This is a genomic window from Buchnera aphidicola (Acyrthosiphon lactucae) (assembly GCF_005083565.1).
GTDB classification, from domain to species: Bacteria; Pseudomonadota; Gammaproteobacteria; order Enterobacterales; family Enterobacteriaceae; genus Buchnera; species Buchnera aphidicola_AH.
This window is the reverse complement of record NZ_CP034891.1, coordinates 403,701-461,371: the sequence shown is the minus strand read 5'-3', so window position 1 is coordinate 461,371 and position 57,671 is coordinate 403,701. Positions and strand designations below refer to the sequence as shown.

The 57,671-nt window shown below is 25.2% G+C and carries 53 protein-coding genes and 6 tRNA genes (2 of these 59 cut by a window edge); 32 read left to right on the top strand and 27 right to left on the bottom strand.

Features of this window, described 5'->3' with window-relative positions; all coding sequences use genetic code 11:
- The 7 genes from cysD to D9V61_RS02125 all read left to right on the top strand — a co-directional run.
- Positions 1–799: the 3' portion of a sulfate adenylyltransferase subunit CysD gene (gene cysD / locus D9V61_RS02155; RefSeq protein WP_158339597.1), read on the top strand. It extends 110 nt beyond the left edge of the window; 799 of the gene's 909 nt are visible here — the last part of the coding sequence; its start codon lies beyond the left edge, outside the window; it ends in the stop codon at positions 797–799.
- 17 nt (positions 800–816) lie between these two features.
- Complete coding sequence (gene cysN / locus D9V61_RS02150; RefSeq protein ID WP_158339596.1) at positions 817–2,235, top strand: sulfate adenylyltransferase subunit CysN; 1,419 nt, start codon at positions 817–819, stop codon at positions 2,233–2,235.
- A gap of 5 nt (positions 2,236–2,240) precedes the next feature.
- Positions 2,241–2,861 (top strand): adenylyl-sulfate kinase, encoded by a 621-nt coding sequence (gene cysC / locus D9V61_RS02145; protein ID WP_158339595.1) that lies wholly within the window; start codon positions 2,241–2,243, stop codon positions 2,859–2,861.
- 57 nt (positions 2,862–2,918) lie between these two features.
- Positions 2,919–3,134, top strand: coding sequence for a septum formation initiator family protein (locus D9V61_RS02140; protein ID WP_158339594.1), 216 nt, complete (start codon positions 2,919–2,921; stop codon positions 3,132–3,134).
- Between the two features lie 82 nt (positions 3,135–3,216).
- Positions 3,217–3,927, top strand: a complete 711-nt coding sequence (gene ispD, locus D9V61_RS02135) for a 2-C-methyl-D-erythritol 4-phosphate cytidylyltransferase (RefSeq protein WP_158339593.1) — start codon at positions 3,217–3,219, stop codon at positions 3,925–3,927.
- Between the two features lie 17 nt (positions 3,928–3,944).
- Positions 3,945–4,418 carry a 2-C-methyl-D-erythritol 2,4-cyclodiphosphate synthase gene (ispF, locus tag D9V61_RS02130; RefSeq protein ID WP_158339592.1) on the top strand — a complete coding sequence of 158 codons (474 nt, stop codon included), beginning with the start codon at positions 3,945–3,947 and terminating at the stop codon, positions 4,416–4,418.
- Between the two features lie 97 nt (positions 4,419–4,515).
- Positions 4,516–5,514, top strand: coding sequence for a peptidoglycan DD-metalloendopeptidase family protein (locus D9V61_RS02125; protein WP_158339591.1), 999 nt, complete (start codon positions 4,516–4,518; stop codon positions 5,512–5,514).
- Between the two features lie 155 nt (positions 5,515–5,669).
- Here D9V61_RS02125 and eno read toward each other — a convergent pair whose 3' ends face one another.
- From eno to glnS, 3 genes are all read right to left on the bottom strand, one after another.
- The gene (gene eno / locus D9V61_RS02120; RefSeq protein WP_158339590.1) at positions 5,670–6,974 is read right to left on the bottom strand and encodes a phosphopyruvate hydratase; all 1,305 of its coding nucleotides are present in this window, start codon (positions 6,972–6,974) and stop codon (positions 5,670–5,672) included.
- 28 nt (positions 6,975–7,002) lie between these two features.
- Positions 7,003–8,640 (bottom strand): CTP synthase, encoded by a 1,638-nt coding sequence (locus D9V61_RS02115; RefSeq protein WP_158339589.1) that lies wholly within the window; start codon positions 8,638–8,640, stop codon positions 7,003–7,005.
- Positions 8,641–8,842: 202 nt separating this feature from the next.
- A complete protein-coding gene (gene glnS, locus D9V61_RS02110) occupies positions 8,843–10,528 on the bottom strand; it encodes a glutamine--tRNA ligase (RefSeq protein WP_222837031.1) in 1,686 nt (561 codons plus the stop codon).
- Between the two features lie 96 nt (positions 10,529–10,624).
- On the opposite strand from glnS, the gene D9V61_RS02105 reads away from it, so the two are divergent.
- The 4 genes from D9V61_RS02105 (at position 10,625) to rpiA (ending at position 11,725) form a co-directional block, all read left to right on the top strand.
- Positions 10,625–10,701, top strand: a tRNA-Met gene (locus D9V61_RS02105).
- Between the two features lie 10 nt (positions 10,702–10,711).
- Positions 10,712–10,793, top strand: a tRNA-Leu gene (locus tag D9V61_RS02100).
- Between the two features lie 42 nt (positions 10,794–10,835).
- A tRNA-Gln gene (locus D9V61_RS02095) sits at positions 10,836–10,910 on the top strand.
- Between the two features lie 155 nt (positions 10,911–11,065).
- On the top strand, positions 11,066–11,725 hold the full coding sequence (gene rpiA / locus D9V61_RS02090; protein ID WP_158339587.1) for a ribose-5-phosphate isomerase RpiA: 660 nt from the start codon (positions 11,066–11,068) through the stop codon (positions 11,723–11,725).
- Positions 11,726–11,884: 159 nt separating this feature from the next.
- Here rpiA and D9V61_RS02085 read toward each other — a convergent pair whose 3' ends face one another.
- Positions 11,885–12,622 (bottom strand): 16S rRNA (uracil(1498)-N(3))-methyltransferase, encoded by a 738-nt coding sequence (locus tag D9V61_RS02085; protein ID WP_158339586.1) that lies wholly within the window; start codon positions 12,620–12,622, stop codon positions 11,885–11,887.
- A gap of 5 nt (positions 12,623–12,627) precedes the next feature.
- Positions 12,628–13,326 (bottom strand): endonuclease, encoded by a 699-nt coding sequence (locus tag D9V61_RS02080; RefSeq protein ID WP_410049993.1) that lies wholly within the window; start codon positions 13,324–13,326, stop codon positions 12,628–12,630.
- A gap of 305 nt (positions 13,327–13,631) precedes the next feature.
- Here D9V61_RS02080 and metK point away from each other — a divergent pair, with 305 nt between their 5' ends.
- Positions 13,632–14,771 (top strand): methionine adenosyltransferase, encoded by a 1,140-nt coding sequence (gene metK, locus D9V61_RS02075; RefSeq protein WP_158339584.1) that lies wholly within the window; start codon positions 13,632–13,634, stop codon positions 14,769–14,771.
- Between the two features lie 132 nt (positions 14,772–14,903).
- Here metK and gshA read toward each other — a convergent pair whose 3' ends face one another.
- The 6 genes from gshA to D9V61_RS02045 all read right to left on the bottom strand — a co-directional run bounded on the left by gshA (position 14,904) and on the right by D9V61_RS02045 (position 20,700).
- Positions 14,904–16,460: a glutamate--cysteine ligase gene (gene gshA, locus D9V61_RS02070; protein WP_158339583.1), complete on the bottom strand. Its 1,557-nt coding sequence runs from the start codon at positions 16,458–16,460 to the stop codon at positions 14,904–14,906.
- Positions 16,461–16,562: 102 nt separating this feature from the next.
- Positions 16,563–16,636, bottom strand: a tRNA-Arg gene (locus D9V61_RS02065).
- Between the two features lie 21 nt (positions 16,637–16,657).
- Positions 16,658–16,746: transfer RNA gene (locus D9V61_RS02060), tRNA-Ser, on the bottom strand.
- Positions 16,747–16,904: 158 nt separating this feature from the next.
- The gene (gene csrA, locus D9V61_RS02055; protein ID WP_158339582.1) at positions 16,905–17,090 is read right to left on the bottom strand and encodes a carbon storage regulator CsrA; all 186 of its coding nucleotides are present in this window, start codon (positions 17,088–17,090) and stop codon (positions 16,905–16,907) included.
- A 186-nt stretch (positions 17,091–17,276) separates the two neighbouring features.
- Positions 17,277–19,913, bottom strand: a complete 2,637-nt coding sequence (gene alaS / locus D9V61_RS02050; protein WP_158339581.1) for an alanine--tRNA ligase — start codon at positions 19,911–19,913, stop codon at positions 17,277–17,279.
- A gap of 52 nt (positions 19,914–19,965) precedes the next feature.
- Positions 19,966–20,700 carry an outer membrane protein assembly factor BamD gene (locus D9V61_RS02045; protein ID WP_158339580.1) on the bottom strand — a complete coding sequence of 245 codons (735 nt, stop codon included), beginning with the start codon at positions 20,698–20,700 and terminating at the stop codon, positions 19,966–19,968.
- A gap of 163 nt (positions 20,701–20,863) precedes the next feature.
- On the opposite strand from D9V61_RS02045, the gene rluD reads away from it, so the two are divergent.
- Positions 20,864–21,811 carry a 23S rRNA pseudouridine(1911/1915/1917) synthase RluD gene (rluD, locus tag D9V61_RS02040; RefSeq protein WP_158339579.1) on the top strand — a complete coding sequence of 316 codons (948 nt, stop codon included), beginning with the start codon at positions 20,864–20,866 and terminating at the stop codon, positions 21,809–21,811.
- A 159-nt stretch (positions 21,812–21,970) separates the two neighbouring features.
- On the top strand, positions 21,971–22,267 hold the full coding sequence (gene fis, locus D9V61_RS02035; protein WP_158339578.1) for a DNA-binding transcriptional regulator Fis: 297 nt from the start codon (positions 21,971–21,973) through the stop codon (positions 22,265–22,267).
- Positions 22,268–22,382: 115 nt separating this feature from the next.
- On the opposite strand, the gene aroQ is transcribed toward fis, so the two are convergent.
- Positions 22,383–22,838, bottom strand: a complete 456-nt coding sequence (gene aroQ / locus D9V61_RS02030; protein WP_158339577.1) for a type II 3-dehydroquinate dehydratase — start codon at positions 22,836–22,838, stop codon at positions 22,383–22,385.
- A gap of 125 nt (positions 22,839–22,963) precedes the next feature.
- On the opposite strand from aroQ, the gene tldD reads away from it, so the two are divergent.
- Positions 22,964–24,415 (top strand): metalloprotease TldD, encoded by a 1,452-nt coding sequence (gene tldD, locus D9V61_RS02025; protein ID WP_158339576.1) that lies wholly within the window; start codon positions 22,964–22,966, stop codon positions 24,413–24,415.
- A gap of 80 nt (positions 24,416–24,495) precedes the next feature.
- Here the strand turns inward: tldD and rplS are convergent, their stop codons facing one another.
- The 6 genes from rplS to D9V61_RS01995 all read right to left on the bottom strand — a co-directional run bounded on the left by rplS (position 24,496) and on the right by D9V61_RS01995 (position 29,255).
- Positions 24,496–24,843, bottom strand: a complete 348-nt coding sequence (rplS, locus tag D9V61_RS02020; RefSeq protein ID WP_158339575.1) for a 50S ribosomal protein L19 — start codon at positions 24,841–24,843, stop codon at positions 24,496–24,498.
- 97 nt (positions 24,844–24,940) lie between these two features.
- Positions 24,941–25,651 (bottom strand): tRNA (guanosine(37)-N1)-methyltransferase TrmD, encoded by a 711-nt coding sequence (gene trmD / locus D9V61_RS02015; protein WP_158339574.1) that lies wholly within the window; start codon positions 25,649–25,651, stop codon positions 24,941–24,943.
- A gap of 14 nt (positions 25,652–25,665) precedes the next feature.
- The gene (rimM, locus tag D9V61_RS02010; protein ID WP_158339573.1) at positions 25,666–26,196 is read right to left on the bottom strand and encodes a ribosome maturation factor RimM; all 531 of its coding nucleotides are present in this window, start codon (positions 26,194–26,196) and stop codon (positions 25,666–25,668) included.
- 1 nt (position 26,197) lies between these two features.
- Positions 26,198–26,446, bottom strand: a complete 249-nt coding sequence (gene rpsP / locus D9V61_RS02005) for a 30S ribosomal protein S16 (protein WP_158339572.1) — start codon at positions 26,444–26,446, stop codon at positions 26,198–26,200.
- Positions 26,447–26,574: 128 nt separating this feature from the next.
- The gene (gene ffh / locus D9V61_RS02000; protein WP_158339571.1) at positions 26,575–27,930 is read right to left on the bottom strand and encodes a signal recognition particle protein; all 1,356 of its coding nucleotides are present in this window, start codon (positions 27,928–27,930) and stop codon (positions 26,575–26,577) included.
- A 167-nt stretch (positions 27,931–28,097) separates the two neighbouring features.
- Complete coding sequence (locus D9V61_RS01995) at positions 28,098–29,255, bottom strand: chorismate mutase (protein WP_158339570.1); 1,158 nt, start codon at positions 29,253–29,255, stop codon at positions 28,098–28,100.
- Positions 29,256–29,493: 238 nt separating this feature from the next.
- On the opposite strand from D9V61_RS01995, the gene rplM reads away from it, so the two are divergent.
- Positions 29,494–29,922: a 50S ribosomal protein L13 gene (gene rplM, locus D9V61_RS01990; RefSeq protein ID WP_158339569.1), complete on the top strand. Its 429-nt coding sequence runs from the start codon at positions 29,494–29,496 to the stop codon at positions 29,920–29,922.
- Between the two features lie 21 nt (positions 29,923–29,943).
- Positions 29,944–30,336, top strand: coding sequence for a 30S ribosomal protein S9 (gene rpsI, locus D9V61_RS01985; RefSeq protein WP_158339568.1), 393 nt, complete (start codon positions 29,944–29,946; stop codon positions 30,334–30,336).
- Between the two features lie 66 nt (positions 30,337–30,402).
- On the opposite strand, the gene cgtA is transcribed toward rpsI, so the two are convergent.
- From cgtA to D9V61_RS01960, 5 genes are all read right to left on the bottom strand, one after another.
- On the bottom strand, positions 30,403–31,407 hold the full coding sequence (gene cgtA / locus D9V61_RS01980) for an Obg family GTPase CgtA (RefSeq protein ID WP_158339567.1): 1,005 nt from the start codon (positions 31,405–31,407) through the stop codon (positions 30,403–30,405).
- A gap of 123 nt (positions 31,408–31,530) precedes the next feature.
- Positions 31,531–31,785 (bottom strand): 50S ribosomal protein L27, encoded by a 255-nt coding sequence (rpmA, locus tag D9V61_RS01975; protein WP_158339566.1) that lies wholly within the window; start codon positions 31,783–31,785, stop codon positions 31,531–31,533.
- Between the two features lie 5 nt (positions 31,786–31,790).
- Positions 31,791–32,117, bottom strand: coding sequence for a 50S ribosomal protein L21 (rplU, locus tag D9V61_RS01970; RefSeq protein WP_158339565.1), 327 nt, complete (start codon positions 32,115–32,117; stop codon positions 31,791–31,793).
- 131 nt (positions 32,118–32,248) lie between these two features.
- A complete protein-coding gene (gene murA, locus D9V61_RS01965; protein ID WP_158339766.1) occupies positions 32,249–33,499 on the bottom strand; it encodes a UDP-N-acetylglucosamine 1-carboxyvinyltransferase in 1,251 nt (416 codons plus the stop codon).
- A gap of 33 nt (positions 33,500–33,532) precedes the next feature.
- Entirely contained in the window at positions 33,533–33,802 is a 270-nt protein-coding gene (locus D9V61_RS01960; protein ID WP_158339564.1) for a BolA family protein, read from the bottom strand.
- A 509-nt stretch (positions 33,803–34,311) separates the two neighbouring features.
- Between D9V61_RS01960 and greA the strand changes: the two genes are divergently transcribed.
- The 13 genes from greA (at position 34,312) to D9V61_RS01895 (ending at position 50,374) form a co-directional block, all read left to right on the top strand.
- The gene (greA, locus tag D9V61_RS01955; RefSeq protein WP_158339563.1) at positions 34,312–34,791 is read left to right on the top strand and encodes a transcription elongation factor GreA; all 480 of its coding nucleotides are present in this window, start codon (positions 34,312–34,314) and stop codon (positions 34,789–34,791) included.
- A 75-nt stretch (positions 34,792–34,866) separates the two neighbouring features.
- A complete protein-coding gene (gene rlmE, locus D9V61_RS01950) occupies positions 34,867–35,487 on the top strand; it encodes a 23S rRNA (uridine(2552)-2'-O)-methyltransferase RlmE (protein WP_158339562.1) in 621 nt (206 codons plus the stop codon).
- Positions 35,488–35,552: 65 nt separating this feature from the next.
- Entirely contained in the window at positions 35,553–37,388 is a 1,836-nt protein-coding gene (gene ftsH, locus D9V61_RS01945) for an ATP-dependent zinc metalloprotease FtsH (protein WP_158339561.1), read from the top strand.
- A 220-nt stretch (positions 37,389–37,608) separates the two neighbouring features.
- Positions 37,609–38,943: a phosphoglucosamine mutase gene (gene glmM / locus D9V61_RS01940; RefSeq protein WP_158339560.1), complete on the top strand. Its 1,335-nt coding sequence runs from the start codon at positions 37,609–37,611 to the stop codon at positions 38,941–38,943.
- 213 nt (positions 38,944–39,156) lie between these two features.
- Positions 39,157–39,486, top strand: a complete 330-nt coding sequence (secG, locus tag D9V61_RS01935) for a preprotein translocase subunit SecG (protein ID WP_158339559.1) — start codon at positions 39,157–39,159, stop codon at positions 39,484–39,486.
- A 47-nt stretch (positions 39,487–39,533) separates the two neighbouring features.
- Positions 39,534–39,616: transfer RNA gene (locus tag D9V61_RS01930), tRNA-Leu, on the top strand.
- A gap of 343 nt (positions 39,617–39,959) precedes the next feature.
- Positions 39,960–41,450, top strand: a complete 1,491-nt coding sequence (nusA, locus tag D9V61_RS01925; protein ID WP_158339558.1) for a transcription termination factor NusA — start codon at positions 39,960–39,962, stop codon at positions 41,448–41,450.
- A gap of 16 nt (positions 41,451–41,466) precedes the next feature.
- Positions 41,467–44,103, top strand: a complete 2,637-nt coding sequence (gene infB / locus D9V61_RS01920) for a translation initiation factor IF-2 (RefSeq protein ID WP_158339557.1) — start codon at positions 41,467–41,469, stop codon at positions 44,101–44,103.
- 45 nt (positions 44,104–44,148) lie between these two features.
- Entirely contained in the window at positions 44,149–44,511 is a 363-nt protein-coding gene (rbfA, locus tag D9V61_RS01915) for a 30S ribosome-binding factor RbfA (protein WP_158339556.1), read from the top strand.
- Positions 44,512–44,548: 37 nt separating this feature from the next.
- The gene (truB, locus tag D9V61_RS01910) at positions 44,549–45,487 is read left to right on the top strand and encodes a tRNA pseudouridine(55) synthase TruB (protein WP_158339555.1); all 939 of its coding nucleotides are present in this window, start codon (positions 44,549–44,551) and stop codon (positions 45,485–45,487) included.
- A 99-nt stretch (positions 45,488–45,586) separates the two neighbouring features.
- The gene (rpsO, locus tag D9V61_RS01905) at positions 45,587–45,856 is read left to right on the top strand and encodes a 30S ribosomal protein S15 (protein ID WP_158339554.1); all 270 of its coding nucleotides are present in this window, start codon (positions 45,587–45,589) and stop codon (positions 45,854–45,856) included.
- A gap of 214 nt (positions 45,857–46,070) precedes the next feature.
- Positions 46,071–48,194 (top strand): polyribonucleotide nucleotidyltransferase, encoded by a 2,124-nt coding sequence (gene pnp, locus D9V61_RS01900; RefSeq protein WP_158339553.1) that lies wholly within the window; start codon positions 46,071–46,073, stop codon positions 48,192–48,194.
- 377 nt (positions 48,195–48,571) lie between these two features.
- Positions 48,572–50,374, top strand: coding sequence for a DEAD/DEAH family ATP-dependent RNA helicase (locus D9V61_RS01895; protein ID WP_158339552.1), 1,803 nt, complete (start codon positions 48,572–48,574; stop codon positions 50,372–50,374).
- Between the two features lie 84 nt (positions 50,375–50,458).
- On the opposite strand, the gene D9V61_RS01890 is transcribed toward D9V61_RS01895, so the two are convergent.
- The 4 genes from D9V61_RS01890 to argF form a co-directional block, all read right to left on the bottom strand.
- Positions 50,459–50,845: a Rid family detoxifying hydrolase gene (locus D9V61_RS01890; RefSeq protein ID WP_158339551.1), complete on the bottom strand. Its 387-nt coding sequence runs from the start codon at positions 50,843–50,845 to the stop codon at positions 50,459–50,461.
- A 45-nt stretch (positions 50,846–50,890) separates the two neighbouring features.
- Entirely contained in the window at positions 50,891–51,355 is a 465-nt protein-coding gene (pyrI, locus tag D9V61_RS01885; RefSeq protein WP_158339550.1) for an aspartate carbamoyltransferase regulatory subunit, read from the bottom strand.
- Between the two features lie 9 nt (positions 51,356–51,364).
- Positions 51,365–52,297: an aspartate carbamoyltransferase gene (gene pyrB / locus D9V61_RS01880; RefSeq protein WP_158339549.1), complete on the bottom strand. Its 933-nt coding sequence runs from the start codon at positions 52,295–52,297 to the stop codon at positions 51,365–51,367.
- A gap of 104 nt (positions 52,298–52,401) precedes the next feature.
- Complete coding sequence (gene argF, locus D9V61_RS01875; RefSeq protein ID WP_158339548.1) at positions 52,402–53,418, bottom strand: ornithine carbamoyltransferase; 1,017 nt, start codon at positions 53,416–53,418, stop codon at positions 52,402–52,404.
- A gap of 266 nt (positions 53,419–53,684) precedes the next feature.
- Here argF and D9V61_RS01870 point away from each other — a divergent pair, with 266 nt between their 5' ends.
- Both D9V61_RS01870 and D9V61_RS01865 read left to right on the top strand, forming a co-directional pair.
- Positions 53,685–55,187 carry a leucyl aminopeptidase gene (locus D9V61_RS01870; RefSeq protein WP_158339547.1) on the top strand — a complete coding sequence of 501 codons (1,503 nt, stop codon included), beginning with the start codon at positions 53,685–53,687 and terminating at the stop codon, positions 55,185–55,187.
- An 88-nt stretch (positions 55,188–55,275) separates the two neighbouring features.
- On the top strand, positions 55,276–57,671 hold the 5' portion of the coding sequence (locus D9V61_RS01865) for a valine--tRNA ligase (protein ID WP_158339546.1). The gene runs 472 nt beyond the window's last position; 2,396 of the gene's 2,868 nt are visible here — the first part of the coding sequence; the start codon lies at positions 55,276–55,278; its stop codon lies beyond the right edge, outside the window.

The following is a 57,671-nucleotide window of genomic DNA, read 5'->3' as shown; positions in this document are numbered from 1 at the left end:
AAAAGATTCTTCAGTTATGTTACATCTAGCAAAAAAAGCTTTTTATCCTGGATCAATACCATTTCCTTTATTACATATAGATACTGGATGGAAGTTTAAAGAAATGTACATTTTCAGAGATTATATTGCTAGTAATTCAAAAATAGAATTAATAATTCATTCGTATTCTAAAGGAAAATCATTAGGTTTAAATCCTTTTCAACACGGAGGAAGTAAATATACTGATGTTATGAAAACAGAAGGGTTAAAAGAAGCTATAAATAAATATAATTTTGATTCTGCTTTTGGTGGAGCTAGACGAGATGAAGAAAAATCACGTTCTAAAGAACGCATATATTCTTTTCGTGATTCACTTCATCAATGGGATCCAAAAAAACAACGTCCTGAATTATGGTGGAACTATAATGGTCAAATCAATAAAGGAGAAAATATTCGTGTTTTTCCGCTTTCAAATTGGACTGAATTAGATATTTGGCAATATATTTTTTTAGAAAACATTGAAATTGTTCCACTTTATTTTGCTGCTATGCGTCCAGTTTTAGAGAGAAATGGAGTATTAATAATGATTGATGATGACCGTATTGAAATTCAGTCTAATGAAATAATAACAGAAAAAATGATTAGGTTTCGCACATTGGGTTGTTGGCCTTTAACTAATGCAATTGAATCAGAAGCTAAAAATGTTCAAGATGTGATTAAGGAAACTTTAATAGTTAAAACAAGCGAAAGAATTGGTCGAACTATTGATTACGATCAAAAAAGTTCAATGGAATTTAAAAAAAGACAAGGTTATTTTTAAAAAGAGAAATTTAAAAAATGAATATTAACACAAAAGATAATTTTGACAGATGGTTTGATTTACAACAAAAAAAAACTTTATTAAAATTTTTAACATGTGGTAGTGTAGATGATGGAAAAAGTACATTAATTGGTCGCTTATTGCATGATACTAAACAAATTTATGATGATCAATTATTTTCTTTAAAAAGTGATAGTAAACGTCATGGAACACAGGGTAACAAAATGGATCTTGCATTATTAGTAGATGGTCTTCAATCTGAACGTGAGCAAGGAATTACAATTGATGTAGCTTATCGTTATTTTTCTACTGATAAAAGAAAATTTATTATTGCAGATACACCTGGACATGAACAATATACTAGAAATATGGTGACAGGAGCTTCCACATGTGATTTGTCTATTTTATTAGTTGATGCTAGAAAAGGCTTATCAAAACAAACTTACCGACATAGTTTTATTTCCACCTTACTCGGTATTAACCATTTAGTTGTTGCTATTAATAAAATGGATTTAGTGAACTACAAAAAAGAAGTATTTAAAAATATTAAAGAAGAATTTTTACTTTTTTCTAAAAAACTTCCTAGTAATTTAAATATTTTTTTTATTCCAATGTCTGCGTTAATTGGGGAAAATATTGTTTTTAAAAAAAATTTTATGCCTTGGTATACTGGTTTAACATTATTAGATTTTTTAGAAACGATAAAAATTGAAAATAGAACTGGTTCAAAAGAAATTAGGTTTCCAGTACAATATATAAATCGTCCTAATCCAGATTTTCGTGGATATTCTGGAATCTTGCTATCTGGAAGAATACATGTTGGACAACCTATTAAAATTTTACCTGAAAATATACATTCTCATATTTCTCGTATTGTAACTTTTGATAAAGACTTGAAAAAAGCAGAAATGGGTCAATCAATTACAATAGTTTTAAAAGATGAAATAGATATTAATCGTGGTGATTTTTTTGTAAATATTGAATCTGTTTTACAACCATCTCAAGAATCTATTATTAATATTGTTTGGATGACAGATAATGTTTTATTAAAAGGACAGTCATATAATATTAAGTTATCTGGTAAAAAAACACGTGTTTATATAAAAGAAGTTTTATTTAAGATCGATATTAATACTTTAGAAAAAATAAAAAGCAATACTCTTAGTTTAAACAGCATTGGTCAAGTTAAAGTTCTCTTTAGTGAACCTATGATTTTTGATAGTTATAGTGAAAATAGAATGACAGGTAATATGATTTTTATTGATCTTTTGACAAATATTACAGTAGGTGCTGGAATGATTATAAATGGTTTAGAAAAAAAAGAAAAAATATTAATTAATGACAAAAAAGATTTTGAATCAGATTTTCATAATTTAATTTCTCGATATTTTCCACATTGGAACATACCAAAACTTTCTACAAAAAAGGTTTTTTAATTAAAATGGATAATAATTTTAAAAATAATATTATTTGGCAAAAACATTCAATTACACGTACAAAACGTGAAAAAAAAAATGCTCATAAATCAATTGCAGTATGGTTTACTGGACTTTCAGGTTCAGGAAAATCAAGTATTGCTAATTTTTTAGAAAAAATACTATTTAAAAATAAAATTAATAGTTATTTATTAGATGGAGATAATATTAGATCTGGTCTATGTTCTGATTTAAGTTTTAGTGTTATTGATCGACAAGAAAATATTAGACGTATTGGAGAGGTAGTAAAAATAATGTTAGATGCTGGTATGATAGTATTAATATCAGTTATTTCTCCTTATAGATATCAAAGAGAAATGATTTGTCAAATGATAGGGAAAAAAAATTTTCTAGAAATATTTGTTGATACACCTATTAGTATTTGTGAATCTCGAGATCCTAAAAAATTATATAAGAAAGCTAGATCTGGAAAAATATCTAATTTTACTGGTATACAATCTATATACGAAATTCCAAAAAAACCTGACATTCTTTTAAATGGTACAGATTCTTTAGAAGATAATTCAAAGAAACTAATAAAAATGTTATATGATCATAATGTGATATCTTTTTTAAACACAAATTAAATATATTTAATATAAAATATTTTTTATTGATATGAAATTAATTTTTTTAGAATAAATATGAAGATATTAAAAATATTTTTATTTGTCTTACTTTTTTGGTTGCAATATTCTCTCTGGCTGGGAAAAAATGGTATTTTAGATTACATAAAAATATATAAAAAAGTTGAAATGCAAAAAAAAAATAATGAATATCTTGATATGCGTAATAATCAAATAATCTTGGAGATTAACAAATTTAATCATCATCTTGATAAAGACAAAAAAAAAATATGATACTTATATAAATTATTTTACTTAAATCTTTTTTTTATATTAAATTCAAATAAAATTTTTTCAGTATTATTTTGGATATAAAATGATCTTGGTCAATTTATTTAAACCCAAAATTATAGCTATTGTACCTGCTGCTGGAATAGGCAGTAGAATGCAGATAGATTTACCTAAACAATATATAAAAATTCAAAATCGTACTATTCTAGAGCATACTTTAACAACATTGTTATTACATCCTAATATAGTTCGTATAATTGTAAGCTTGAATCAAAAAGATGATTACTTTCATAAATTATCTATATCATCTAATTTTCGTATTGTTTCTGTAATTGGTGGAAAAGAAAGAATAAATTCAGTTTTATCAGGCTTAATAATAGCAAAAAATGTAGATTGGGTTATAGTACATGATGCAGTTCGTCCATGTTTGAGTTATAAAGATTTAGAAAAATTGATATCTATTATTAAAAAGAATCCAGTAGGAGCGATTTTAGCAAGACCTGTTTCTGACACCATTAAATATAGTAATTTAAAACAAGAAAAAGTATTACATACTGTACATAGAAAAAATTTATGGCATGCTTTAACTCCTCAGTTATTTCAAATAAATTTACTAAAAATCTGTTTAAAAAAAATTATAAAAGATAAAATTAGTATAACAGATGAGGCATCAGCATTAGAATATTGCGGGTACAATCCATTATTAGTTGTAGGAAGTTGTAGAAATATTAAAATTACTTGGCCTGAAGATCTTCTTCTTGCAGATTTTTATTTGAAAGAACAAAATAAAAATTAATAAAAAAGGATATTTATATGAGGATTGGATATGGTTTTGATCTTCATTCTTTTGGAAGTAAAAAACCATTAATTATTGGTGGTGTTTTGATTCCTTATAAGAAAGGTTTAATTGCTCATTCAGACGGTGATTTATTAATACATTCTATAATAGATGCATTATTAGGTGCTGCTGCAATGGGTGACATTGGTACTTTTTTCCCAAGTGACAATAAAATGTATAAAAATATTAATAGTAGAATACTTTTAAAAAACATTTGGACAAAAATTAGATTAGAAAATTATAATATATCTAATATTGACGTTACTATTATTGCAGAAGATCCAAAAATGTCACCTTATATATTTTTCATGAGATCAAATTTATCATTAGATCTTAATATTAAAATAGATAATATTAGTATTAAATCTACCAGCTCTAAAAAAATAGGATGTATTGGAAGAAAAGAAGGAATTGCCTGTCAAGCGATTGCCATGCTTATAAAAAAATAAAAAATATATTTAAATAGATACAATATTCTTTTAATTTTTTAAATATATAACAATATTATATAAAAGAATTTATGTTTTTATTAAATGGATAAAATTAATGCAATTAAAAAATTTTTTATTTAAATTGTTTTTTTTATTATTTTTATTGATTTCTTTAGATAATTTTGCTTTTGGATTATCTAAAAATTATTATAATTTTCATTTTAATAAGAAATATATAAAAGATTTTTTATTTTTAAAAAAAAATGAATGCTTTACATTTTTAAAATCTCAAAAAATATTTTTTTTTAAAAAAGAAAAAGTTTTTATCGGTAATAATAATTTTATTGGTTTTTTTCAAGAAAATAGGTTTAAAATATTTTATATTGTAAAATCAAAAGATACTCTCTATTCTATTGCCAAAAATTCTGGTTATAATTATAATGAATTATCTAATTTTAATGCTATTAAAAAACCTTATAAGATAATTGTAGGTCAAAAAATATGGATGGGAGATTTTTTCATTAACAAAAATAAAAATAATTGTTCTATTGTAAACTTAAAAAATGATACTATAAAAAAATATGGTTCTTGTGAATTTATTTTTAAAACACCATTGAATATTAAAAATTTTTTAAAAAACAATATCAAATCAAATAAAATATGTTTTTTTTGTAATGAGAAATTAAAAAAAAATAATATTTTTCCACATTTAAAGTCTTTTTATTTTTCTAATAATTGGTATTGGCCAGTTAAAAATACAAATATTCAGTATTTTTACAATAAAAAATTAGATAATAAAAAAATAGAAATTTCTGGTTTTAAAGGACAACCTGTTTTTTCTGCAGCTACAGGCGAAGTTGTGTGTGTTACTAATTTATTTAAAAAATATGGTCAATTAATTATTATTAGGCATAATAAAAATTATCTTAGCATTTATGCTTTTAACGATTCAGTTTTAGTAAAAGAAAAAGATAAAGTATATGCAAAACAACAAATTGCTACAATGGGATTGTCATCAGATACTAATTTGCCCCAACTTTATTTTGAAATACGTTATTTAGGAGAATCTATAAATCCATTAAATGTTCTACCTAAAATTCATGCAAATATCTAATTTATTATATTTTTATAATCTAAATTAAACTAGATATAGTTTAAAAAATAAAGATAAAAGAGTATATAGAATTTTTTTTTATTTTTATCTTCTTAAATAAGAAACAGGCATATTATAAAAAATACCTGATTCTTTTTAATAGATTATTTTTAAATTTATGATATTGATTTAATTTCTTTTAAACCATAAAAAGGAGCATTTTTTCTACCTAAATTTTCTTCAATTCTAATTAATTGATTATATTTTGCAGTTCTATCAGATCGACTCATAGAGCCAGTTTTAATTTGTCCTGACGATGTTCCTACAGACAAATCAGCTATTGAAGCATCTTCTGTTTCACCTGAACGATGAGAAATAATAACACCATAATTTGCTTTTTTTGCCATTTTTATCGCTTCAATAGTTTCAGTTAATGTACCAATTTGATTTAATTTAATGAGTATAGAATTAGCAATTCCTTTTTTTATGCCTTTTTTTAAAATACTAGTATTGGTTACAAATAAATCATCTCCTACTAGTTGCATTTTATTACCTAGTAAATTTGTTTGATATAAAAATCCTTCCCAATCTGACTCATCTTGTCCATCTTCAATTGAAATTATTGGATATTTTTGTGATAATTTTTCCAAATAATGAGTAAATTCTTCAGAAGAAAAATAAATATTCTCTCCCTTTAGTCGATATTTTTTCTCATTTTTGTCATACAATTCTGATGCAGCACAATCTATTGCTAATTTTATATCTTTTCCTAATACATATTTAGTTCTATGTATTGCATCTTGAATAATATTTAAAGCTTCTTCATTAGATTGTAAATTTGGAGCATATCCACCTTCGTCTCCTACTGTTGTACTCATTCCTTTTTCTTTTAACAATTGTCCTAATGTATAAAATATTTCACAACCTATACGTATAGCTTCTTTTATTGTTTTTGCACTAATTGGTTGAATCATAAATTCTTGAATATCAATATTATTATTAGCATGTTTCCCTCCATTAATAATATTAATCATTGGTAGTGGCATAGAAAAAACACCTGGTGTATCGTTAATTTCTGCAATATGTTCATATAATGGCATTCCCTTAGATGCAGCAGCTGCTTTTGCAACAGCTAAAGATACAGATAAGATTGAATTTGCACCTAATTTAGATTTATTGATTGTTCCATCTAAATTAATCATAATGCTGTCAATATTACTTTGATCTTTAGCATTTTGATTTTTTAATGCATAAGATATTTTTTCGTTTATTAACGAAACTGCTTTTTTTACTCCCTTTCCCATGAATCTATTTTTATTTTTATCTCTTAATTCTATAGCTTCTAAAGAACCTGTAGAAGCCCCAGAGGGAGAAGAAGCTAGCCCAACAAAACCACCTTCTAAATGTACTTCAGATTCTACAGTAGGGGTGCCTCGAGAATCTATAATTTCACGAGCTATAATTTTTATAATTTTAGACATGTTTAGCCTTAATATCTTTTAAAATTTTTTATGTAAAATTTTTTTTGTGTTTTCCTGCTGATTTTATAAAATCTATAAATAATGGATGTCCATCACGTGGTGTTGAAGTAAATTCAGGATGAAATTGACACGCTAAAAACCATGGATGATTAGATAGTTCTATAATTTCTACTACATTATTTTTTTTTGAACGTCCTGTCACTTGTAACCCAGCATCTTCTATTTTTTTTAGTAGAATATCATTAACTTCATATCGATGTCTATGTCTCTCTATAATAATCTCTTGATTATATAGTTTTCGAGATAAACTATTTATTTTTAACCTACAAGGTTGACTACCTAACCTCATAGTACCACCTAATTTTATATTATTTTCTTTTTTGTTATAACGTTTATACGAACTATTATGCCAGTTTTTTATTAAATCAATAATAGGATATTTACATTTAGGATCAAATTCTGTTGAATTTGCTTCTTTGATTCCAACAACATTTTGTGCAAATTCTATAATTGCTATTTGCATACCTAAACAAATTCCAAAATATGGAACATTATTTTCTCGTGCGTATTGTATAGATAATAATTTTCCTGTAATACCCCGATCGCCAAAACCTCCAGGTATTAAAATACCATTGAGATTTTTCAAAATTTCAAATTTTTTATTTTCTATATCTTGAGAATTAATTAATTGTATATTAACTTTTATTTTATTTTTAAAACCTGCATGTTTGAGAGCTTCTATAACTGATTTATATGCATCAGGTAATTTAATATATTTCCCAATAATTCCAATGTTAATACTATTATTATAATTTTTTTCTGCAAAAATTACTTCTTCCCATTCTTTTAAATTGGCTTCAGGAACATTTAATTGAAAATATTCGCAAATATAATCATCTAATTTTTGATTTTTTAATAATTTTGGTATTTTATATATTGAATTAACATCTTTTAAAGATATAACAGCATTAACTGGAACATTACAAAACAATGCAATTTTTTTTCTTTCATTAAGCGGTACTGTGCGTTCAGAACGACAAATTAAAATATCTGGTTGTATTCCTATTGAAAGTAATTGTTTTACTGAGTGTTGAGTAGGTTTTGTTTTTATTTCACCTGCTGTAGAGATATAAGGAACTAGTGTTAAATGTATATATATAACATTTTTTCGTCCAATATCAACTGCCATTTGACGAATTGCTTCTAAAAATGGAAGAGACTCAATATCGCCAACAGTGCCACCTATTTCTACAAGAATAATATTATTTTTTTTTGAGCATAATATAATTCTTTCTTTAATAGCATTAGTGATATGAGGTATTACTTGAATAGTAGCACCTAAGTAATCACCTCTTCTTTCTTTTTTTAAAACTTGAGAATAAACACCACCTGTAGTAAAATTGTTTAAACATGTCATTTTAGTATTAATAAAACGTTCATAGTGACCTAAATCTAAATCTGTTTCAGAGCCATCTTCAGTAACAAATACTTCTCCATGTTGAATGGGACTTATTGTTCCAGGGTCTACATTGATATATGGATCTAGTTTTATAATTGTTATTTTTAGGTTTCGTGCTTTTAGTATTGCACCTAATGAAGCAGCAGCAATACCTTTCCCTAAAGATGAAACTACTCCACCAGTAATAAAAATATAATTTTTAGTCATGCTAAATATAAAAATATTAGTTAAAATGAATAAGTGTTTAATTTAAAATATTTAATTATGATATTAAATCATAAAATATAGTTGTTAATATAAAATTTTTTATAAGAATATATATATACTATTTTTACTTGATTGTATTTCAATTTATAATATATCTTTAAGATTATATACTGATAGTCATTATTAGTAATGTTTTTTTGTTCTAATTTTTTTTTGAATTCCATATATCGCGTAAGCTAACAGTACGATTAAATATTAAATAATTTTTTTTAGAATCTATATTATCTATGCAAAAATAACCAATTCTTTCAAATTGAAAAAATAATTTTATATTATCATTGATTTTTTTTTGTATTGTTTCTCCTATTTTTTTTTCTATAAAGCCATTTTTTTTTATTAAAGATGCTGGATTGATGTAAAATAAAAAATTTTTTTGTTGTTCTGGATTTTTTATATTGAATAACTGACTATATAATCTAAATTCTGCTGGAATCGTATTGTTTACTGAAATCCAATGGATTACAGGAGGGTTTTTATTGTTTTTTGGTTTTTTACCTAAAGTATGTAAATCACAATAACATATTATACTAATAATGTTATTGTCTTTATCTTTTTCTATTTTTTCTGCTGTAATTATATAAGAATATCTTAGACGTATTTTTTCTCCAAGTTTTAATCTTTTGTATTTTTTGTCGTATTTTTCCTTAAAATCTGAACGTTCAATATATATAGTATTAGTAAAAATAATTTCATGAGTACCCATTTCAGGATTATCAGGATGATTCGGAACTATAAATTTTTCTTTATGATTTTGATCTAAATTATATAAAAAAACTTTAATTGGTTCTAGTATAGCCATAGTACGTATAGCAGTCTGATTTAGCTCTTTTCGAATACAATATTCTAGCATTCCAAATTCTATTAAATTATTTTGTTTAGTAACACCGATTTTTTGACAAAATTCTTTAATAGAAGATGGCGTATATCCTTTTCTTCTTAATCCAGAAAGTGTAGGTATTCGAGGATCGTCCCATCCTTTTATTATATTTTTATCAATAAGTATTTTTAATTTTCTTTTAGATAAAATTGAAAATTCTAGATTAAGTCGAGAAAATTCATATTGTTTAGGATGGTGTGTAACACTAGTGTGCTTTAAAATCCAATTATATAAACATTTATTATCTTGAAATTCTAATGTACATAATGAATGAGTAATTCCTTCAATAGAATCAGACAGACAATGAGCAAAATCATACATAGGATATATGCACCATTTTTTTTTAGTCTGGTGATGTTTAGTGAAAATAATTCGATATAAAACAGGATCGCGCATAATAATAAAAGAAGAACTCATATCTATTTTAGCACGTAAACATGCTTCTCCTTCAGAAAATTCTCCTTTTTTCATTTTTTGGAAAAGTTCTATGTTTTCCTTAATTGTTCTATTTCTATAGGGACTATTTTTACCGGGAGTATTTAAAGTCCCTCTATATTCACGTATTTGTTCTTTGTTTAAGTGATCTACATAAGCTAAACCTTTTTTAATTAATTCTTGTGCATATTGATATAATTTTGAAAAATATTCAGAAGAATAGCGAATTTCCCCATACCATTTATAACCTAACCAATTAATATCATATTTTATAGAGTCAATATATTTTATATTTTCTTTTAGTGGATTTGTGTCATCAAATCGAAGATTACATTGTCCTTTATATAAATGTGCAAGTTCAAAATTTAAACATATTGATTTGGCATGACCAATATGAAGATATCCATTTGGCTCAGGTGGAAAACGAGTACGAAAAGATAAATCTTTATTTTTATTAAAATCTTTATTAATAATTTGACAAATAAAATTATTATTTTTTATTTTAGTATTCATTATATTCCTAATATTATTTTTTTAATTAACATAATTGTGTTGATTATTCAATTTATATATTATAAAATATATTTTTATTATATAAAAATATTTTTATTAGGCTACGTAGCTCAGTTGGTTAGAGCACAGCACTCATAACGCTGGGGTCATGGGTTCGATTCCCGTCGTAGCTACCATTTTACTAAAGCGGGAGTGGCGAAATTGGTAGACGCACCAGATTTAGGTTCTGGCACCGAAAGGTGTGCGAGTTCAAATCTCGCCTCCCGTATATTTCTTACAATAATAAAAATATTAAAATATATTATAATTATGGGGTATAGCCAAGTGGTTAAGGCACCGGTTTTTGATACCGGCATCCCTGGTTCGAATCCAGGTACCCCAGCCACTTTAAAAAAGCATTTTTTTTATTTTAAATTTAAAAAAATATTAAAATTATAGTTTAACATTATTCATTCAATATATAATATTGAATTATTAATTGAATTAGATTAAAAATCTACTATTTTCTATTTTATTAAGAATAAAAAAATTCTTTATATCATGAATTTAAATGAACTAAAAAAAAAAGCGGCATGGGCCGCATTAGATTATATTCATCCTGGTACTATTATTGGAGTAGGAACTGGTACAACTATTTTTTATTTTATTGAAGCTTTAAGTACAATAAAAAATTTAATATATGGGGCAGTTTCTAGTTCTAATTCTTCTACTGTATTATTGAAAAAAAAGGGTATAGAAGTATTTAACTTAAAAAATTTTAGTTCACTTAATATTTATGTTGATAGTGCTGATGAAATCAATAGTCGTATGCAAATGATTAAAGGTGGAGGCGGTGCTTTAACTAGAGAAAAAATTATTGCTAAAATCGCAAAAAAATTTATTTGTATTATTGATAAAACAAAAAAAGTAGATGTTCTGGGAAAATTTCCTCTACCTGTTGAAATCATTCCTATGGCCTTTTCTTATTTTTTGCAGGAAATGGTAAAAATTGGAGGAATACCGAAATATCGGAAAAATTTTATCACAGATAATGGTAATATAATTATAGATGTATATAATTTATCTATAAAAGATCCTATATCAATGGAAAAAAAAATTAATTCATTACCAGGAGTAGTAACAGTAGGTTTATTTGCTTCTAGAAGTGCCGATATTATTTTAATTGGAAAAAAAAATGGAATACAAACTATCAAAAAATAAAATTTTTTCAGTAAACATATAAAACTATTTTCACTCTTAATCATGTAGAAATATTCTCTTATAATAATTAAGAGCCAATATTTTTATATTTAAAAAAATAATAAAATAATTTTTAAAATTATAAATAAAAACTAAAAATAGTAGAAAAATAATATTTTTCTAAAAATCGCCAAATTTTGTTTGCAATGCAGTAATTGCTGCAATAGAAGCTGTTTCTGTTCTTAAAATTCTAGGTCCTAATCTCATTGAAATAAATCCATATTTAATAATTTTTTGAATTTCATCAGCTGAAAAACCTCTTTCAGATCCAATTATTATTCGAATATATTTAATAGGTTTTATTAAATGATGAATTGTTAATATCGATTTCGGGTGAAAAACAATTTTTATATCGTTATATTTATTATTTTTACACCATGAAAAAATATCTGTAGGATTTTTTATTTTAGGAAGAATATTGCGATTACACTGTTGACATGCAGAAATTGCTATTTTTTTCCAACGTTGTATTTTTTTAGATATATTTATATTTTTTTTTTGAAAATAGCTATTTTTAAAAAATAATGGTGTGACAATATTAATACCCATTTCAGTAGATTTTTGAATAGTAAAATCCATTTTTTCATTTGTCGAAATAACTTGTCCTAAATGAATATGAATTGGGGATTCAATATTTTTTAATTTATTTTCAATGATTTTAATTTCAATTTTTTTCTTAGAAATATATATTATTTGAGCTAAAAAAATATAGTTAGTATCATTAAATATCTCTAATGTATCTTGAATTTTCATTCTTAAAACTTTTTGAATATAATGTACGTTTGATTCTGATAAAACATAAATATTATTAATATTGAAAGAATCTTGCATATATATTCGTGGAATATTTTTATTCATATTTTTTATTTTTTATAACACTTTTTATAGATATAATTGTTATGATTACCTTGTATCTTAAATATTATTTTTTCTCTTTCACATTCCCATTCTGTTACAGGAAATTTTCTATCCCATTTCAAAAATATTTTTTTTTCTTGTTTAGATAAAATAATATTGTATTTTTCACTCATATAAAAATAAGTTCTAGCTATAGTACCACGGGCTCTTTCAGGTGGTTCTGCTATTTTTTTTTGAAAATCTATTTTCATATTACATCTTCCATATTGTGAAATTTTATTTTTTAATTCACCATACATAAAATTAGAACGATCCCCATTTATTTCTCCAATAGCTGGTTGTAAATTATGAAGATCAGATTCAATAAATTGATATATTTTATTAGAGACACATTTTTTACGACCTCCTTTTTTCCAACATTTTTTCTGATGTCCAAATTGCCATGCTGGTACTACATGTTCCCATTCAATTCTTGTTGCACGATTTTTGTTTTTTCGAATTTTATATCCACAAGAATATAGATTAGGAATTCCTTTTTTTTCTTTCCAAATAATTTTGCATCCACAATAAAAAGAACCTGGTGCATTTTTGTGAATTTGAATTGCTGTAAGTTTTGCTTGGTAGAAATTTTTTATAGTATTTTTTTTTAAATAACTTTTTTGATACGAAGATAAAAAAAAAACGTAGTAACTATAATAATAAATATTTTTTTTATCATTTTTATTTATTCTGTTTTTAAAAAATAAATTTTTGTAATATGTTTTTGTTAAAAATTAAAAACATCTGTTATTTTTTCTTATTTTAAAAATATACTATATTTCATATATTAACAATAAATATCTAGTTATAAGTTTTTATTTTAAAAAATATTGTAATACAGTAATATTTTATTGTAAATTTAAAAAATATAAATCTTAATATATTTTATATTCGATTTTTTATATAAAAAAGATTTTGAATTTCTAAAGAATATAGAAATAAAATTATTTTTAAACAAGGTAGATAGAATATGACTGAATATCTTTTTACATCTGAATCAGTTTCAGAAGGTCATCCAGATAAGATTGCTGATCAAATTTCTGATGCTTTACTTGATGAAATACTTAAACAAGATCTTAAAGCACGAGTTGCTTGTGAAACTTATGTTAAAACAGGTATGGTTTTAATTGGTGGAGAGATTTCAACAACTGCATGGGTTGATGTCGAAGAAATTACTCGAAATACTATCAATAATATCGGTTATATTAATTCTGACGCTGGATTTGATGCTAATTCGTGTGCGGTTTTAAGTGCAATCGGTAAACAATCACCTGATATCAATCAGGGTGTAAATCGTCTTAATCCTTTAGAACAAGGAGCTGGAGATCAAGGGATTATATTTGGTTATGCTACTAATGAAACTGAATTTTTAATGCCAGCACCTATTACTTATGCTCATCTTTTAATGAAAAAACAATCTGAATTAAGAAAAAAAAACATTTTGCCTTGGTTAAGACCTGATGCTAAAAGTCAAGTTACATTTAAATATAATAATGGGAAAATAATAGGAATAGATACTGTAGTTTTTTCTACACAACATGGAGAAAACGTTTCTCAAAAACAGTTAAAAGAAGCAGTTATGGATGAAATTATTAAACCAGTATTACCCAAAAAATGGTTAAAAAAGAATACAAAATTTTTTATTAATCCTACCGGTAGATTTGTTATAGGGGGACCTATGGGAGACTGTGGTTTGACTGGCCGTAAAATTATTGTTGATACTTATGGAGGTATGTCTAGACATGGTGGAGGTGCTTTTTCTGGTAAAGATCCTTCAAAAGTGGATCGTTCTGCAGCATACGCTGCTAGATATGTAGCTAAAAATATTGTGGCTGCTGGATTAGCTGATCGTTGTGAAATTCAACTTTCATATGCTATTGGAATAGCAGAACCTATTTCTATTATGATAGATACTTTTAGAACTGGAAAAATAAGTAATAGTTCTTTAATTTTTTTAATTCGTAATATTTTTGATTTACGTCCGTATGGATTAATTAAAATGCTTGATCTTCTTCAACCTATTTATTTAAAAACAGCAGCATATGGGCATTTTGGGAGAGAGGAATTTCCCTGGGAAAAAATTGATAAAGTAGACGAATTATCTCAATAAAATTAACAGAATAATTCTATAATTTACAAATCAAATACTTTAAAAATATTTTTTTATAAATAAAATAGTACATTTAATATGAAAGATTATATTAATGTTTTACATACATCCCATGTTTTTAACATGGGAAAATTATTTATTTTTTATATATTCTTCAAAAGTTAATCTGTCTTCTTGTTCTATTTGTATTTGTTTTTGATGAGAACGTATAGTTTCTTTTTCTAAATTTTTTTTATTTATATTTAAGTAGTTTTCGTTAATAAATTTTTTATGATATTTATTAGCTAAAGATAAACCTGTTTTTTTCATACCCTTTTGAATTAAAAATTTTAAACATTGAGCAGAATAGGTTAAATCTGGATTTTTAAAAAATAGCTTTATTTCTTTGCATGCTGTTTGATATGATAGATCATTTGAATTATAATCAAGTATTAAAGCAATTTCGTATAAATCTTTAAATATAACATTGCTTATTTCAATTAATGTTTTTGTTTCTTTTTTAGTATTGATATAAATTTTTTGATTTGGTTTTCTTCCTTCATAAATTATTCTTTCCCAATTTTTGGTTATTAATAGAAAATCTATTTTATTAATTTTAGGGGAATCAACTAAAGTACACCAAATCAAAAATAAATCTAATAAAAGTATTTGATTTTTACTTATTCCTATAGGTGAAAATGGATTAATATCTAAAGAACGTATTTCAACATATTCAATGCCTCTATTTTTTAACGCTTCTAAAAGTGATTCACCATTTTCTGTTTTTCTTTTAGGTCTTATTTGAGTATAAAGTTCGTTTTCTATTTGCAAAAAATTAGTATTTAATTGTTTAAAATTACCATATATGTCTTTTAGTCCTATATTAGTAAATTGTCTTGATGGTGTTTCAAGAGCATTTTTTAATGATTCAGTATATTGATGAAAATCATTAAACATAATATTTAGATCTAAAATTTTTGTATTAGTATATCCAAGATCACTCAGTCTTAATGAAGTAGACCATGGTAAATAAAATATATTTTCTTTATTTTTTTTAAATTTATATTTTTTTTTTGTATTTTTTAAAAAACATGATGATATTGCAGGTGATGATCCAAATAAATAAGGAATAATCCAACCAAATCGGTAATAATTTCTAATTAAATGTAAATATCCTGATGAAATGTAATCGGAATTATTTTCTTTGTTTTTATTTTTGTTCCAATTTTCCCAAAATGATAAGGGTAATGAAAAATTATAATGTACACCTGAAATAGTATTTATCAAATCACCATAGCGATTTTTTAAACCTATTCTATAAGTGTTTTTCATTTTTCCAAGATTAGATTTTCCGTATTGAGCTATTTGGATATTTTTTTTCTTATTAGTAAGATAAGGTATACTAAAAGGCCACATACGTTCATTCTTTATTTTTGATGCTGTAAAACAATGAAGATCTGTTAAGAAAGATAATAAATAATCTATATTATCACTAGTAGGTGTAATAAATTCTAATAAATTTTCGGCAAAATCAGTAGTTATCCATTTATGAGTTAAAGAAGATCCAATTGAGTATGGATGTGTTTTTTGAGAAAAAATTCCATTTTTTTGAATTCTTAAAGTTTCACGTTCAATTCCTCGAAAAATACCTTTTAACATTTTCGGATTTGCTTTTAACCAAGCAATTTTTTTCGAGATATCTTCTATCAATTTTATCTCCTGATCTAAAATATTGAAATACTTCTGAAAAAATATTTTATAAATACTTTTTTTATTATTTTTGAGTTAAGAGATTATTTAAATTCTATTTTTTGCATCCGGAAGGATTCGAACCTCCGACCGCTCGGTTCGTAGCCGAGTACTCTATCCAACTGAGCTACGGATGCAATTTTAAAATTAACATGCGGCGGTGAGAGAGGGATTCGAACCCTCGATGCAGATTTTTCTGCATACTCCCTTAGCAGGGGAGCGCCTTCATCCTCTCGGCCATCTCACCGAAATATAAAAATTTTTTTAATTTTGATAATTTTATTTTACTTTTTTTTTTATATAAGTCAAACATAATTTTTTTACGTAAAAAAATGTCTGTTGTATTTATTTGCAATTAAATATGAAAGCTACATCTTACTTGATATTAGTAAGATGCAGTATTGATTAGTAATCTTTTTGTTGTTTTTTCTCAGCTTGAATACGTTGATATATTTCTTCACGATGTACCGAAACTTCTTTAGGGGCATTTACACCAATACGGACTTGGTTACCTTTAACTCCTAGTACTGTTACAGTTATCTCATCGCCAATTATTAACGTTTCGCCGACCCGACGAGTTAGAATAAGCATTCTTTGTTCCTTGAAATATTAAAAGAGTTCGGCCTCTCTAGTTCCTGGCGTCATGAATAATACAGGGTTAAACGTAGACCATAAAATATTTTTATAATATATTCTTATTACATATTTTAAATAAATTTAAATTAATAACGTTTTCAACATTTAATTGATTTTATATATAAAAAATACTTGTTATTTTTATTTTTTATTTAACTGTGTATTAATCCATAATTCTATATTTTTTAAAATAATAAGTAGTTTTTTTTCATAAATCCCTCCTCCTTCAGCAATATCTTTTTTTCCTCCTCCTTTCCAGTTTGTTTTATTTTTAATTATATCCATAATTTTAATTGCTGTTATTTGATTAAATAAATTTTTTGTAACTCCAATAACAATAGTAAAACGGTTATTGATAATATTTATTAAGATAATAATTGCATTTTTTAGTTCTTTTTTTAATTGATCAACTATTGTTCTTAATAATTTATGATCATAATCATAAAATATATTTGTTAAAAATTTTGTTCCTTGTATATCCGAAATATTTTTAAGTAATTTTTTAATATATTGTATATTTTCTTTATTTTGTAGTTTACTAATTTTTTCTTCTAGATTTTTTATTTTTATTATAAGTTTTTTTATCTTTTCTTTAATATCTAAACTATTACAATTTAGTATTAGAGATATATCTTTTATATAATCATCTTTTTTATGCAAATAATTTATAGCTTCTATTCCTGTTACAGCTTCGATTCTTTTAATTCCTGATGCTACGCTTGATTGAGAAATAATTTTAAATAATCCAATATCACCAGTTCTTTTAGCATGTGTTCCGCCACATAATTCGATTGAAAAATTATTTATAGATACAACTCGTACAATCGAACTATATTGATTATCAAATAAAGCTATTGCCTTTTTTTTCTTAGCCTCGTCTAAACTCAATTTTTGAGTTTCAATCTTAAAATTATTACGAATATGAAAATTAATAATATGTTCAATTTTTTTTATTTGAATTGTTTCTATTGGTTTAAAATAAGAAAAATCAAATCTTAAATGTGTATTAGTTACTAAAGAACCTTTTTGACTAATATTATTTCCTAAAATTTTTCGTAATGCAGCATGCAGCAAATGTGTTGCAGAATGATTTAATTGGATCAAATTTCTATAATCTTCGTTAATTTTGCTACAAATAGAATCATTAACCGTAATTTTTCCTGAAATTAATTTTCCAATATGTCCTATTGCTTTTCCATATTTTTTTGTATTTTCTACTATAAAAGATGATTTTTGAGAATATAATTCACCTATATCACCTATTTGCCCTCCTGATTCACCATAAAATGATGTTTTATCAAGAAAAATAATTCCATTTTCATTTTTTGTAATATTTGAAACAGATTTATTATTTATAAAAATGTATTTTACTATTGATTGTATTGTATGTTTTTTATAACCTTTAAACACACATGTATCATTTATGATAATACTATCATTATAATTTTTATGAAATTTTTCATTAATATTTGATTGTTTTTTTTGTTTTTCTTTAGCTAATTTATAGCCAGTATAATCTATTTCAATATTTTTTTCGCGACAAAAATCTGATGTTAAATCAATTGGAAAACCAAAAGTATCATAAAGATAAAATACAGTTTTACCAGGAAGAATATTATTCTGTATTTTTTCTATTTCATCATTTAATATTTTTATACCTTTATTAAGGGTATAAGAAAATTGTATTTCTTCTATTTTTAAAATCTCTTCTATTTTTTTCTGTTTTTCTTTTAAAATATTAGCGGTTTCTCCCATAACTTGAATAACACCAGATACTAGTTTATAAAAAACATTTTTTTTGATTCCAATTTTATATACGTGTCTTAATGCTCTTCTAATAATTCTTCTTAAAACGTAACCTCTATGTTCATTTGATGGAATAATATTATCTGCAATAATATATGAACAAGATCTAATATGATCTGCTATAATTTGTAAAGAAACATGGTTTAAATTATTTATAGAACTTAATTCAGATATATTTTTTATGAGTTTTTGAAATATATCGATATCATAATTAGAATAAACATTCTGTAAAACAGCAGATATTCTTTCTAATCCCATACCTGTATCTATAGATTTGTTTTTTAAGGCAATAATTTCTGTTTTTGAGATACGATTAAATTCTATAAAAACAATATTCCATATTTCAACAAAACGACCATTTTTATTTTCTAAAAATTCTAGATAATTATCTATGATTTTATTTTCATAATCATAAAATATTTCAGTACAAGGACCACATGGTCCATTGTCACCCATTTGCCAGAAATTTTCAGAATCATATTGATTGTTGTTTTTATCGCCTATTCTGATAATACGTTCAGAAGGTATTTTGATTATTTTATTCCAAATTTCATATGTTTCGTTATCATCTTTATATACTGAAATCCATAATTTATTTTTTGGTATATTAAACCATTTTTTTGATGTTAATAATTCCCAAGCATACTCTATTGCTTGTTGTTTAAAATAATCTCCAAAACTAAAATTTCCAAGCATTTCAAAAAATGTATGATGTTTTGAAGTATATCCTACATTGTCTAAATCGTTGTGTTTTCCTCCAGTTCTTAAACATCTTTGCACAGTAGCTACACGTGAATATTTACTTTTTTTTTCACCTAAAAATATTTCTTTAAATTGGTTCATACCCGCATTAGTAAATAATAATGTAGAATCATTATGTGGTATTAAAGAACTACTTGGGATAATCGTATGTTTTTTTTCTTTAAAAAATTTCAAAAAAGCTTGACGTATTTTATTTGTTGTTTTATTCATTATTTTGCTTTTAATGTAAAAATAAATATTTTTTATATAAATTTTAATTCTCTTAAATTTTATTTAATGAAATTATTTTTGATATTTTTTTTGCTGTATCAAAAATTTTCAATGCTTTATAAGATTTTTCTATATATATGAGAGCTTTCCGTGCAGCTGGTGTTTCTGAATATTTCTGAATTATTTCTTCTCCTCTATTTACAACAGCTATATATTCTTTTTTAAAAAAATAAAATTTTAAGATTTCAAGTTCACTTTCAGATAAACGATTTTTGAGATATATTAAATTTTTTTTGGCATTTACAACATAGAAACTTTTAGGATACTGATAAATAAATTTTTTCAATTGAAAGAATGCATTTATTGCATAATTAAGATCATTTTTATGGTAGTCTAGAGGTAAAATTTTAAAAAATATGTTTTTATCTAAAGAGATGCTAATTAAACATTGTATATATATAACGTAATCTAAATTGGGATGGTTTGGATAGGAATATATAAATTCTTTTATGTTTTTTTGAGCCATATTGAAATTTAAATTTTTATAGTAAGCATAAATTAAATGCATTTGAATTTTATCATTACTAAAACTACTAATATTATTTTTTTTTATCTTTTCTAATATAAATATAGCATTATCAAAATGTTCTTTTTTTAATTCTTTTTTAGATTTTTCATAGAGAGTATATGTTTCTACAAAATAATTATTTTTTAAAGATTTAGAATGAACTGTTAAATTTAAAAATAAAACCATACATATAAATATAATACTATTCTTTTTTTTCATTATCATGTGTTCAATTTAAATTAATAAAATTTTTTTTCAAAAATATTTATGTTTATAATAATATAGAATATCATATTCTAAAAATAGAATATTATATTTGTAAATATTAAAGATTCAGTATTGAAGTTACAAGAATATTCATGTGGATACAAGGATAATTATATTGAAAAAAGTAGAATTAAGTAGTATTGCATCATATTATTTATTTTCAGGACAAAGATTGGATTTAGTTTTATCTAAATTATTTAAAGAATATTCTCGTTCTTACTTAAAAAATTTAATTATTATGAATAGAGTATGTGTTGATAAAAATATTATAAATCAACCCGATAAAAAAATATTAGGAGGTGAAATTCTTACAATTTACCCCTTTTCTAAAGATGTATTGTTTAACGTTCCTGAAAAAATTTTTTTAAATATAATTTATGAAGATGATCATATATTAGTGATTAATAAACCTGCTGGTTTAGTTGTTCATCCAGGTCCTGGAAATGAAAAAGGTACTATTTTAAATTCTTTATTATATCATTATAAAAATATCAAATATATACCCCGTGCAGGTATAGTTCATCGTTTAGATAAAGATACTAGTGGATTAATGGTAATCGCAAAAACTTTTTTTTCTTATAATTGTTTATTAGAATTATTAAAAAAAAGAAAAATTATTCGAGAATATGAAGGGGTTGTTAAAGGAAAAATGATCTCAGGTGGAACTATAAATAAGCCTATAATGCGTCATCGTACTAAAAGGACCTGTATGATGGTTCATAAATTAGGGAAAAAATCAGTGACACATTATAAAATAATTAATCGTTTTAAATCTTATACACATATAGCAATACGATTAGAAACAGGACGTACTCATCAAATTCGTGTTCACATGTTATATATTAAATATCCATTAGTTGGAGATCCTTTTTATGGTGGTTCACAAATTCAATTAAATTGTAGAAAAGATGAAGATAATAATAAAATATATAAATTTTCTCGTCAAGCATTACATGCTAACCGTCTTTCTTTTCATCATCCTATTAATAAAAATTTAATGTCTTGGACAATACCTCTTCCTCAAGATATGCAGGAACTTATTTCTCAAATATATAATATTTAATAAAATTTTTTTATTTATTAAATTGATTTTAATGAAACATATTATTTATTTTATAAAAAATTTTAAAAAATATTATTTAATACATAAAAAATTATTTTTTTAAGTATGATTTTAAAAAATAATATATACAATATAAAAAAATTGAGAGTTGATAGTATCATGCTAGAAAAAAAAATAAATACAGAATTTTTATTTTTATCCACTTTAAATATTCAAGATAAAAATAAAAAAAAACCTTTACGTGAATTAATTAAAAAATCTTTAAAATATTATTTATTAAATTTAAATGGTAAACATGTAAATAATTTATATGAATTAGTATTATCAGAATTAGAACAGCCGCTTTTAGATACAATAATGCAGTATACTAGAGGAAATCAAACACGTGCTGCTTTAATGATGGGAATAAATCGTAGTACATTACGAAAAAAATTAAAAAAATATAATATGAATTAATTATTTTAAAGATTTTTATTTTTTTAAACTGCACTTTCTATTTTTTAATAAGAAATCAAGAGAGTGCAAAAGTTTGTTTTTAACTATTATATTATTTTTTAGAATTATAATTTTTTTATTTTTTAAAGCTCATCATTCTATTAGATATTGTCTTTAATGCCCAATAATAACCATCTAGACCTAGTCCACAAATGACACCTTGTGAAATATCAGACAACCATGAATGAGAGCGAAAATTTTCTCTAGAATAAATATTTGAAATATGAACTTCAATAAAAGGAATGTTAACTGCAATTAATGCATCTCTAATAGCTATACTAGTATGTGTAAATGCTGCTGGATTAATAATTATATAATCAATATTTTTTCTTGAAGAATGAATTTTATCAATTAATACATGTTCTGCATTAGATTGTATATGATGTAAAGATATGTTAAGTTTTTTTGATTTTTTTTCTAAATTTTTTAATAAATCAGACAAAGTAACTTTTCCATAAATTTCAGTTTCTCGTGTTCCTAAAAGATTTAAATTAGGTCCATTTATTAGTAATATATTTATATTTTTTTTCATTTTTAGCTCTTTAAATAATTATATACTGAATATATTAAAATATAATTTTAAAAAATATTTTTTGTTTTTTGTTTTATCTTTTATAATAGATATTTATAATATTATCATAAATTAAGTGAGTTTAAATGACATTTGAATTAGTTAGTGAATCTTTATTAACTGCAAACAAAATAAACCATCAAGATATTTTTGTTTCTTTAGAAGATCTTTGCACATCAAAAATAGATTATGGAGATTTTTATTTTCAATCTCATCTTCATGAATCTTGGACGCTAGAAAATGGTATTATAAAAGAAGGAAATTATCATTCAGACGAAGGTATTGGTGTAAGAGCCATTACAGGTGAAAGTACAGGATTTGCATATGCAGATCAAATATCAAGAGATTCTTTAAGAATAAGTACTCAAAAAGCACGTAGTATTATTTTTATAAAAGGTTCAGGAAAAACAAAAACTTTATCAAGAAAAAAAATACAACCCTTTTATAGTACTACTAATCCGTTAAACATTTTCTCCTATAGAGAAAAAATCGATCTTCTCTACAGAGCAGATCATATAGCACGTAGTCTTGATCATCGGGTTATAGAAGTAAATGCAAATTTGACAGGATCATATGAACAAATTTTAATTGCTTCTACTGATGGCAATTTAGTTTCAGATATCAGACCATTAGTACAATTTTCAATTAGTGTTTTAGTTGAAGATCGCGGAAAAAGAGAACGTGGTCGCAGTGGAGGAGGAAGTCGTACTGACTATAACTTTTTTTTAAATAAAGATGATTTTTCAAGAGAAATTAGAATTGACTATTGGTCTAAAGAAGCTGTTCGTATAGCTCTATTGAATTTATCTTCAAAAGAAGCTCCTTCAGGAACATTTCCAGTAGTTTTAGGATCTGGATGGCCAGGCGTTTTATTACATGAAGCAGTAGGACATGGTTTAGAAGGTGACTTTAATAGAAGAGGAACTTCAATATTTACTAATATGATTGGTAAAAAAGTTGCATCAGAATTATGTACTATTATTGATGATGGTACAATTAAAGATCAACGTGGATCATTAAGTATTGATGATGAAGGTACTCCTGGTCAATATAATATTTTAATTGAAAATGGAATACTAAAAAAGTATATGCAAGATAAACTTAATGCCCGTTTAATGGGAACAGAATCTACTGGAAATGGACGTCGTGAATCTTATTCGTATTTACCTATGCCTCGTATGACTAATACTTATATGTTATCTGGAAATTCCAAAATAGATGATATAATTAAAAGTGTTCATTACGGAGTATATGCTGTAAATTTTTCCGGCGGTCAAGTTGATATTACGTCTGGAAAATTTGTTTTTTCTACCGCAGAAGCTTATTTAATTAAACAAGGTAAAATTATTACACCGATTAAAAATACAACTCTAATAGGATCAGGTTTAGAAGTTATGCAACAAATATCAATGGTTGGAGACGATTTAAAAATGGATCAGGGAATGGGTATGTGTGGAAAAGACGGTCAAAATATTCCAGTAGGAATAGGTCAGCCATCTATGAAATTAGAAAAATTAACTATAGGTGGAACTATTTAATTTTCTTGAAAAAAATACTATGATTTATATACCATAAAAAATAATGCAGTCAAGAATTTTGTCATGACTGCATATTAATATTAATTTAGTCTTTCTTTAATACGAGCAGCTTTACCAGTTCTATTTCTTAAATAATATAATTTTGCTTTTCTAACTAAACCTTTTCTTTTGATAAAAATTTCATTAATACTATGAGAATGTGTTTGAAAAACTCTTTCGATACCCTCTCCATTAGATATTTTACGTACAGTAAAAGAAGAATTTAAATAACGATTTCTTATTGCTATCACTATTCCTTCAAAGGATTGTAGACGTTTTTTAGAACCTTCGATAACCCATACCTTGACTTCTATAGTATCTCCTGGTCTAAAAATAGGTATGTTTTTTTTGATTTGTTTTTTTTCTATTTTTTGAATTATACTGAGCATGATTTCCTCTTTAATTCAGATAACAAAAGAAATTAATAATTATTTTTTTTTCTAAATTTTTCTTTAAATTCTTCTAATAGAATTTTTTCTTCTTTTGTTAATATTTTTTTTTTAAAAGATCAGGTCTTTTAATCCATGTTTTTCCAAGCGACTGCTTTAAACGCCAAATACGAATTTTATTATGATTTCCAGACAACAATACTTCTGGTACTGACATTTTTTCTATAATTTTAGGTCGGGTATAACTAGGATAATCAAGTAAATTATTAGAAAAAGAATCTTCTTCTATTGATTTTTTAGTTTTAATAACACCTGGAATTAATCGTGAGATAGAGTCAATCATAACCATAGAAGCTAATTCTCCTCCAGTAAGTATATAATTTCCGATCGACCATTCTTCATCTACTTGATAATCAATAATTCTTTGATCTATTCCTTCATATCGACCACATATAAAAATAATTTTTTTTTTCTTAATTAGTTGTTCTATATTACTTTGTTGTAATTCGTTTCCTTGAGGAGATAAATAAATAATAGAAGCATCTTTTAATTCAGATTTTGCTGCTTTAATAGCTAGATACAATGGTTCAACACTCATTAACATTCCAGGTCCTCCTCCATAAGGACGATTATCTATAGATTTATATTTATTTTTACTAAAATTTCTTGGATTAAAAAAATTAATATTAATAATTTCTTTTTTAATTGCCTGTCCGACGATACCGTAATCAGTAATTGCACGAAACATTTCTGGAAAAATAGTAATAATATTAAACCACATCTTAGTATCATTATATTTTTTTTTCATTGAGAGCACATGATTTAGTTCCATTGAACTAGTATGAATTTATTATTAGTATTTACATTTTTTATTATTTTATTCTCGATAAATGGAATTAATATATTCTTTTTAGATATATTAAATTTATTTTCTACTACAAGAATATCGTTATTTTTTGTTCTTATTAAATCAATTACGATTCCTAAATAATTCTTATTTATATCAAAAACTTTATAATTAATAATATCATTCCAGTAGTAATTATTTTTTTTTAATATAGGTAATGTACGTTTACTAATCATTATGTCTGCATTAGTAAAATTTCTAATTATTGAACGATCGGAAATACCTTTTATATGAACAATAAAATTATTTTTATGTTTTTTCCAATTTTGAATCTGAATTTTTGTCCATTGTCCTTCTTTAAAAAAAAACCAGGGAAGATAATCAAATATTTTTTGTGGTTCTTCTGTAAAAGAAGAAATGCTTGTCCAACCTAATATTCCGTAAGATTTTCCAACCTTTCCTATTAACAATGGTTGATCTGGCATATTAATACTAATATTTATAATATTACCTCTTTTTATTTAGTAATTTTATTATTTTTTTAGTTCTTTCTGACATTTGAGCACCTTGATTAGTCCAGTATTTAATACGTTCTAAATCTAATTTTATTGTTTCAGATTTTCCTTTAGCAATAGGATTAAAATATCCTAAACGTTCAATGAAACGACCGTTTCTAGAAAAGCGACTATCAGCTGCTACCATTTTATAAAAAGGACGTTTTTTTGTTCCATATCTAGCTAAACGAATTTTTACCATTTCTTTTCTTCTTAAAAGTTATTAAATTAAAAGGATTATTAAAAATAAATTAAAAAGTAAAATTATAATTTTTAGATTAAATAAAATATAAAAAATTTACTAAATTAATTTTTTACAATATAATTTTTTTAAAAATTTTTAGGTATTATATTTTTTATGCTACGCATTACTTTTGTGATACCATTAGTTTTAATTTTTTTCATTATTCTCCTTATATCATCAAAATTTTTTAATAATTTATTTACATCTTGTATTGTTGTACCAGAACCTAAAGCTATTCTGCGTTTTCTTGAACCCTTTATAATTATGGGCTTTATTCTTTCTTTAGGTGTCATAGAACATATCATTGCTTCTATTTTATTTAAAGTATTTTTATCTGTATTTAATAAAGATATATTATTAGACAGTTGATGATTGATAGAAAATTTTTCTATAAAATAATTTAAACCGCCTATTTTTTTCATTTGTTTAATTTGTGTTAAAAAGTCATTTAAATTAAAACTTTGACCTTTTTTTAATTTTTTTGTTAGTTTTTGAATTTGTGACTGATCTACTTTTTCTTCAATATCTTCAATAAGAGATATGATATCGTTCATTCCAAGAATTCTATCAGCTATTCTTTCAGGATAAAATGCTTCTAATGATGTTATTTTTTCTCCTGTTCCTATAAATTTAATAGGTTTTCCAGTAATATAACGCATAGATAAAGCAATACCACTTCTAGAATCACCATCTGTTTTAGTTAATATTATACCAGAGATCAATAAATCATTATTAAATATTTTTGCCATATTCATAGCATCTTGACCCATCATTGAATCTACTATTAATAGTGTTTCAATAGGTTTTGATAAATTTTGTATTTCTTGAATTTCACTCATCATTTTTTTATCAACATGCAAGCGTCCTGCTGTATCAATTAATAAAACATCATACAATTTTAATTTTGCATATTTTATTGCTTCTGCAGTTATTTCTATTGGAGTTTGGTTATCACTAGATTTAAAAAAATCTATTTCAATTTGCTGAGATAATATTTGAAGTTGTTTGATAGCAGCTGCTCGATAAATATCAGTAGATACAATTAATATCTTTTTTTTATGTTTATCTTTAATCCATTTTCCTAATTTTGCTAAACTAGTAGTTTTTCCTGATCCTTGTAAACCAACTACTAATATAACTGCTGGTGGTTGAATGGATAAATTTAAAGAATTGTTTTTTTCACCCATAGAAAATATTAATTCATTTTTAACTATTTTTATAAATTCTTGTCCAGGAGTTAAACTTTTATTTATTTGATAACCAATTGATTTTTCTTTAACATTTTCTATAAATTTTTTTATTACTGGCAATGTTACATCTGATTCTAATAAGGCTTTCCTAACTTCTCTTATAGAGTCTTTTATATTTTCTTCTGTTAGTCTTCCTTTATTCATAATTTTTTTTAAACTATTTGAAAGACGTTGAGTTAAGTTATTAAACATTATTTATTGCTCACATTAATTTTATTAATATTTTTTTTAAGATAATAATTATGTTTAAAATAATTATTTTTAATAAATATTTTAAAAAAGGTATTTAAAAGTATTTTGAAATTTTTATATATGTGTAATATATAAATTTTTTTAAAATATTATATTTACAAGAATTTTTACGATACTATTGGAACTATATTTTCGCTAGGATAACAACCTAGAATTTTTATAAATTTAGTAATTTTTTTAATTTTTTGAAGAGCATCTTGCATTAATTTTGATGATAAATTCACTTGAATATCAATATAAAACATTTCTTCCGATGGATTTTTATAAATTGTTTGAGAATTTAATTTTTTCATAATTAGTTTTTTTTCTTCTAATATTAATAGTACTTTAGCAAGAGCTCCTGATTCTTGTCCTATACCAAATATTAATGATGTTTTAGTTGGTATTTTTTCAGAAATTTTTATAGGATTTCTATTTAATAAAATAAATCTCGTAATGTTTTTTTTTGTATTCGCTAAATTTTTATGTAAAATTTTTAATCCGTAAATTTTACTTCCAATTTCACTTCCTAATACTGCATTATTTATTTCATTATATTTAGTAATCTTTTTCATTGCATCTGCTGTACTTTTAGTATATTTAATTTTCCATTTTGGAAACTTTTTAATAAAATTACTGCATTGTTGAAATGGTTGAGGATGACTATAAACTCTTTGAATTTTATTCAATTCAATTTTTTTCAGAGCAAGTAAACAATGATTTATAAAAATATTAATTTCTCCAATAATAAATAAATTAGTATTCTTTAAAAGATTAAAAACTTCATGAATAGAACCAGAGCAGGTATTTTCAATAGGTAGAACAGCATAATCTGATTTATTATTTTCAACTGAGAGAATTACTTCTTCAAATGTTGAACACTCGTTTGTAATACATTTTTGAAAATTTCGGTCGGCATATTCACAAGCAGCAATATGAGAGTAAGAACCCTTAGGACCAAGAAAAGAAAAAATAATAGGAATTAATTCATTATTGTTAGAAAATTTTTGTAATAACTTTTTTTGAGTTAATACAGATTCTTCAATTATTAACTGGAATAATCGAGTTATATATTCAGGTTTTAGATGATTTTTTTTTCCTAAACAAGTTAATTTTTGTAACATTTTTTTTTCACGTTCTAGATCTCGTATTGCTTGATTATTTTTTATTTTACATTGAGCTATTTTTAATACTAATGTTTTCCTTTCTGCTAATAGTTTTACTATTTTTTTATCAATATTATTAATTTCATCACGAAAGGTTAGTAAAGAATTTTTAGTAGGCATAATTTATCACCTATGAAATATGTAGTACTTCTACATATAAGATGGAATATTTTAAATAATCTTATATAAAAACAAATATAGTAAATTATATAATTGTTAAAAAATATGATTGATATAAATATTTTATAAGTATAAAAAATATATAAAAATATTTTTAGTAAAATATTTTTACTATATCTTATTAATAACAATCATAGTATTATTTTCTAATAAATAATTATATTTAAGTGGATTTTATATGAAAACTTTTTCAGTTAAATTGAGAAACATTAAAAGAAATTGGTATTATGTAGATGCAACTAATAAAATATTAGGTAGATTAGCAAGTGTATTATCGTTTTATTTAAGAGGAAAACATAAAATTGAATATACTCCTCATCTTGATACCGGTGATTATATCATTGTTATAAATGCTTCTAAAATATTAGTTACAGGAAATAAAAGAATTGGTAAAATTTATTATCATCATACAGGTTATATAGGTGGTATAAAACAATCTAGATTCGAAGAAATGATTTCTCATCATCCAGAAAGAGTAATAGAACATGCAGTAAAAGGTATGTTGCCAAAAGGTCCTTTAGGACGCGCTATGTTTAAAAAATTAAAAGTTTTTTCTAACGAAACACATAAACATATGGCACAATGTCCTCAATTATTGAATATTTGATAGAAAGGTGTATAAAAATAAATGATTCAAACTCAAAATTATGGTACTGGTCGTCGTAAAAGTTCTTCTGCTAGAGTATTTCTTAGATCTGGAAAAGGAGAGATTACGATAAATAAACGTTCTTTAAATGAGTATTTTGGTCGTGAAACTTCTTGTATGATTGTTCGTCAACCATTAGAATTAGTTGATATGGTAGATAAATTTAATATTTATATCACGGTAAAAGGTGGAGGTATTTCTGGTCAAGCAGGTGCAATTCGTCAAGGTATTACTCGTGCTTTAATCAAATATAATCAATCATTACGTTTTGAATTAAGAAAATCTGGATTTGTAACACGTGATTCACGTCAAGTTGAGCGTAAAAAAGTTGGATTTCGAAAATCTAGAAAACGTCCACAATTTTCTAAACGCTAAATCTGAACAAGGTTTGATTAGTTTTAATTGAAAAGAACTTGGTTTTTTAATAGACCGAGTTCTTTTTTATTTTTTTAAATATTGACTTATATCAAAACATAATTTTTTTATACCAGTTTTTTTTATGGAAGAAATAAAGTAGTATTTTTCATTTAGTTTAAATTGGTATTTAATCTCTTTAATTATTTTTTGCAAGTTTTCTGAACTTAATAAATCTGTTTTATTAAAGACTAACCATCTTGGTTTATTATATAGTTCTATGCTATATTTTTTTAATTCATTTAACACAATACCTATATTATGAACAGGATGAGAATTATTTTGAGGAACTAAATCAATAATATGAAGTAATAGTTTGCATCTTTCTAAATGTTTTAGAAAACGAATTCCTAATCCAGAACCATGAGATGCTCCTTTAATTATACCTGGAATATCAGCTATAATAAATTTTTTATTATTTTTAATATTGACACTCCCTAAGACTGGATTTAATGTAGTAAATGGATAATTTGCTGTTTTTGTTTTAGCTCCAGATATACTTCTAACTAAAGTAGACTTTCCAACATTAGGCATTCCTAGTGTTCCAACATCAGCAATTAAAAGTAACTCTAATTGTATATCTCTTTTTTCTCCTATTGTACCTAACGTACTTTGTCTAGGACTTCTATTTGTGGAAGATTTAAATCTAGTATTTCCTAATCCATGCCAACCTCCCTTAGCAATTAGTATTTTTTGTTTATGTCGAATCAAATCACCTATTGTTTCGCGTGTTTGATAGTTTATTACTTTTGTTCCTATAGGTACCTGTATTTTAATATCATTTCCTTTTTTTCCAGAACATTTTTTACTCGATCCATTTTGTCCATTTTGAGCCTGAAATTTTTTTTTAAATCTAAGATCTATTAAAGTATTTAAATTACTATCAGCTTCTAACCAAACATCTCCACCATCTCCCCCATCTCCACCATCTGGACCTCCTTTAGGAATATATTTTTCTCTTCTAAAATGCACACAGCCATTTCCACCATTACCAGCAATAACTTGTATTATAGTTTCATCAATAAATTTCATTTTTTGCTCCATATTTAATATGTTTTATTTATAAAACTTATTAATTTTTTAATAAGTTGTATATTTAATTTTAAAAATATAGAACCCCTGAAAAGGGGTTTTGATATATAAATAATTTATTATTTAATTAATGATATTTACATATGTTCTTTGTTTTAATCCTTTTTTTTTAAATTCTACCTTTCCTTTTATAGTAGCAAAAATTGTATGATCTTTTCCACAGCCTACATTTTTACCTGGATGAAATTTTGTTCCACGTTGTTTAACAATGATACTGCCTGCTGAAATTAATTGTCCTCCAAAACACTTAACACCTAGTCTTTGAGCATTAGAATCTCGTCCATTTCTAGTAGAACCACCAGCTTTTTTATGTGCCATTTATTTTAAATTTCTCCTATAATATTATTAATATCTATAATTTTTACATCTGTAAAATTTTGACGATGACCTTGTTGTTTTTTATAATGTTTACGACGATTAAATTTAATAATTTTAATTTTTTTAAGACGACCATGATTTTGAATATGAGCTTTTATTATACTCCCCTTTATAAAAGGGGTTCCAATTTTTATACAATCTTTGTGAGAAATCATTAAAATTTTATCAAATTCTATAGTTGTACCAAGTGGATTATTTAATTTTTCTAATCTAATAATTTGGTTTTTAGTTACTCGATATTGTTTTCCACCGCTTACGAAAACTGCATACATAAAAAAACTCCATTTATTTAATTTTTTTATAGTTTTTTATAAAAAATAGTTAAATTTCATAAAAAAATATTTTCAATAAATAATATTATTTTTTAAAAATTTATTATGTTTTTAGAAAAAATTAATTATATCTATATTATTTTAATATCAGCTCCTAATTTATTTAATTTATTAGGAAATGACTCATATCCTCTAATAAGATGATAAGTATGATTTACTATTGTCAGACCGGCGGCAATACATCCTGCTAATATTAATGTTGCTGATGCTCTTAAATCACTACAAAAAACGTTAGATGATATTAATTTAGGTATCCCATAGCATATGATAGTATTTTTTTGAATTTCTATTTTAGCTCCCATATTAATTAATTCTGATGCGTAAATAAAACGATTTTCAAATATAGTTTCAGTTATAGTACCTATACCTTTAGAAATTGTATTTAATAAAGCAAATTGAGCTTGCATATCTGTTGGAAATCCTGGATAAGGAGCAGTAAAGATATTTAAAGCCTTAGGTCTTTTGCCTCTCATATCTAATTTAATCCAGTCTTTTCCTGTTTCAATTTTTGCTCCAGCTTCATTTAATTTTATTAATACACTTTTTAAATGTTTAGGTTCAGTTTTATGACAAATAATATGACCTTGAGAAATTGCTGCAGCAACTAAAAATGTTCCTGTTTCAATTCTATCTGGAATCACTTGATGTACACCACCAGTTAATTTTATAACACCTTTAATATATATTTTTTTACTTCCTGCACCAATAATATTAGCACCTAAAGAATTTAGAAATTTTGCAATATCAACAATTTCTGGTTCGCAAGCAGCGTTATCAATTACTGTATAACCTTGAGCTAAGGTCGCAGCACTCATAATTGTAATAGTAGCACCAACGCTAATTTTTTCCATTAGAATGTATTTTCCTTGTAAACGGCCTTTAACATAAGCGTCAATACAATTATCTTTTAAATCAATCTTCGCACCTAACTGTATTAAACCATTTAAATGTAAATCTATAGGTCTTCTACCAATTTTGCATCCTCCCGGTAAAAATATTTTAGCTTTACCAAAACGTGCTAAAAGAGGCCCTAGTATCCAGATAGATGCTCTAATTTTTTTAATTAGATGATATGGAGCATGAAAAATATTAATTGAACTTGCATCAATACATAATATTTTTTTATATTTTATTTTTACTCCTAAATATACAAGCAATTTAAGTGCTATATTAATGTCAGTTAAATTCGGAACATTACTAATTTTTATTTTTTCTTCTGTTAATATAGTCATAAATAAAATTGGTAATGCTGCATTTTTAGAACCTGAAATAATAACATTTCCATTTAAATTTTTATTTCCTTCTACGCGTAGTTTATTCAGCATTAATAAATCTCTATTGTATTAATATCATTTTTATTTTAATAGATGATTAGAATTATTTATTTTTTTATTCTGTTCCCATTCTTTTGGTGTATAAGATATGATAGATACGGCATGAATATGTTTTTCTGTAATTATTTTTATCAATGGTGTATAGACTATTTGCTGTCTTTTAACTTGACTAGCACCTTTAAAAATATCTCCTATAGCAATTATCTCAATATGATTGCTATCTCCTGTAATATAAGCGTTTTCTAGATTTAGTTTTGTGATGAGTAACGATTTTATATCTTGATTATCCATTTTTTAATGTGCTTTTAATTGAATGCTTGATGTGGTTTAAAATTTTTAAAAATATTAGCAAGTAAGTAAATTAACAATATATAAATATATAACTAAATTTTTAAAATTTTGATAAATTTTATTTTTTACTTTAAAATAGATAAATATATTTTAATTTTTAAATTTATATTTTTTATAAAAGAAATATCAAATTAAATAAAATTTTTTTTTAGATTATTTAATAAATTTGATACTTTTATTTTTTTATATATTTTAAATTTATTTTTATCAACTATAAAATTTAATTAGAGTTTATTAAGATAAAGTTCCATTTTATGATCTTTAATTTTAAAATCTTTAATTTAGAATTTGAAAATAGATAAAAGATAAAAATCTTCAAGTTAAAAATTATTTAAATTTTCAATATTATTAAATATAAAAATATAATTTAACATTTTTTTAGATTTTAAAAAATATTTTTTATTTTTTAAAATTACTTTTAAAATATTAAAAAATAGTGGAGTGTTCACATGATTAGTCTAATTCCAATGACTGTAAGAGGGGCAGAAAAACTTCGTAAAGAACTTAAAATATTAAAAAATGTAAAACGTCCTCGTATTATCACAGCAATAACAGAAGCCAGAGAACATGGTGATTTAAAAGAAAATGCTGAATATCATTCAGCTCGTGAAGAACAAAGTTTTTGTGAAGGACGTATTAAAGAAATTGAATTAAAATTATCTAATTCTCAAATTATAGATGTAACAAAAATATCAAATGATGGTCGAGTAATTTTTGGTTCTACTGTTAGTATTCTAAATATAAAAAACAATGAGAAATTTACTTATCAAATTGTAGGTGATGATGAATCTGATTTTAAAAAACGTTTAATTTCTATTAATTCTCCAATAGCAAGAGGTCTTATTGGAAAGAAAAGTCATGATGTTGTAACCATATCTACACCAGGCGGTGATGTTGAATATAAGATTTTAAATATAAATTATATATAGTTTTAAAAATTATTAGTCTCATTTAAATTTTTATAATTTTTTTTATTGAAAAATTAATTTAAAAACAGTGAAAATATGATTTCTAAAAAAAAAAACAGTAGTTCCAATCGTTGGTTAACAGAGCATTTTAAAGATTCATATGTTAGGGAAGCGAAAAAAAATAATATACGTTCAAGAGCTTGGTTTAAACTAGAGCAACTAGATAAAAGTAATAAATTATTTAAAATTGGTATGAATGTTATTGACTTGGGTGCAGCTCCTGGAAGTTGGTCGCAATATGCTATTAATAGAATAGGAAAAAAAGGACGTGTTATAGCTTGTGATATATTGCCTATTCAACCAATAAAAGGTGTTGATATTTTTCAAGGAGATTTTCGTAATAAAAAAACATTAAATTTAATGTTAAGCTCTTTAAATAATATTACATTCCATTTAGTGATGTCAGATATGGCACCTAATATAACAGGAAACTTTTCCATTGATATGCCGCGTATTATTGACTTATCCAAATTAGCATTAAAAATATCAAATCATGTTTTATCTAAAAATGGTATTTTTTTATTGAAATCATTTCAGGGAGAAGGTTTTAATGAATTATATAAAAAAATCAAAATATTTTTTACAAAAATTAAAGTTTGCAAACCTAAAACTTCTCGAACAAGATCTCGAGAGATATTCATTCTAGCAACCAGATAAAATTATAATAGTCTGTGTTGTTTTTAAAAATATAGATTCAATGAGAGGTTGTTCCTTTGAGTGACATGGTTAAAAACCTAATCTTCTGGTTAGTTATCACAGTTGTATTAATGTCTATTTTCCAAAATTTCAATAGTAATGATATAAATAATCATAAAGTTGATTATTCAACTTTTTTATCAGAAGTAAATCAAGATCAGATCCGTGAAGCATATATTAACGGACGTATCATTAGTGTCACTAAAAAAGATAGCAGTAAATACACTACTTATATTCCTGTTAATGACCCTAAACTTTTAGATAATCTTTTGATTAAAAGAGTTAAAATTATTGGAGCAATGCCTGAAGAACCAAGTCTTTTTATTTCAATTATCATATCTTGGTTTCCAATGTTATTACTTATTGGTGTTTGGATTTTTTTTATGCGTCAAATGCAAATGGGTGGTGGAAAAGGTGCGATGTCATTTGGAAAAAGTAAAGCACGTATGCTATCAGAAGATCAAATTCAAACTACCTTTGCAGATGTTGCAGGATGTGATGAAGCAAAAGAAGAAGTCAGTGAATTGGTAGAATATCTTAAAGAACCTAGTCGTTTTCAAAAATTAGGAGGCAAAATTCCTAAAGGTATATTAATGGTTGGACCCCCTGGTACTGGTAAAACATTACTTGCAAAAGCAATCGCTGGAGAAGCTAAAGTTCCATTTTTCACAATTTCTGGATCTGATTTTGTGGAAATGTTTGTTGGAGTAGGTGCTTCAAGAGTAAGAGATATGTTTGAACATTCAAGAAAATCTGCACCATGTATAATTTTTATTGATGAAATTGATGCTGTAGGACGCCAAAGAGGTGCTGGATTAGGTGGAGGGCATGATGAAAGAGAACAAACACTTAATCAAATGCTAGTAGAAATGGATGGTTTTGATGGGAATGAAGGTATTATTTTAATAGCTGCTACTAATAGACCTGATGTTTTAGATCCCGCTCTTTTACGTCCTGGTCGTTTTGATCGTCAAGTTATTGTAGCGCTTCCAGATATTCGTGGACGAGAACAAATTTTAAAAGTACATATGAGAAAAGTTCCTTTATCTAAAGATGTAGATCCTATGATTATTGCACGTGGTACACCAGGTTTTTCAGGAGCTGATTTAGCTAATTTAGTCAATGAAGCGGCTCTTTTTGCAGCTAGAATCGATAATCGTGTAGTTTCTATGTTGGAATTTGAAAGAGCCAAAGATAAAATGATGATGGGTTCTGAGCGAAGATCAATGGTTATGAGCGACTTTCAAAAAGAATCTACTGCATATCATGAAGCTGGTCATGTTATTATTGGAAGATTAGTACCTGATCATGATCCTGCACATAAAGTAACTATTATTCCTAGAGGACAAGCACTGGGCGTTACGTTTTTTTTACCGGAATCAGATACCCTTAGCATTAGTCGTCAAAAGTTAGAAAGCCAAATATCTACTTTATATGGTGGTCGTTTAGCAGAAGAAATTATTTATGGTTCTAAAAATGTTTCTACTGGTGCTTATAATGATATAAAAATAGCTACAAGTTTAGCACGAAATATGGTAACACAATGGGGATTTTCAGAAAAACTAGGGCCTTTGCTATACGCTGAAGAAGAAGGGGAAGTATTTTTAGGTCGCTCAGTAGCTAAAGCAAAACATATGTCTGATGAAACAGCTAGAATTATTGATGAAGAAGTAAAATTATTAATTGAAAATAATTATAGCAGAGCTCGAAATATTTTAAATGAAAATATTGACATATTACATGCTATGAAAGAAGCATTGATAAAATATGAAACTATTGATGCGTTTCAAATTGATGATTTAATGAAAAGAAAAGAAGTACGCAAACCAAAGGGATGGATTGAAACAGATATAAATAAATAGTGTCTTTAATTTAGGAAAATAAATATGTTTTTATGTGTTTACAGAAATTAAAAAAATATTAATTTTTATAATGTTTAACATTCCTTCATTTAATGTATCTTAAAATAAGATGAAGTGATAAAATTATTATAACTTCATCTTATTTTTTAATAAAAAATAAATTTATTAAAATTTATTGCAAAATATAATTATATTTAAATAATATAGGAATGAAATCATCATGAATTTTTTGCAATATTTTCAAACAGATGGTATACGTGGAAAAGTAGGAATACATCCGATTACACCAAATTTTTTATTAAAATTAGGATGGTCTATTGGAACAGTTTTAGGGAAAAATAAAACAAAAAAAATTATTATAGGAAGAGATACACGTATTTCTGGATCTATGTTACAGTCTGTTTTAGAATTTGGTATTTTGTCTACAGGAGTATCTACTTTATTAGCTAACTGTATACCTACTTCAGCAATTGCATATTTGACTAAATCTTTAAATGCTTCTGCAGGAATTGTTATTTCAGGTTCTCATAATCTTTTTTATGATAATGGCATAAAAATTTTTTATAAAAATGGAATTAAACTAACTAAAAAAATAGAGTTTTCTATAGAGAAAGAAATAAAAAATAATTTTTTTTATCCTGATTATGAAAATTTTGGTTTTTCTAATAATATTATAGATCCTGAAAATAAATATATTAACTTTTGTAAAAATACTTTTCCTAAACATTTAAATTTATCTAAATTTACTATTGTTTTAGATTGTGCTAATGGTTCAACTTTTAATATAGCACCTAAAATTTTTCAGGATTTAGGTGCAAAAGTCATTACAGTTGCTATTAAACCTAATGGAGTAAATATAAATAAAAATTCAGGATCTACTAATATTGTACAATTGAAAAAAATAGTTATATCAGAAAAAGCTGATATCGGTTTAGCATTTGATGGCGATGGAGATCGTGTCATCATGGTAGATCATTTAGGAAATCAAGTAGATGGAGATCAAATAATTTATATTATCGCAAAAGAATATTTAAAAGAAAATAAATTAAAAGGTGGTGTTGTAGGTACTTTAATGACTAATACGGGTGTTATTTTAGGTTTAAAAAAACTTGGTATTCCCTTTTATGCCACACAAATAGGAGATCGTAATGTATATAAAAAAATTAAAGAAAAAAGATGGATGTTGGGAGCTGAAAAATCAGGTCATATTATTTTGTTAGATAAGCATTCTACTGGTGATGGTATTATTGCTAGTTTGCAAGTTTTAGTTAGTATGATTAACAATAATATGAGTCTATATAATTTATCAAATCAAATAAAATTATTTCCTCAAGTTTTAGTGAATATTTTTTTAGAACAAGAAACAAATTCAGAAAAAGATCTGAAAATACAAGATATTCTTTCACAATATAAAGATTTTTTAGGTCAAAATAGTCGTGTTTTAATTCGCAAATCTGGTACGGAACCATGTTTGAGAATTATGGTTGAGGGTGAAAATACTTTGAAAGTTTATAAATTAGCTCATCATATTAGAGAAAGTATTAAATTACTTTAATTTATATATTTTATAAATATTATGGTTATAATATATTATTGCAAATTAAAATAAACTATTAATATTTTTAAAATTACATAGATAATTTATATGTAAAATTTATATATAAATTCTTTATTAAAAATTTTTTTATAAAAAAGATATGCTGTTCTTAATAAAAAAAATAAATTTATTATAAATAGTACGATTTTGTAAAAAAGGGAATAATTTTTTATGTATTTGTTTTTTTTAACTTTTTTTATTTTTGTTTCTGTGTCTTTAGTTTTTTTTATTTTACTACAACCGGGAAAAGGACTAAATAATACAGTTCATTTAAATACAAAAAATAATATTAAATTTCTCAGTGGTATTAAGACAAATAGTTTTACAACTAATATTATTAGAATATTTTCTTTTTTATTTTTAGTGACAAGTATTATTTTATGTAATATTAATAGCAAAAAAATTAATTCAAATTTTTTTTGGGAAGATAATAATAAGAAAACTATAACAAAAAAAAATTTTTCAAATAAAAAAATATTAAATTCTGATATACCTAATTAATTATTGTATTTTTCAATATAAAATACATATGATTATAATAAATTTTTACCGAGATGGTGAAATTGGTAGACACGCTATCTTGAGGGGATAGTGCCGAATAGGCGTATGGGTTCAAATCCCATTCTCGGTACTAAGATACTATTAAATAATATTTTTTTAACGATTTGATTAATTTTAAAATTAATAATACTTAAATATTTAATATTATTTAATATTATTAATAAAAATTTTACATATAGGGTGATAGCACCTGAAACCCCGAGTTTTCGGGGTTTTTTATTAGAATATTTATTTTAAATTATATAACTTAATCGGTCTTTAAATATTAAGTAATAATTAATTATATAAACTCTTGATTAATAAAAATTAGTGTATTAATTATCTAATTTCATAATTAAATTTTTTTGTAATTAATACATGTAAAATGAGCTTTAATTACTCATTTTAAAAATTTTTATTTTGAGGTTCTCAATATGAATAAAGAAATCTTAGCTGTTGTCGAAGCTGTTTCTAATGAAAAATCTCTCCCACGTGAAAAAATTTTTGAAGCTTTGGAAATTGCATTAGCAACAGCAACTAAGAAAAAACATGAACAAGAAATTGATGTAAGAGTTAGTATAAATCGAAAAACTGGTAGTTTTACTACTTTTCGACGTTGGATGGTAGTAGAAATAGTTACTCAACCAACTAGAGAAATTACTTTAGAAGCTGCTTGTTTTGAAGGTGAAAAATTTTATCTTGATGACTATATAGAAGAACAAATTAAATCTGTTGATTTTGATAGAATAACAACTCAAACTGCAAAACAAGTTATTGTACAGAAAGTACGTGAAGCAGAAAGAGCAATGTTAGTTGAACAATTTCGTAAATATATTGGTCAAATTATTACTGGTATAGTTAAAAAAATTAATAGAGATAATATAATGTTAGATTTAGGTAACAATGCTGAAGCATTAATTTTACGCGAAGGTATGTTGCCTAGAGAAAATTTTCGTCCCGGAGACCGTATTCGTGGTATTTTGTATGGAGTATATCCAGAAGCTCGTGGTGCTCAATTATTTATAAGCCGTTCAAAAACTGAAATGCTTATTGAATTATTTCGTATAGAAGTTCCTGAAATTGGCGAAGAAATTATCGAGATAAAAGCTGCAGCACGTGATCCAGGTTCCCGTGCTAAAATTGCAGTTAAGACTAATGATAAGCGTATTGATCCTGTAGGAGCTTGTGTAGGTATGAGAGGAGCTCGTGTACAAGCAGTATCTAGTGAATTATGTGGAGAACGAATTGATATTATTTTATGGGATGATAATCCTGCTCAATTCGTTATAAACGCTATGGCTCCAGCTGATGTAGCTTCTATTATTGTAGATGAAGACCGTCATACTATGGATATAGCAGTAGATATAAATAATTTAGCACAAGCTATTGGTCGAAATGGTCAAAATGTTCGTTTAGCTTCTCAAATTAGTGGTTGGGAATTAAATGTTATGACTACAGAAGATCTTAAATCTAAACATCAAGAAGAAGCTCATGCTGCTTTTGATATTTTTAAAAAAAATTTAAATGTGAATGAAAATATTATTAAAATCTTAGTAAAAGAAGGTTTTTCTTCGCTTGAAGAATTAGCTTATATACCATTTAATGAATTGCTAGAAATTACAAGTTTAACTGAAGATGAAGCAAAACTAGTACGTGAAGGTGCAAAAAATAAATTGCTCTTAATAGAATTAGATAAAAAACATAGTATGATTAAAGAAAAAAAAACAGCAGAAGATTTATTAAAAATTAATGGTATGAATTCAGTTTTAGCTTTGCAATTAGCTAAAAAGAACATATTTACCTTAGAAGAATTAGCTGATCAAGGAATAGATGATTTAACTGATATTAAAAATTTAGATCCTGAACAAGCTGGTTTATTGATTATGACAGCTCGTAATATTTGCTGGTTTGGTAGTAAAGTCTGATAATAGGAAGAAGAGTATGGCAGATATAAGTTTAAAGATTTTATCTAATGAAATAAAAATATCAATTGATGAATTAATAAAAGAATTATCTAATATTGGTATAGTAAAAACTCAAGATAATCATATAAATATAATTGAAAAAAAACTTTTATTAAAACATTTAGAATCTAAAAAAAAATATTCTTTAGATACTTTAATTTTGCAGAGAAAAACACGTAGCACCTTAAATGTTTCAACTGTTGGAGGAAAAAATAAATCTGTACAAGTAGAAATCAGAAAGAAAAGAACTTATTTAAAAAATAATGAATTTGAAACTACATCGTTATTAAATAATAAAAACATAATTAAACCTTCAATAAATAAAATATCATCTGTAAAAAATAAAGAAAAAAAATTTTTTCAAAGAAATACAATCATTAATAATATAGAAAAAAAACATGTAAAAAATATTGAGAAAATAGAGTCAAATAAAACTGATTTTAAATCTTTAAACTTAAAAAAAATAAATAGATCAAAAAATTTAAATAAAGATGAAAAAAACAAAAAATTTAAAAAAAATATAGAATCCAATTCTTTTGATTTTAATAATTTGAAAAGAACTAAAGAAAAAATAGAAACTTGGCCTTCTCATACAGAAGAAAAAAAAGATTATCATTTAACAACATTTTTACATGCTCGTCAGGCTGAAGATGAAAATGATAGAGAAGTAGAAACAGATAAAAGAAATTATGGTCGGATTTTAAAAAATCATCGTCTAAAGAAAAATAATAAAAATTTTCATAATGGAAAATATTATAAAGAAGAAGTTCGTATTTCTAATCGTAATAAAAAAAATAATAAACAAAAAAATAAACCTGTTTTATTACAACAAGTTTTTCAAAAACCTGAATCTATTATTAATAGAGATGTCATTATTAGTAATACAATTTCCGTATCTGAACTAGCAAATAAAATGGCTATTAAAAGTTCTAAAGTTATTAAAAATATGATGAATATGGGAATTATAGGTACGATTAATCATATTCTTGATCAAGATACAGCTCAGTTAATTGCAGAAGAGATGGGTCATAAAGTTATTATACATCGAGAAAATGTATTAGAAGAACTAATTATGAAAGATCGTGATACAGGAAATAATGTTTCTGTTATTAGAGCTCCAGTAGTAACTATAATGGGACATGTGGATCATGGAAAAACATCATTGCTAGATTATATACGTTCAACAAAAACAGCATTTTATGAAGCTGGTGGAATTACACAAAATATTGGTGCTTATCATGTAAAAACTGATTTAGGTTCTATTACTTTTTTAGACACACCTGGACATTCAGCATTTACTGCAATGAGATCTCGTGGAGTTCAAGTAACTGATATTGTAATTTTAGTTGTAGCAGCAGATGATGGAGTAAAGCCTCAAACAATCGAAGCTATTCAACATGCAAAAGAAGCTAATGTTCCAGTAATAGTTGCTATTAACAAAATTGATAAAATAGATTCTGATGTTGATAAAATAAGAAATGATTTAACAAAATATAATATTCTTTCTGAAGAATGGGGTGGTGAAAATATATTTGTATCTGTTTCTGCAAAAACAGGAAAAGGTATTAATAAATTATTGAATGTAATTTTATTACAAGCAGAAATGTTAGAATTAAAAGCAGTATCCACTGGTATGGCCGAAGGTATTGTTATAGAGTCTTTTCTTGATAAAGGCCGAGGACCAATAGCTACTGTATTAGTAAAAAAAGGAAAATTAAATAAAGGGGATATAATATTATGTGGCTTTGAATATGGTCGTATTAAAGCTTTGCGTGATGCTAGTGGACAAGAAGTTTTAAGTGCAGGACCATCTATACCAGTAGAAATATTAGGATTATCTAAAGTTCCTTTTTCAGGAGATGTGGTTACTGTAGTTCGTGACGAGAAAAAAGCAAGAGAGGTAGCATCTTATCGTAAAGAAAAATCGCGCGAGATAAAATTATCAAATCAGAATAGAACAAATTTAGATGATATGTTTAATAATATAAATAAAAATGATATTTCTGAATTAAAAATTATTCTTAAATCTGATGTACAAGGATCTTTAGAAGCTATTTCTGGAGCTTTATTAAAACTATCTACTAATGAAGTAAAAATAAAAATAATAGGACTAGGTATTGGAGGTATTACAGAAACAGATGCTTCTTTAGCACTAGCCTCAAATGCTATTATTTTAGGATTTAATGTTCGTGCAGATTCTTCCGCTAAAAAAATTATTAATTCAGAACATTTAGATCTTCGGTATTATTCAGTTATTTATGATTTACTTGATGAAGTTAAATCTGCTATGACAGGTCTTTTATCACCTGAATATAAAGAAAATATTATTGGTTTAGCTGAAGTTAGAAATATATTTAAATCTCCTAAATTTGGTTTGATTGCCGGTTGTATGGTTGTAGAAGGTATTATTAAACGCAGTAATCCTGTTCATATATTAAGAGATAATATAGTGATATATGAAGGTGAATTAGAATCTTTACGTCGTTTTAAAGAAGATGTAAATGAAATACGAAATGGATTGGAATGTGGAATTGGTATAAAAAATTACAATGATGTACGTGTTGGAGATATTATAGAAGTTTTTGAAATTAAAGAAATTAAGAGAATGTTATAAACCATGATGTATATTTTATAAAATATTTAATTTGGTAATATAATTATGGAAAAATTGTTTAATCGATCTGTTCGTATTTCTCAAGAATTACAAAAAAATATTGCTTCAATTATACAGTATTCACTTAAAGATCCGCGTATTAATACGATAATAACTGTTTCGGAAGTACAAGTTTCTAAAGATTTATCTCATGCTCAAGTATTTGTTAGTTTTTTACAAAACTATAATAAATTAAATATAAAAAAAAAAATAATCATATTAAATAAATCTACTGGTTATATTCGAAAATTATTATGTAAAAAAATGAGATTAAGAATTATCCCAAATATTATTTTTTATCATGATAATTCTTTTTTCAAAGGCAATAAAATTTCTTTTATTTTAGAAAAATTAGAAAAACAAGAATAGGAATGTATTTTTTTATCCATAAAATAAAGGAAAATAGATGTTTTTTAACAAAAAACGTAATGTTCATGGACTACTTTTGCTAGATAAACCTCAAGGTATATCTTCCAATAATGCTTTACAAAAAGTTAAAACTATTTTTAATGCAAAAAAAGCAGGTTATATTGGAACACTAGATCCATTAGCCACAGGTATGCTACCGATTTGTTTTGGAGAATGTGCAAAATTTTCACATTATTTAAAAGATTCTAATAAACGATATCATGTTATTGCTAAATTAGGTGAAAAAACATCTACATCTGATTCAGATGGGATTGTTATAAAAAAACGTCCTATTTTATTTACTTCTTATCAACTTAATTTATCTATAAAAGAATTAACTGGTTTAATTGAACAAGTTCCTTCAATGTATTCAGCAATTAAATATAATGGTATACCATTATATAAATATGCACGTCAGGGATTGAAAGTTAAACGTAACATAAGAAAAGTCATAGTATATAATATATATGCTATCAATCAAGAAAAAAACTTAATTGAATTTAAAATACTTTGTTCAAAAGGAACTTATGTTCGAACACTTATTGATGATTTAGGAGAAAAATTAGGTTGTGGTGCTCATGTTGTATTTTTACGGCGCTTACAAGTAGCTTCATACCTTTATACTCAATTAGTGACAATTTCTAATTTATATAAATTATTAAATAAAAATAATATTGATAATATTAATTTTTTTAAAAATATAGATAATTTATTAATGCCAGTAGACAGTCCTGTTTCTTTTTTACCTAAAGTATATCTTTCTTTCAAACAATCATATAATTTTAAATTAGGACAAAAAATAGAATTTTTTTCTAATATAAAAAATAGTTTAGTACGTGTAATAGAAGAAAAAAATAAGATATTTATCGGATTAGGAAAAATTAATACAGAAGCATTATTAATTCCATATCGATTGGTTTCTAGATTTACTAATTAAGTTATTCACTATTAAATTTAAGATTAGCATGATATTATTTCAAATAACTTAATTAAGTTAGAAGTAATTTAATATAGTTTTAAATATATGGAGTATTATATGGCTTTATCTGCAATAGACAAAAAAAATGTTATTTTAAAATATGGTAAATCTGAAAAAAATAGTGGAATAACAGAAGTTCAAGTTGTATTGTTAACAAATCAAATTAATCATCTTCAAATACATTTTTCTCAACATAAAAAAGATCATTGTAGTCGTAGAGGTCTTTTAAATATGGTATCAAAACGTCGTAAATTATTAGATTATTTAAAGAAAAAAAATATATCTCGTTATACCGCTTTAATTGAAGAACTACACTTAAGACGATAAATTATTTTTATAAAAACTATAAACACGATAAAATCAAAAATTTTTTATTAATAAAAAATAAATGTTTTTTTACAAAGGGCTTTATTAGCCCTTTTTTTACAGTTTTATTTATATTTTTCAGATTAAATACTATTTTTTTTATTAATCATAAAAAATTTTTAAAAATGCAATTTATTTTTATTAAAAAATTAGTTTTATTTTTAAGGATATTATTTTGCTAAATCCAATTGTACGTAAATTTCAATATGGACAACATACCATCACTTTAGAGACAGGTGTAATGGCTCGACAGGCTACAGCTGCTGTTATGGCTAGTATGGATGATACCGCAGTTTTTGTAACTGTTGTTGGACAAAAAAAAATACATATAGGACAAAAGTTTTTCCCTCTTACTGTTAATTATCAAGAACGTACATATGCAGCAGGTCGTATACCTGGTGGTTTTTTTAGAAGAGAAGGACGACCAAGTGAAAATGAAATATTAACAGCTCGATTAATTGATCGACCTATTCGTCCATTATTTCCAAAAAATTTTTTTAATGAAATTCAAATAATTGCTACAGTAGTATCAGTTAATCCGCAAATTAATCCTGATATAATTTCTATTATAGGTGCATCTGCAGCACTTAGTTTGTCAGGAATTCCATTCTATGGTCCAGTAGGTGCTGCTAGAGTAGGTTATGTTAACAATCAATATATTTTAAATCCTATTAGTGATGATATGAAAAATAGTTCTTTAGATTTAGTAGTTTCAGGAACTCAAAATGCTATTCTTATGGTAGAAGCTGAATCTAAAATATTAAGTGAAGAACAAATGCTTGGAGCTATTGTATTCGGTCATCAACAACAACAAGTAGTAATTAATAATATTCGTTCTTTGTCAAATGAAGCTAGTAAATTACCTTGGGTAATATCTTATCCAGAAATAAATAAAACATTAGAATCAAAAATAATTGATTTATCTGAAAAAGATATAAGTAATGCTTATTTTATTTTTAATAAACAAGAAAGAATTGAAAAATTAAATAATCTTAAAGAGGATTTGATTAAAATATTTTTAGAAGAAAATGCAAATATAGATGTATTAGAAATAGAGGATGTTTTCCAAAAAATTGAAAAAAAAATTGTACGTAAACGTATCTTAAGTAATCAAACACGTATTGATGGACGTGAAAAAGATATGATTCGTGCTTTAGATGTGCGTACTGGTATTTTGCCCCGAACACATGGTTCTGCTTTGTTTACTAGAGGAGAAACTCAATCTTTAGTTTCTGTAACTTTAGGAACATCTCGAGATGCACAAAATTTAGATGAATTATTAGGAGATAGAGTAGACAATTTTTTATTTCACTATAATTTTCCTCCTTATTCTGTTGGTGAAATAGGAATGGTGGGATCACCTAAAAGACGAGAAATTGGTCATGGTCGTCTTGCTAAAAGAAGCCTTTTAGCTGTAATGCCTAAATTAGATAATTTTCCTTATACTATTCGAGTAGTATCTGAAATTACTGAATCTAATGGTTCTTCTTCTATGGCTTCTGTTTGTGGCGCTTCTCTAGCTTTAATGGATGCAGGAGTACCTATTAAATCAGCTGTTGCTGGAATAGCAATGGGTTTAGTTAAAGAAGGAAATAAATATGTTTTACTTTCAGATATTTTAGGGGATGAAGATCATTTAGGCGATATGGATTTTAAAGTTTCTGGTACAAAAGAAGGAATTACAGCTTTACAAATGGATATGAAGATAGAAGGAATTACTAATGAAATTATACACTCAGCTTTAAATGAAGCAAGATCAGCTAGACTACATATTTTAAATGTAATGAACCAAGCGTTAAATAAATCTAGAAATGAAATTTCTGAATTTGCACCTCGTATTCATACTATTAAAATAAATCCTGAAAAAATTAAAGATGTTATAGGAAAAGGAGGTTCTGTTATTCGTATGCTAACTGAAGAAACTGGAACTATAATTGAAATTGAAGACGATGGAACAGTAAAAATATCATCTACTGTTAGAGAAAAAGCCAAGAATGCTATTCGTAGAATTGAAGAAATTACAGCTGAAATTGAAGTAGGTCGTATTTATTCTGGAAAAGTTACTCGTATTGTTGATTTCGGTGCTTTTGTTTCTATTGGTTTAGGAAAGGAAGGTTTAGTACATATTTCACAGATTTCTAATAAACGAGTAGATAAAGTATCTAATCATTTAAAAATTGATCAAATAATATCTGTAAAAGTTTTAGAAATAGATCGACAAGGTCGTTTAAGATTAAGTATTAAAGAAATAGAAAGCTCTATTATTTCTAATAAATCAATAAATAATACTATTATCTGATATAATTATTTTAATTTAATATTGTTTATATTTTTTAAATAAGATATAGATTTATATCTTTTCCAATAGTACCATATAGACATAAATAGTATAAAACTTAATTATTTTATTTTAAGATAACTATTATATAATATAGATATATAATTTTTTAAAAAATAAACTTCAATAAGTTGCTAATGTTATTTTTTTAATAAAAAATTTAAAAAAATCATTGGCAATAACTAATAAATATTATTAATTCTTAAAAGAGTTCAATAATTTTATTTTTTTAGATCATTTAATTTGAGCCGGTTCACACTTTTCAATGAGAATAAATCAATATTTTCATAATGAGCTATGTAGACTGGCCTCTGTAACTTAAAAGGCATATCTATTGCATGACTCATATTGAAAGCACATTTTCTTTTCTTGGTTTAAATCCCTTTATTATTCAATCTTTAAATGAAATGGGATATGTTAAACCTTCTCCTATTCAAGCATCTTGTATCCCTCTACTTTTAGAAGGACGTGATGTTTTAGGTATGGCGCAAACTGGAAGTGGTAAAACAGCTGCTTTTTCATTGCCACTATTACATAATCTTAATATCAATTTAAAAGCTCCTCAAATATTAGTATTAGCTCCTACAAGAGAACTAGCAGTTCAAGTAGCAGAAGCATTTTCAGATTTTTCTAAATATATGGTTGGAATACATGTATTACCTTTGTATGGTGGTCAAAGATACGAACTGCAATTACGTGCGTTACGACAAGGTCCTCAAATTGTTGTAGGAACTCCTGGTCGGTTATTAGATCATTTAAAAAGAGGAACTCTTAATCTTTCAAACTTACATGGATTAGTTTTAGATGAAGCAGACGAAATGTTACGTATGGGGTTTATAGAAGATGTAGAAACAATTATGGCTCAGATTCCTAAAGAACATCAGACTGCATTATTTTCAGCTACAATGCCAGAAGCAATTCGTCGTATTTCTAAAAGATTTATGAAAAATCCAAAAGAGATAAAAATACAATCTAATATCACTACACGTCCAGATATTAAACAAAGTTATTGGATGGTATATGGTCGAAAAACTGATGCATTAATTCGTTTTTTAGAAGCAGAAGATTTTTCTGCTACAATTATTTTTGTGCGCACTAAAAATGCAACTTTAGAAGTTTCTGAGGCATTAGAACGTAATGGATATAATAGTGCTGCATTAAATGGAGATATGAATCAAGCATTACGAGAACAAACTCTAGAAAGATTAAAAAATGGTAGATTAGATATTTTAATTGCTACAGATGTTGCAGCACGTGGTTTAGATGTGGATCGTATTAGTTTTGTTATTAACTATGATATTCCTATGGATTCAGAATCTTATGTTCATCGTATCGGTCGTACAGGTCGAGCAGGTCGAGCGGGTCGAGCATTATTATTTGTTGAAAACCGTGAACGTCGTTTATTACGTAATATAGAGCGTACTATCAAACAATCTATTCCAGAAGTTCAATTACCTAAAATAGAGCTATTATGTCAACGACGTCTTGAACAATTTGCAAAAAAGGTACAACAACAATTAGAAAGTCGAGACTTGGATCAATATAGTGCTTTATTAGATAAATTATATTCTACAGATGATTTAGATATAAAAACTTTAGCAGCTGCTTTGTTGAAAATGGCTCAAGGAGAGCGTCCTTTAATTATCAAGCCAGATATAATAAAACGTCCATCTAGAGATTTATTATTCAAAGATGATCGTCGACGTGAAGATAATCGAAATAGTCGACCACGTCGTGAACGTCGTGATAATAAAGATTTAGAATTATATCGCATTGAAGTAGGTCGTAATGATGGTGTTGAAGTACGTCATATAGTTGGAGCAATTGCTAATGAAGGAAATATTAATAGTCGTAATATTGGCAATATTAAACTTTTTTCTTCTTATTCCACCATTGAATTGCCTAAAGGGATTTCTAAAGATTTATTGCAACATTTCACTCGTACTAGAATCTTAAATAAACCAATTAATATTAAATTATTAAAAGATTCACGGAATTATGAAAACAAAACATCTAATCGTTCTATTTTTAATAGAGATAAAAATACTAACCGTCGTGTTTTTGAAAATAGTTTAAATAAATCGAATGGATCTAAAAAAAACGAACTTAAACCATCTTCTTTTCGTCGTAGAAATGTTTAATTTTTTAATTTTTATGCCGCTTTGCGGCATATTAAGTCTATTTGATTGAATATAAATAATTTAATAAATAAATTATTTTAGGAATTATTTTTTAAATGCTATAGCTTCAATTTCTATTTTTACATTTTTAGGTAGTGCTTGAACTTCTATGCAAGATCGAGCAGGAAATTCTGATTTATTATCCATAAAAAATTTTTTGTAAATTTCATTGATTATATTAATTTTTTTTAAATCAGTAGTAAAAATTGTCGTTTTTATAATATTTTTTACTTGAAATCCTGCATGAATTAAAATTGATTTTATATTGACTAATACAAGATATGTCTGTTCTGCAATATTTTCTGGTATGTGATTTGATATAATATCAATTGGTATTTGTCCAGACAATATAATAAAGTTTTCTATTTTAATCGCCTGTGAATAAGGTCCAATAGGTTTAGGAGCATTTTTAGTTTCAATTATGCAATTCATAGAGTATCACTTATGTATTTAATTATTTATATATAAAAAAAAATATTATTGATATGATAAAACTATATTTTTAGAAAATTCTTTTTCACAATATTTACATTTTAGATTCATATTAGAAAATTGATCTTTTTTAAAAATAAAACTAGAAGTTATAAGATTATTATTACTAACACAATTACTATTTGGGCAAATTAAAATTTTATCAATTTTTTCAGGTAAAGTTGGAAAAACTTTTCCTACTAAATTATATTCATTAATATAATTTACGGTAGCATGTGGAGCATAAATTGCCAGTTGATTAATTTGATCATCACTGAGAAAAGTATTTTCAATTTTTATAATATCTTTTTTCCCTAATTTTTTAGAAGGTAAATTTAAACCTATAGTAATGCGTTTTTCTGTTTCAGTAAATCTAAATAAAGATAACAATTTAAAACCAATATGTGCAGGAATATGATCAATTACACTGCCAGATTTAATTGCTTCTACTTGAAGTTTATTTATTTCCATATTCTTATATTATAAGTGTTTTTCTATTAGTACTAAAGATAAAATAGCCTGACGTGCATAAATTCCATTTGCTGCCTGTTTAAAATACCAGGCATAAGGTGTGTAGTCAACATCACGATCTATTTCATCTATACGAGGAAGAGGATGTAATATTTTTAGATTGCTACGCGCATTTTTTAAAGTTTCTGTATGTAATACAAATTTTGATTTTGCATTTGCATATTCAGTGGAGTCAAGTCTTTCTTTTTGAATACGTGTCATATAAAGAATATCTATTTCAGAAATTATTTCTTCAATATTTATATATCTTTTCCAATAAATCTCTTTTTTATCAAGCATATTATTAATATAATTTGGCATTTTTAAAGCATCAGGTGAAATAAAATAAAATTTATTATTTTTAAATTTAGCTAATGCTTGTGTTAATGAATGTACCGTTCTTCCATATTTAAGATCTCCAACTATAGCTATATTTAAATGAGTAAGTCTATTTTGAGTTTCTTTTATAGTAAATAAATCTAATAGTGTCTGTGTAGGATGTTGATTTGCTCCATCTCCTGCATTAAATATTGGTGTTTTATTAGAAAACTCTGCAGCTAAACGTGCAGATCCTTCTTGAGGGTGCCGCATAATAATCGCATCTACATAAGAACTAATTACTGAAATAGTATCTGCTAATGTTTCTCCTTTTTTTTCTAAAGAAATATTATTTCCATCAGAAAATCCTACTATTGAAGCTCCTAATCGATAGATTGCAGTTTCAAATGATAAACGAGTACGAGTTGATGCTTCAAAAAAACAACTAGCGATAATTTTATTCTTTAATAAATGGGGTTGTGGTTTTTTTTTAAGCATTGCAGATTTATTTAAAACTAATTCTAATTCATTACGTCGAAGATCATTAATTGAAATAATGTTTTTTTTATATAGAGAGTTTCTCAAATTTTATTTTCCTTGATTCTTGAAGAAAAGAGAATATAAAATGCTTCTCAACAGTATAAAGAAACTAAAAAATATTGAGTTTTTATAAATATTTAAATTATTTTTTAAAAGTTAATTGTTTTTAATAAACTAGATATGAGAATAGCTTTTATAGTATGTAGTCTATTTTCTGCTTGTTCAAAAATAATTTTTTGGTTTTTTTGAAAAATATCATCTGTTATTTCCATACCATCTTTAAAACCATATTTTTTTAATATAGATTTTCCTATATTAGTTTTTTGATCATGTAAAGCTGGTAGACAGTGTAAAACTTTTATTTGTGGATTATGAGTCATGTCCAACATTGAATGGTTTACTTGATAAGATTTTAATAAATTAATTCTATTTTCCCATACTTCTAAAGGTTCTCCCATAGACACCCAGACGTCAGTATAGATAAAATCGACATTATTTACTCCTTCATTAATATTTTCAGTACATATTATATTCCCTTTATTCTTTTTGATTTGTTTTTGACAAAATTTAAATAATTTTTTTTCTGGCCAACATTCTTTAGGAGAAACTAAACGCAAATCTAATCCGACTAATGATGCAGCTTCTAATAAACTGTTTCCCATGTTATTATGTGCATCCCCGACATAAGCACATTTTATTTTATGAAATTTTTTTTCTGGAAAAATTTCTTTTATAGTAAGAAGATCTGCAAGTAATTGTGTAGGATGAAATTTTTCAGTTAAACCATTCCATACTGGTGCTTTTGAATATTTAGCTAAAATTTCTATTGTTCTATGACGATGACCTCGATATTGAATACCATCATATAAACGTCCGAGTATTTTTGCAGTATCTTCAATTGACTCTTTTGTTCCAAGATGTGTACTACCAGGTCCAAGATATGTAACATGAGCTCCTTGATCAAATGCAGCTACTTCAAAAGAACATCTTGTACGAGTTGATTCTTTTTCAAAAATTAAAGCAATATTTTTTTTGTTAAGTAGTTGAATTTCTTGATTGTTCTTTTTATACTTTTTAAGTTTTTGAGCTAATATAATTATATTATTTATTTCTAAAGAAGTAAAATCTAATAGTCTTAAAAAATCACGTTGATAAAGATCGTTCATATTAAAGTCTCGATATTAGATAAAAATAAATTTATAAAAAGTTGAAAATTAAATAAAAAATGTTTTTATAGTATATAATATTTTGTATTAAACTTAAAATCATCATAATTATCAATTAAATAATAAAAATCATATTTGTAAAAATTTTTACTAATACATAAAAATATAAATAAATATCATTTGTTTGACACAAAGACAGTAATTTAAAAAGAAATATTTTTGTAATAACTTAATTAATTGATTCTGTTTAAAATAGAGAGTATATCATGGATTTTTTTATAAAAAACTGTAAATTAGATAGAGAAAAAACTGATTGTATAGTTGTTCCTATTTTTAATCTATGTGAACTTTCAGATTCTATTATTTATTTAGATAAATGTAGTAATGGTTATATAACTTCTTTAATAAAATTAGGTGATATTCAAGGAAAAATAGGAGATAAACTTATTTTATATAAAATTCCTGGAATCTTTTCAAAGAGAATATTACTAGTAGGTTGTGGAAAAAAAGATCAAATAGATAAATCAAATTTAAAAGAAATACTTCAAAATACTATAAAGATATTAAAAAAACTTTTAATAAAGAATGTGGTTTATTCCTTTTCGGAATTGAATATTAATAATAATATATATTGGATGGTTAGAGTAATAGTACTTTCTACAAAAGAATCTTTATATGAAGTTAAAAAGATAAATAATTCAAATATAAAGAATATAAATATAGATTATATTACATTAAATATTTCAAAAAAAAATGATTTATTTATAGCAAAAATATCTTTAAAACATGCTTTAGCAATTAATTATGCTATTGCATCTGCAAAAAATTTAAGTAATTTACCACCTAATATTTGTAATCCTCTTTATTTGTCTAATTGTGCTAAAAAATTATCTAAAAAATATAAAGAAAATATTGTTGTAGAAATAATTGATATAAAAAAAATGAAAGAATTAGGAATGCATTCTTACATAGCAGTTGGAAATGGAGCAAAAAATAAACCTTTTATGTCTGTTATAAAATATTCTGGACATAATGTTATTAACAATCAAACAATTGCTTTTGTAGGAAAAGGTTTAACTTTTGATTCTGGGGGTATATCTATTAAACCTGCATTTAATATGCATGAAATGAAGTATGATATGTGTGGTGCTGCAGCGGTTTATGGAATATTAATTATGGCTGCTGAATTACAGCTACCTTTAAAAATAATAGCAATTCTATCTGGTTGTGAAAATATGCCAGGAGGTCATGCTTTTAGACCTGGAGATGTTTTAACTACTATGTCAGGTCAAACAGTGGAAGTATTAAATACCGATGCTGAAGGACGTTTAGTTTTATGTGATTCATTAACATATTTAGAACGTTTTTCTCCAAATATAGTAATTGATATTGCTACATTGACTGGAGCTTGTGTTACGGCATTAGGAGAATCAGTAAGTGGACTTTTTTCTAATAATCAAGAGCTTGAAACTCAATTGCATCGTGCATCACGAGAAACAGGTGATAAAATATGGTCTCTACCATTATTTTCAGAATATTATAAAGAATTAAATTCTAATATTGCAGATTTTTCTAATGTAGGGAAAGGTAAAGCAGGTGCTATAACTGCAGCTTGTTTTCTTTCTAAATTTACAAAAAAATACAATTGGGCACATTTAGATATTGCTGGAACAGCATGGAAATCTGGAGAATATGGAGGAGCTACAGGACGTCCTGTTGAACTTTTATGTCAGTTTTTATTAAATCAGTCAAATTATATTTATTCTTAATACTATTAAATAAAAATTATTTTTAATTAAGATACTATCTCTGTAATATGGCAATATCGCCTTTTTTATTAAACAATAGTAAAATAAAATGGAAAAAAATTATAATCCTAAAAATATTGAAGAATCTTTATATGATTTTTGGGAAAAAAATGGGTATTTTAAACCTAATAATTCAGAAAAATCAACTTTTTGTATTATGATGCCACCGCCTAATATTACAGGAAGTTTACATATGGGACATGCATTCCAACAAACAATTATGGATATATTAATTCGTTACCATAGAATGCAAGGTAAGAATACGTTTTGGCAAGTTGGAACTGATCATGCAGGAATAGCAACGCAAATTTTAGTTGAACGTCAGATATTTTTAGAAGAAAAAAAAACTAAAAAAGATTATAGTAGAGACGATTTTATTAAAAAAATTTGGGCATGGAAAAAAAAATCTAGTTGTATTATTACAAAACAAATGCGACGTTTAGGAATATCTGCTGATTGGGATCATGAAAAATTTACTTTAGATCCTGATATTTCTACTGCTGTTAGAGAAGCTTTTATTTTATTTTATAAAAGTAATTTAATTTATCAGAAAAAAAGATTAGTACATTGGGATTCAAAATTAGAAACTGTAATTTCAGATTTAGAAGTCGAACATCGTTTAATAAAAGGAAAAAAATGGTTTATTCGTTACCCCATTGTTCAAAATAATGTTTTTTTAAAAAATAAAATAAAATTTCTAGTAGTTTCTACAACTAGACCTGAAACTTTATTAGGTGATACAGCTATCGCTATAAATCCTGAAAATTATAAATATAATAAATTTATTGGGCAGTCTGTTATATGTCCTTTAACTAATAGAGTAATCCCTATTATTGCAGATAAATATGCTGATATAGACAAAGGGACTGGTTGTGTAAAAATTACTCCTGCACATGATTTTAATGATTATAAAGTTGGATTTTATCATAAATTACCAATGATTAATATTTTTACTTTTGATGGTCGAATTAAATCTATTTCTGAAGTTTACAATTATAAAGGTGAAAAATCTAATAAATATAGTACATTCATTCCACATAAATTTCAAAAATTAGACATTCTTTCTGCACGAGTTGAAATTATTAAAGAAATTGACAATTTAGGATTATTAGAAAAAAAAGAAGAATGTAATATTACTCTTCCTTATAGTAATAGAAGTGGTGCTATTATTCAACCTATGCTTACAAATCAATGGTATTTAAAAACAGCTCAATTAGCTAAAGTAGCTTTAAACGCTGTAAAAAACAAGAAAATTAAATTTATACCGCCTCAATATGAAAGTATGTATAAATCTTGGATGAATAATATTGAAGATTGGTGTATTTCTCGTCAATTATGGTGGGGCCACCGTATTCCAGTATGGTATGATAGTAAAAAAAATATTTATATTGGACAAAATGAAAAAGAAATACGTCAAAAATATTCTATATCAGAAAATACATTATTAACACAAGAAAATGATGTTTTAGATACTTGGTTTTCCTCTGGATTATGGACTTTTTCTTCATTAGGATGGCCTAAAAAAACTACATTTTTAAAACTTTTTCATCCTACAAATGTTTTAATTAGCGGTTTTGATATTATTTTTTTTTGGATTGCTAGAATGATTATGTTAACAATGTATTTTGTTAAAGATGAAAAAAATAATCCTGAAGTACCTTTTAAAAATGTTTATATCACAGGATTGATTCGAGATGAATATGGAAAAAAAATGTCTAAATCAAAAGGGAATGTAATTGATCCCTTAGATATGATAGACGGAATTTCTTTAAATGAATTAATCAAAAAAAGAACAAGTAATTTATTAAAACCAGATTTATCTAATGAAATTACTAAAAATACTATTAAACAGTTTCCTAAAGGTATTCAATCTACTGGTACAGATGCATTACGTTTTACTTTCTCAGCATTAGCTTCTAACACTCGCGATATACAATGGGATATTAATCGGTTAAAAGGATATCGTAATTTTTGCAATAAACTTTGGAATGCTAGTCGTTTTGTCGTAATGAATACAAAAAATCATATATTTTCAGAATTTAATATACAAGATAAAATGTTATTAATAAATAAATGGATTTTAATAGAATTTAATAACACAGTAAAATTATATCGCGAATCATTAGATACTTATCGCTTTGATATTGCAGCGCATATTTTATATGATTTTATTTGGAATGTATTTTGTGATTGGTATTTAGAATTTGTAAAAATAGTTATTAAAACAAGTTCTTCGAAAGATGTATATTTTACTAAAAATATTTTAATTTATATTCTAGAATCAATTTTAAGATTAGCTCATCCTATTATTCCTTTTATAACCGAAACTATTTGGCAACGTATAAAATTAATAAAAAATATTCAAGAAAAGACAATTATGTTGCAATCTTTTCCAGAATATAATCATGCATTATTTGATAAAAAAATACTGATTAATATGAATTG

Coding starts and splice junctions, on each gene's coding strand:
- cysN (WP_158339596.1), top strand. CDS start 817: ATGAATATTAACACAAAAGATAATTTTGACAGATGGTTTGATTTACAA.
- cysC (WP_158339595.1), top strand. CDS start 2,241: ATGGATAATAATTTTAAAAATAATATTATTTGGCAAAAACATTCAATT.
- D9V61_RS02140 (WP_158339594.1), top strand. CDS start 2,919: ATGAAGATATTAAAAATATTTTTATTTGTCTTACTTTTTTGGTTGCAA.
- ispD (WP_158339593.1), top strand. CDS start 3,217: ATGATCTTGGTCAATTTATTTAAACCCAAAATTATAGCTATTGTACCT.
- ispF (WP_158339592.1), top strand. CDS start 3,945: ATGAGGATTGGATATGGTTTTGATCTTCATTCTTTTGGAAGTAAAAAA.
- D9V61_RS02125 (WP_158339591.1), top strand. CDS start 4,516: ATGCAATTAAAAAATTTTTTATTTAAATTGTTTTTTTTATTATTTTTA.
- eno (WP_158339590.1), bottom strand. CDS start 6,974: ATGTCTAAAATTATAAAAATTATAGCTCGTGAAATTATAGATTCTCGA.
- D9V61_RS02115 (WP_158339589.1), bottom strand. CDS start 8,640: ATGACTAAAAATTATATTTTTATTACTGGTGGAGTAGTTTCATCTTTA.
- rpiA (WP_158339587.1), top strand. CDS start 11,066: ATGAATTTAAATGAACTAAAAAAAAAAGCGGCATGGGCCGCATTAGAT.
- D9V61_RS02085 (WP_158339586.1), bottom strand. CDS start 12,622: ATGAATAAAAATATTCCACGAATATATATGCAAGATTCTTTCAATATT.
- metK (WP_158339584.1), top strand. CDS start 13,632: ATGACTGAATATCTTTTTACATCTGAATCAGTTTCAGAAGGTCATCCA.
- csrA (WP_158339582.1), bottom strand. CDS start 17,090: ATGCTTATTCTAACTCGTCGGGTCGGCGAAACGTTAATAATTGGCGAT.
- alaS (WP_158339581.1), bottom strand. CDS start 19,913: ATGAATAAAACAACAAATAAAATACGTCAAGCTTTTTTGAAATTTTTT.
- D9V61_RS02045 (WP_158339580.1), bottom strand. CDS start 20,700: ATGAAAAAAAAGAATAGTATTATATTTATATGTATGGTTTTATTTTTA.
- fis (WP_158339578.1), top strand. CDS start 21,971: ATGCTAGAAAAAAAAATAAATACAGAATTTTTATTTTTATCCACTTTA.
- aroQ (WP_158339577.1), bottom strand. CDS start 22,838: ATGAAAAAAAATATAAATATATTACTAATAAATGGACCTAATTTAAAT.
- tldD (WP_158339576.1), top strand. CDS start 22,964: ATGACATTTGAATTAGTTAGTGAATCTTTATTAACTGCAAACAAAATA.
- rplS (WP_158339575.1), bottom strand. CDS start 24,843: ATGCTCAGTATAATTCAAAAAATAGAAAAAAAACAAATCAAAAAAAAC.
- trmD (WP_158339574.1), bottom strand. CDS start 25,651: ATGAAAAAAAAATATAATGATACTAAGATGTGGTTTAATATTATTACT.
- rpsP (WP_158339572.1), bottom strand. CDS start 26,446: ATGGTAAAAATTCGTTTAGCTAGATATGGAACAAAAAAACGTCCTTTT.
- ffh (WP_158339571.1), bottom strand. CDS start 27,930: ATGTTTAATAACTTAACTCAACGTCTTTCAAATAGTTTAAAAAAAATT.
- D9V61_RS01995 (WP_158339570.1), bottom strand. CDS start 29,255: ATGCCTACTAAAAATTCTTTACTAACCTTTCGTGATGAAATTAATAAT.
- rplM (WP_158339569.1), top strand. CDS start 29,494: ATGAAAACTTTTTCAGTTAAATTGAGAAACATTAAAAGAAATTGGTAT.
- rpsI (WP_158339568.1), top strand. CDS start 29,944: ATGATTCAAACTCAAAATTATGGTACTGGTCGTCGTAAAAGTTCTTCT.
- cgtA (WP_158339567.1), bottom strand. CDS start 31,407: ATGAAATTTATTGATGAAACTATAATACAAGTTATTGCTGGTAATGGT.
- rpmA (WP_158339566.1), bottom strand. CDS start 31,785: ATGGCACATAAAAAAGCTGGTGGTTCTACTAGAAATGGACGAGATTCT.
- rplU (WP_158339565.1), bottom strand. CDS start 32,117: ATGTATGCAGTTTTCGTAAGCGGTGGAAAACAATATCGAGTAACTAAA.
- D9V61_RS01960 (WP_158339564.1), bottom strand. CDS start 33,802: ATGGATAATCAAGATATAAAATCGTTACTCATCACAAAACTAAATCTA.
- greA (WP_158339563.1), top strand. CDS start 34,312: ATGATTAGTCTAATTCCAATGACTGTAAGAGGGGCAGAAAAACTTCGT.
- rlmE (WP_158339562.1), top strand. CDS start 34,867: ATGATTTCTAAAAAAAAAAACAGTAGTTCCAATCGTTGGTTAACAGAG.
- ftsH (WP_158339561.1), top strand. CDS start 35,553: ATGGTTAAAAACCTAATCTTCTGGTTAGTTATCACAGTTGTATTAATG.
- glmM (WP_158339560.1), top strand. CDS start 37,609: ATGAATTTTTTGCAATATTTTCAAACAGATGGTATACGTGGAAAAGTA.
- secG (WP_158339559.1), top strand. CDS start 39,157: ATGTATTTGTTTTTTTTAACTTTTTTTATTTTTGTTTCTGTGTCTTTA.
- nusA (WP_158339558.1), top strand. CDS start 39,960: ATGAATAAAGAAATCTTAGCTGTTGTCGAAGCTGTTTCTAATGAAAAA.
- infB (WP_158339557.1), top strand. CDS start 41,467: ATGGCAGATATAAGTTTAAAGATTTTATCTAATGAAATAAAAATATCA.
- rbfA (WP_158339556.1), top strand. CDS start 44,149: ATGGAAAAATTGTTTAATCGATCTGTTCGTATTTCTCAAGAATTACAA.
- truB (WP_158339555.1), top strand. CDS start 44,549: ATGTTTTTTAACAAAAAACGTAATGTTCATGGACTACTTTTGCTAGAT.
- rpsO (WP_158339554.1), top strand. CDS start 45,587: ATGGCTTTATCTGCAATAGACAAAAAAAATGTTATTTTAAAATATGGT.
- D9V61_RS01895 (WP_158339552.1), top strand. CDS start 48,572: ATGACTCATATTGAAAGCACATTTTCTTTTCTTGGTTTAAATCCCTTT.
- D9V61_RS01890 (WP_158339551.1), bottom strand. CDS start 50,845: ATGAATTGCATAATTGAAACTAAAAATGCTCCTAAACCTATTGGACCT.
- pyrI (WP_158339550.1), bottom strand. CDS start 51,355: ATGGAAATAAATAAACTTCAAGTAGAAGCAATTAAATCTGGCAGTGTA.
- argF (WP_158339548.1), bottom strand. CDS start 53,418: ATGAACGATCTTTATCAACGTGATTTTTTAAGACTATTAGATTTTACT.
- D9V61_RS01870 (WP_158339547.1), top strand. CDS start 53,685: ATGGATTTTTTTATAAAAAACTGTAAATTAGATAGAGAAAAAACTGAT.